Genomic DNA, 56,162 nt, shown 5'->3' with positions numbered 1-56,162 from the left:
GCGCTCTGGACCATCAAGAAAGCTACCTGACCACCGTGTTTGGTTTCCTCGGTATTACCGATGTGCGTTTTGTGCGTGCTGAAGGTACTTCGATGGGCGATGCGAAGAAAGCCGAAGCAGTGGCTGGCGCAGAAGCCGAAATCGCGGCACTTACCGCCTGATTTGCGGCACACTGAGGTTCAAACGCCCGGCCTGCTGGCTGGGCGTTTTTCATTTTAAAGAGGCCTGGCCATGAAAGCGCCATCCGGTTGTTCCACGCAAGCCACACCTGCCATGCTGCATTTTAGCGAGCGGGCACCGGCGACGGTGCTTGTACCAACCGATGCGCAAACGGCGCTGGTCTATATGTTCGAGAACTCTTCCGCTTGCCTGGCTATCAGTGGCTTGCCTGCAGGTACCGAACATTTGCTGCCCGGCGAATGGCTGTGCCTACCGGTCGTTCCGGGCACAGTGCTCAACTTGGCGGCGGGTGGTGAGCTTAAACAGCACGGGTTCTTGCACTTTACCCATCGGGCGGTAGCGCGCCGGACACACCAATGCAAGTGTGAGATTCCGGTGAATATCGGCCCGGGTTGGCGTTTGCGCAGCCTGGGCGCACCAGACGGTCCGCAGATGCTGGATGTGTTTATGGAAACCGGCAGTGTAATCACTTTGCCCGACGCCGACGCCCAGGTACCTGCGATGGGCGCGGCAGAAATTCATGTGCTCAGCGGCGAGCTTATGTACGGTGGTCATTTATTGTGTGCCGGACAACAAGCCGTGCTGCCTGCGGGAGTGGCACAGATACTGGCCACCAATCGCAGTCAGTATCTGCTGCTACAAAATATCTGATGGCGTTGCGATAGCCGGATCTAGCTCAGGCGCGCACCCAGCCGCGGCGGATCAGCGGTGCAAACAGCGTTCGGTACAACCGCGTTAGCCAATGCAACACGGGTTGTACCACCCAGCCGCCATAACGCGTGCTCAGCCACGCACTGAACAGGGCGACCACCGCCGCGCCGATCATGTCGAAGGGGTAATGCACCCCGACATAGACTCGTGCCCAAGCAATCAGCAATCCGGTCAGTGACAGAGCAATCCCGGTGCGGTGCCAAGGCTTATGCCAATACAGTGTGAAAGCTGCGGCCCACCACGCGGTCATGTGGTTGCTGGGAAACGAAGAACTGCTGGAATGCGCGACCAGGTTGTGGCCCAGGCCAATGGCAAATGGCCGTGGATGCTGCCAGCCCAGCGCAATCAGCCAGTTGATCAGCAGGCCAATAAACATCGCCGCCACGGCCTGCAACAGTATCTCGCGGGTGGCATTGTCGCCGCGTAGCCAGCCAGCAGCTAATCCCAGTGGTACCAGCAAGACCAGATATTCCGCGCAAAAGATACCCAGCAACAACATACCGTGGCTGGGATTGGCTGGCGCATTGATCAGCAAAAACAGAGCGTTGTTGAGTTGTTCCATGACTAAAGACCACAAGGCATGCACTACCGATGTGAGTGGATCGATAGCGGGTGTGAGGCGAAGAAGAAGGGCACAAGCCATTCTGCGAGCCGCGCATCATGCCGCAAAAAGTGGAATGCCTCAGTCAGAGAAGTCGCAGAATCAGCTGGCCTGTGAATTAATTACCCCGCGCGCCTGGGTGGGGCGGCAGAGGGTTTGGTATCGGATAAAAAAGACCCGCAATTGCGGGTCTTTTGATCTGGCTATCTGGCGGACCGCATTTAACAACACAGCCTGCCGGAGCGGGGGCTTAACGAATACCAGGCGCCATGCCTGCGGCGCCAAACTCCTGGTAACGTGCTTCGCATACCGCCCGCATTGCCGCGATGGCGGGCTTGAGATAAGCCCGTGGGTCAAAATCCGCAGGGTTGGTGGCAAAGTGTTTACGAATCGCCCCGGTCATCGCCAGACGAAGATCGGTGTCGATATTGATCTTGCGCACACCGAATTTGATGGCGCGCTGGATTTCTGCCACCGGCACGCCCCAGGTCGGTTTGAGCGTACCGCCAAATTCGCGCAGTTCAGCCAGCAATTCCTGCGGCACGCTGGACGAGCCATGCATGACCAGGTGAGTGTGCGGAATGGCGGCGTGGATTGCCTTGATGCGATCAATGGCCAGCACATCACCAGTGGGCGGGCGGGTGAATTTGTAGGCCCCGTGGCTGGTGCCGATGGCGATGGCCAGCGCGTCAACGCCGGTGGCCTCAACAAACGCCTTGGCTTGAGCCGGGTCGGTCAGCATTTCGTCATGCGAGAGTTGGCGATTGGCACCGACGCCATCTTCTTCCTCGCCCATGCCGGTTTCCAGGCTGCCAAGACAACCTAGTTCACCCTCTACCGATACGCCTTTCTGATGCGCCAGATGCACCACTTCGCGCGTCACCGTCGTGTTGTAGTGGTAGTCGGATGGCGTTTTGCCGTCATCCAGCAACGATCCATCCATCATCACGCTGGAGAACCCCAGCTTTACCGCGCTCATGCACACCGCCAGGCTGGTGCCGTGGTCCTGGTGCATCACCACCGGCAATGCTGGATATGTGCCCACGGCAGCTTCGATCAGATGCTTGATGAATAACTCACCGGCATACTTGCGAGCGCCGGAACTGGCTTGCAGAATCACCGGGCTTTGCGTGGCGTTGGCTGCCTGCAAAATGGCGTGAATCTGCTCCAGATTGTTTACGTTGAAAGCGGGCACGCCATAATTGTGTTCTGCAGCGTGATCCAGCACTTTGCGAAGCGATACGAGCGGCATGACGACTCTCCAGCAGATTGTTGCGTTGCATCACAATCTAGTCTGTCGCAGCGATAAAGCCCAATCGGGATATTCGGCATTCGGGAAAGCCCTGAAACCAATGGTCAGCCAGAATCAAAATTTTGAAAGCCAGTATCGCCAATTGCGCGCTATCGTGCAGGCCGATGCTGAGCTGATGAAAATGTTGCAAAGTGTGCGGGAGTGCGGGCTGGCGTCGTGGTGCATCGCTGCGGGCGCAATCCGTAGCCGCGTCTGGAACACCTTGCACGGCCAGACCATCCAGCCGTCGCAGGCGGATGTCGATGTGTGCTTTTTTGAGCCGGACGCAGCAGAGCAACTGGAACAGCAGATACGACAGTCGTTAGGCGGACGCATGCCGGGCGTGAACTGGGAGGTGGTGAATCAGGCGCACGCGCATCGCTGGAATGGTTTGCCTGCGTGTGCGTCGCTGAGTGCGGCACTGGCTAGCTGGCCGGAAACAGCGGCCGCAGTTGGGGTCTGGCTGGATGCGGCGGGTCAGTTGCAGATTATTGCGCCGCTGGGGCTGGAAGATTTGTTTGCGTTGCGAGTGCGGCGTAACCCGGAATTTGCCGATGCCCTGGCGTATCGGCGACGGGTTAGCGAGAAAAACTGGCTGCAGCAATGGCCACGCCTGACTCAGGTCGATTTACGCAAGTCAGGCGGCAATGCGTTAGGTTTATTGCGCTTTGGGGATGTTCCAGCAACCGGCTTTCTGCATCTCGTTACTGATTGCTTGCAGGCGGCTCTTGCGGCCAGAACTGATGGTGCCGGTGGCCGGATCAATCGGATTCTTTTGCAACTGATTGCGCTCGTTGCCCAAAGCCATGCACTTCTGTTTGAGCGCGGCAGTGGCGCTGGCATCGTGGGCGGCAGGCGCTGAACCGATCACGGATTGGGGCAAGGTCAGATTGAGCGGCTTGGCGGCGTCCTCGGCCCAGGCGGACATCACGCTAACGCACACCGTGGCACAAGCAAGAAGGCGGACAAGCTGCATAAAAAACTCCCTGTAGATCGATCTGGTCAAATATGAACGGTTGGTTCTGGCATAGCGCCAGCAGGCGCCCTGATTGGGCATCTATGACAAGAGTTTAGCTGCTTCTCGCCAGATCAGAGACATGCGCACGTAAAAAAGCCGGGCTAACCCGGCTTTTTTGCAATTGATTGGCAGATCTGGCAAGGATCGGCGCAATTAACCGTTGTAACGTGTTTCCAGAATCTCGACGGCTGGCAGGACTTTGCCTTCCAGGAACTCCAGGAATGCGCCGCCGCCGGTGGAAATGTAGCTCACCTTGTCGGTGATGCCGTATTTCGCTACAGCGGCCAGGGTATCACCGCCACCGGCGATGGAGAACGCGGACGAGTCAGCAATCGCACGGGCGATGGTTTCGGTGCCTTTGCCAAACTGGTCGAACTCAAACACGCCGACCGGACCGTTCCAGACGATGGTGCCCGCGTTTTTGAGGATGGCGGCCAGTTGTGCTGCGGAATCCGGGCCGATATCAAAAATCATGTCGTCGGCTTGCACGTCGGCCAGTTGACGCGTGATCGCTGGTTCATTGGCATCAAACTTCTTGCCGATGACCACATCGGTCGGCAGCGGCACATCGCCACCGCGCGCGCGCAGTTTGTTGATCACAGTGGTAGCGTTGCTAACCAGATCAGCCTCCGCCAGCGATTTACCAATCTGTTTGCCTTCAGCCAGCAAGAAGGTGTTGGCGATGCCGCCGCCGACAACCAGTTGGTCCACCTTGTCCGCCAGCGATTCCAGAATGGTCAGCTTGGTGGAAACCTTGGAACCCGCCACGATGGCCACCAGTGGGCGGGCCGGGTGGGCCAGCGCTTTGCCCAGTGCGTCCAGTTCACCCGCCATCAGGATACCGGCGCAAGCAGCAGGAGCGAACTTGGCCACGGCGTGAGTGGAGGCTTCGGCGCGGTGCGCAGTACCGAATGCATCGTTCACGAATACATCACACAGCGCGGCGTATTTCTTGCCCAGGTCGTCGCTGTTTTTCTTTTCGCCGACGTTGCAGCGCACGTTCTGCAACAGCACCAGTTCGCCCGCTTTGACTTGATAGCCTTCCCACTGATCCAGCACTTTCACTTCACGGCCCAGCAACTCGCCCATGCGTGCAGCTACACCGGCCAGGCTGTCTTCAGGTTTGAACTCGCCTTCGGTCGGGCGGCCCAGGTGGCTCATCACAATCACGCCAGCGCCAGCCTTCAGGGCGGCTTCAATGGTGGGCAGAGATGCACGGATACGGGTGTCATCACCGATTACGCCGTCTTTGACCGGGACATTCAGGTCGGCACGAATCAGCACTTTCTTGCCGGACAGGTCCAGCTCGGTCATTTTGCGATACGCCATGATGCGATTCCTCGAAGGTTGCAGTTGGTAGGTCAGATGGGCATTGAAAACCTGGCTTTGCCCGGCTTGCCGAGGCACGCGGTATTGGTGTTCGGGCCGGGTAGAATCAGGTTTTCGCAGAATGCGCAGGTTGTTTGTTTCCGGTTTGCTGCCTTAACGTTGGCACACGGGCAGGCAAATCTGTGATTTTTTTAATTCTGCTTTATTGAACGGGTGTTTTCGTCCTTTCGCGTAAGCAAGCAGTTTAACACATCACCATTTCCCCCTAATGACCCAAGCCGCGTCGCTATTTCGTAATCGTAATTTTTTACTGGTCTGGTGCTCGAGCATTCTGGGCAACCTGGCGCTGGCCGTCGCCACGCTGTCCGAAACCTGGTTTGTGGTGAAAACCCTCGGCGCCAAGGAACAACTGGGGCTGGTGATGATCGCCGGTTCTGTTCCTCGCATTGTGCTGATGGCCTTTGGCGGGGTGCTGGCCGATCGCATGAAGCGCAGCCGCATCATCCAGATATCGCTCTCCACCCGCGTGCTGCTGATGCTGGCGCTGGTGGGGCTGCTGTTTATGAATGGCCTCAATATCTGGACCATGACCGGCTTCGCGTTTTTGTATGGCGCGCTGGACGCCTTCTTCTGGCCCGCCCGTGACGCGCTGTTGCCCAGCATCGTGCCCGACGCCGACTTGCCCCGTGCCAACTCGATCATGCTGACCACCAACCAGATCGGCCTGGTGTTCGGTCCGGTGCTGGGCGGTGCCCTGCTGGCGCTGCTGAACTACGAATGGGTGTTCACATTCACGGCGATCATGCTGGCGGCCGGGACTGCCTGTATCGCCCAGATCAAAGAACCGCCGCTGGTGCGGCACACCGAGCGCAGGCATGTCCTGCATGAGCTGAAAGAAGGCATCCAGTACTCGCTGTCATCGCCGGTACTGCGTTCGTTGATGATCATCTACGCCATTGCCAACTTGCTGTTTATGGGACCGTTGGGGCTGGGCGTGCCAATTGTGGTGACCGATATCTTGCATGGCAATGCGGCGGTGCTGTCGTTCCTGCAAAGTGCATTTGCTGCCGGCATGGTCACTGGTGGCTTCCTGCTGACGATCTTCCCTCCCCGTAAAAAACGGCTGTTGATGATTGCCTTGGTGATCGCGGTCGAAGGCGTGTTGATCGGCTCGCTGCCGCATGTCTCCTGGTTGCCGTTGGCGCTCTGCATCCAGTTCTGCACCGGCATGGGCGTGGTCAGCAACAATGTGCCGATGATGTCGTTGATCCAGCAATATGCTGATCGCAGCAAGATCGGCCGGGTGATGAGCCTGAACACCATGGCGTCGATGGGACTGTCGCCGCTGTCTTATGCGATGGTGACTGGCTTGCTGTCTTTGCAGATTGGCGTGGGCTGGATCATGCCGGTGTTTGGCCTGACCATGAGCGTGCTGATGCTGGTGATGGTCTGGCAAATCAAAACAGTGCGGACCGTGGATTGAACTGGGGGAGTTGAGAGGTCCGCATTGTGCTGCCTGCATAATCCCCATTTGCTGACCTGAACCTTCCCCATACGTCGTTTCGTAGCCCGGATGAAGGCCGATTCTCGGCATAAACTCCGCGGGAATCCGGCGTGGCAATGCATCAATTCGCCCCAGACCGTGAGTTTGACCAACAAAAAAGCCACCCGAAGGTGGCTTTTTTGTTGGAGGTCAGTTCTAGCTTAGCGCTTGAACCACAGCTTGATCGTGTCGATCAGGCGAGTAAAGAAACCGCCTTCTTCAACATTTTCCAGCGCCACCAGCGGGTATTCGGCAACTTGCTTGCCCTGGCTCAGCACTTTCACCGTACCCAGTTGCTGTCCTTGCTTGATCGGGGCGATCAGCGGCGATTGCAGGTTTACCTGAGTGGTCAGTTTGCTGCCTTCACCCTTGGGGACAGACACAAACTGGTCGGCCAGGAAGCCGAGATTGATTTTGTCGGTCGCGCCTTTGTAAACCTGCGAACTGGCCACAGTCTGGCGGGCGGTGAACACTTTCGGCGTATCAAAGAACTGCACGCCCCAGTTCAACAGCTTGGCCGATTCGTTGGCGCGCACTTCGTCGCCGGTTGTACCGACCACGACCGAGATCAGGCGGCGGCCGTCACGATGTGTGCTGGCTACCAGATTGAAACCGGCCGAGTTGGTATGGCCGGTTTTCATGCCGTCCACGTTCGGGTCGCGATACAACAACAGATTGCGGTTCGGCTGGCGAATCTTGTTGTACGTGAATTCTTTCATCGAATAGATCGGATAGAACTCGGGGTAATCGCGGATGATCGCGGCAGCAATCTTGGCCAGATCGCCCACGGTCATGTAGTGATTCGGGTCAGGCAGGCCGGTCGAATTCATGAAGTGCGTGCCAGTCATGCCCAGACGCTGCGCCTCATGGTTCATCAACTGGGCGAACACATCTTCGCTACCGGCAATGGCTTCAGCCAGGGTCACGCATGCGTCGTTACCCGACTGCACGATCATGCCCTTGATCAACTGGTCAACCGTGGCCGGCTGTTTCGGGTCCAGAAACATCCGCGAGCCTTCGGTTTTCCAGCCGCGCTGGGAAACTGTCAGTTGCTGGTCCAGTTTGATCTTGCCTTCCTTGACTGCTTTGAACACCACGTAGGCGGTCATCAGCTTGGTCAACGATGCAGGTTCAACCCGCATGTCCGGATCACGCGCGGCCAGTTGGGTGCCACTCTGGAAATCGGTCAGGTAATAAGCTTTGGCAGCAATTTCCGGAACCGGCGGGGTAAATGCCTGAGCCGTGGCGGCAAACAGAACAGAGCAGGCAATCAGGGTACGGGTAAAGCGAGAGGAGATCATGGCGGGCATTTCGATAGCTGAAAACTACGGGTGGCGAAGGGTAACACCGGGGTTACGGCGCTGGCTCGGTATTATGTCCGCGTTTCGACCGCTTGGGGGCTTTGCGGTTCACCTTGCCGACAAAAAGAGGGTGATCGGCGCGCAGAGAAGGTACGGGGCCAGCGTAAACGCCAACTACGCCAGCCCGGATCGTTCTCAAGCCAGTGCTCTGGCGCTGCGCTCAGGCCACAAAAACTCGCCGCGACCCACTTCGGCCACGCGGCCACCCACCTGAATTTGCTTGTCTTCGTCGATCTGCAGCGTCAGATGAGCCAACCGGTTGATGCCGTGACCCTGGATCATGGTGGTTTCAAAGGGCAAGGCCACGTTTTCTGCCAGAAACCAGCCGCCCAGATTGGCGCAAGCCGAGCCGGTGCCAAAATCTTCGCCGATGCTGCCGCCTTGAATCCAGAAAAAGCGCGCGACGATTGCTTCACCATCGTGCGCCCAGACTAGCGCGGAGGTGCGTCCCAACGCATTGGTGGCAACTTGCTTGAACAAATCCAGGGGCGGATTGCAGCCATGAACGCTGGCGGCATCCTTGAGGGGAATAACCAATTGCTCCGCGCCGGTATCCACGAAGCGTGCAGTGCCGGCGATGGCGGCGGTTTCCAGTCCGAGTGCGGCGGCGAGCAAGGGCGCCGGTACAGCGTCGCGATAGGTAGGCGCGTTGGCGTTAAGCCGCATGCGCAGGCCGTCAGCGCTCACCGGGATAATCCCCGCGTTCATCGCCAGCGTTACCTCGGTCTTGCCCGTCGTCTGTGCTAACACCCAGCCGGTACCCAAGGTAGGGTGACCGGCAAACGGCAACTCATATCCGGGCGTAAAGATACGCACACGGGCATCGGCCTGGTCTGACGGGAATACAAAGGTGGTTTCGGAGAGATTGAGCTGTTGCGCCAGCAATTGCATATCAGCGTCTTCCAGCCCGCGTGCATCTTCAAACACGGCCAGCGGGTTGCCTGACCAGGCAGTTTCGGCGAAAACGTTAACGATGCGGTAGGTATATCCAGCCATTACAGAGTCTCCACGTAGCGCGATTTTTGCGAATTTGAAAACCAGCATGCCGCAAAAACCGTGCGCCAGGCTAGCAACAGTCTGTCTGGCAGCGCGGGATCACAGTTCAATTGCCAGAGCGCTCGGCTGTTGCACTGCGCAAAAGTGCCCGATTTGTTCGCGACTCTTGCCGCAGTAGGGCTTTGCTGACTGTATAATAAGCGCCTTTGTTTTTAGGGCCGCTAACAAAACTGCTTTGGCTGGAGCGAACAACGCGTTTCTCTGCGCCGGAATGGTTTGGTTAGCGGCTTTTATGGCCTGCAACGGGCCGCTCGCTGGAATGAAAAATGGTGGCTTTAAGGCTAACCTGCATATGCCAGCTTCTTTTGGTCAAATGATGATTCGCAAACTGATCGGCAAGGTGCTACGGCGCCCGGGCAAACGTGTTTTGCACGCCAAACATTATGGAGTTCGTCGCGAGGATATTCACTCCGGCGCACTCAAGGTCTGTGATCGCCTGCAAGACGCTGGCTATGAAGCCTATGTGGTCGGCGGCGCGGTACGCGACCTGATGCTGGGCAAATCGCCCAAAGACTTTGACGTGGCTACCAGTGCCACGCCGGAGCAAGTTCGCCACGTGTTCAATCGCTCCCGCATTATCGGGCGGCGTTTTCGCATCGTGCATGTGCCGTTTTATGAACGCGGCGGCGAAGAAATTATCGAAGTCACCACCTTTCGCGGCGCGGGCGAAGCACCGACTGACGAAGCGGGCCGCATCCTGCGCGACAACGTTTACGGCTCACTGGAAGACGATGCACTGCGCCGCGACTTCACCGTTAATGCGCTGTATTACGACCCGAATCGCGAAGAAATCCTCGATTTCCATCATGGCGTGGATGACCTCGAAGCCAAACGTCTGGTGATGATTGGCGATCCTGGCATTCGTTACCGCGAAGACCCGGTGCGTATGCTGCGGGCGATCCGCCTGTCGGCCAAGCTGGGACTGGAAATTGCACCACCGACCAGGAAGCCGATTGCCGAATGTGCCGGCTTGCTGCAGAACATTCCGTCGGCACGTTTGTTCGATGAAATGATGAAGCTGCTGTTGTCTGGACGCGCCTGGGATTGCCTGATGGCGCTCAAGGCCGACGGCCTGCACCGCTATCTGTTCCCGGTGCTGGATCAGCTGCTGCAAAAGCCGGAAACCCTGCAGTTCTTGCAAAAGGCTTTGGCCAACACCGATCAACGCCTGGCCGAAGACAAGCCCGTTTCGGCTGGTTTCCTGTTTGCCGCGTTGCTGTGGCATGAAGTCGAAGCCAACTGGCAAAAGCGTCAGGCGGCCGGTGAATACCCGGTGCCGGCGCTGGTGGCGGCCATGAACGAAGTGGAAGCCACTGTCGAAAAACGGCTGGCGATTCCTAACCGTTACGGCGCAGCCATGAAAGAAATCTGGTTGCTGCAACCGCGCTTTGAACAACGCGTCGGTAGCCGTCCGTTCCGCTTGCTGGAGCAACAGCGTTTTCGTGCCGCGTATGACTTCCTGGCGTTGCGCGGCGAGTGTGGCCTGATCGACAAAGAACTGGTCGAGTGGTGGACCCAGTTCCAGTACTGCGATGAAGAAACCCGTTCCGCCATGATCGCGCGCGTAACCGGCCCGCAAAAAGGCCCGGATCGCAAACGGCGTCGGCGCAAACCGACCGGTAAAGGCGGTGCCAAGCCGGAAGGCTCCAAATCCGGCGGTGACAGCGGTAACGCAGCATGAGTCAGACGCACCGCGCCTTTGTCGCTTTGGGCGCCAATATGGATGATCCGGCAGCCCAGTTGCAGGCTGCCGTCAAACAGCTGGACGAGCTAGCCGGAACCCGGCTCGTGACATGCTCGCGCTTTTACGCGTCGGCTCCGGTGGGTTATGCCGACCAGCCGGATTTTGTAAACGCCGTGGCCGAGTTGCAGACAGAGCTAGCGCCTGCCGCCTTGCTGCAGGCGCTGCTGGATATCGAAGCCGCGCAAGGCCGCGAGCGCACTTTTCGCAATGCCCCGCGCACGCTTGATCTGGACGTCCTGTTGTATGACGACCTCAGCCTGCAGCAAGAACACCTGACCATTCCGCACCCGCGCATGCATGAGCGCGCGTTTGTGCTGGTGCCTCTGACCGAGATCGCACCAGACGTCATCATTCCCGGACTTGGCCCTGCAACAGCCTTCCTGGGGAAAGTCGCCAGCCAGCAATTGCATCCCTTGGGCTAAACTGGCATTGCGCGCTGCACCATGATCTGGCGCAGCGCCTACCTTCTGTAATTCGCAACAGACCGTACTGACAGGATTTACCACCATGAAAGTCACCATCAACACGCTGAACAAAATGAAGCAGGATGGCCAGAAGATCGCCATGCTGACCTGTTACGACGCCAGTTTTGCCACGCTGCTGGATGAATCCGGCGTGGATATCCTGTTGATTGGTGATTCGCTGGGCAACGTGGTGCAAGGGCAGACTTCAACCTTGCCGGTGACGCTGGATCACATGATCTATCACACCGCCTGCGTTGCCAAAGGCACCAAAGATGCGCTGGTGCTGGCCGACCTGCCGTTTGGCAGCTACCAGGGCAGCCCGCAGCAAGCGTTTGATAGCGCAGTGCGGTTGATGCAGGCCGGTGCCGAAATGGTCAAGCTCGAAGGCGGGATGGTGATGACCGAAACCGTAGATTTCCTGGTGAATCGTGGTATCCCGGTCTGTATGCACATTGGCCTGCAGCCGCAGTCCGTCAATCTGTACGGCGGTTACAAGGTGCAGGGCAAAACCGAGTTTGAAGCCGAAACGCTCAAGCGCGACGCCTTGGCGCTGCAAGCCGCGGGTGCCAGTTTGATCCTGATGGAAATGGTACCCGCCGCCGTGGCCAAAGCCGTGACCGAGTCGCTCAGCATTCCCAATATCGGCATTGGTGCGGGCGTGGATTGCGATGGCCAGGTGCTGGTATTGCATGACATGCTCGGTGTGTATCCGGGCAAGAAAGCGCGCTTCGTGAAGAACTTCATGACCGGTGCTAGCAGCATTCAGGGCGCGGTCGAGAACTATGTGAAAGCGGTGAAGGGTTCGACCTTCCCGGCAGACGAGCATTCGTTCTGATGACCGCGCCGCTCAGTACCGATTTCGCTGCAGTTACCTCATTCATGCTGGAGCTGGAAAAGCTCAAAGGCGTGCTGCGCAAGAATCGTCCACTCGGGCAGACTCGTTACGAAAACACCGCTGAACACAGTTGGCAGATTTGCCTGCTGGCCATGTCGGTGGTGCCGTTTGCCGCCGAGGCTGTCGATATCTCCCGCATTACCCAGTTGTTGCTGGTACACGATATTCCCGAGATCGATGCTGGCGACGTAAACGTGTATGACGCAGCCGGTCGGGCTGCAGCCGAAGCCAAAGAAATGGCCGGGGCCGAACGCATTTTTGGCTTGTTGCCTGCTGAAACTGGCGAATGGCTGTTTAGCCTGTGGCGCGAATTCACCACCGGTGATTCGCCCGAAGCGCGTTATGCCCGCGCGATTGATCGCATGATGCCCATGCTGCAAAACCTGAATAGTGGCGGCCAGAGCTGGCGCGAAAACGGCATCCGCATTGATCAGGTCGTGGGCATGAATCGACCCAAGGTATCTGGCGTGTTCCCGTCGATCTGGGTGCAGATCGAACAGCAGTTGCATGAGGCCGTGACTCGCGGCGATCTGGGCGCGGCGCAGTAAAGATTTATTGGTAGCAAGCATTACCAGAACGACTCTGCGCAATTCACATCAAACTATCAAATAATCAGACATTCAGGTCCGATATGAAAATCATCCATAGCATCGCTGAACTGCGCGCATGGCGCGCCAACGCTGGCAAGGTGGCTTTTGTCCCCACCATGGGCAACCTGCATCAGGGGCACATGGCGCTGATTCGCGAAGCGCAAAAACACGCCGATCATGTGGTGGTAAGCATTTTTGTGAACCGGCTGCAATTTGGTCAGGGCGAAGATTTCGACCGTTACCCACGCACCCTGCAGGCCGATGCTGATTTGATCGGCGCGGTGGCCAGCAATGCTGTGGTGTTCGCGCCGGATGAAAAAGAACTTTATCCGCACGTGGTGCAGCATTACAAAGTCGATCCCCCGGCGATCCAGGATGAACTCTGTGGCGCGTTCCGCCCCGGGCATTTTGGCGGCGTGGCCACGGTGGTGACCAAGTTGTTCAATATCGTGCAGCCCACGGTGGCGTGCTTTGGCAAGAAAGACTACCAGCAACTGTTCATCATCCAGAGCATGGTTGAGGAGTTGAACCAGCCGGTGCAGATTATCCCGGTCGATACTGGCCGCGCAGCCAATGGTCTGGCACTGTCATCGCGCAATGGTTATCTCACGCCGGAAGAACTGGCCGAAGCACCGCGTATTTTTCATCACCTGTCACGCATGAAAACCGCCATTGAGGCCGGTGAGCGCGATTATGAAAAACTGGCCAACGAAACCATCGCCGACCTCACGGCGCGCGGTTGGGGGCAGATTGATTATGTTGAGGCGCGCAATGCGCTGACCCTCAAACCGGCCACGCATACCGATCACCATATCGTGCTGCTGATCGCCGCACGCATCGGCAAAACGCGTCTGATCGACAATATGGAAATCGATTTGTGAGGTGTATGGATGTAAAAAAGGAGCCGATCGGCTCCTTTTTTTCGCTCGCAATTTGCGTAACGCTTAACGCCGGGCAAACGCCAGCAAACCACCGACCGCAAAGAATGCCCCGCCGCAGCCGCGATTGAACATCTTCACTCGCGAAGGGCTGGCCAGCCACGCGGCCAGTTTGGCGCCGCCAGCGGCGTAGGCTACTTGCCAGCTGGATTCGATCACAAAGAAGGTGGCCAGCAGCACAATCCATTGTTGCTGTTGCGGCAGATGCGGGTCTACAAACTGCGGCAAGAAGGCACCGGCAAACAAGATGGCCTTCGGGTTGGATAACGCAACAGTCAGCCCCAGCCGGTAACGTGAGCTCGCCGTATCACTATTGGCTTTGGGCAGGGCGAGTTCCGAGCCGGCCTTCCAGCTTTGCCAACCCAGATAAACCAGATACGCCGCGCCGATCAGTTTCAGGACGAAAAACAAAGTGGCCGATGCCGCCAGAATCGCCGCCAGTCCAAACGCCGATGCAGTGAACAGAATGCCAAGCCCGGTAAAGGCGCCTGCCATCGTAGAGGTGGTGGCCTTCCAGCCGTAACGCGTGCCGTGAGACAGCATTAGCAACATGTTCGGGCCAGGCGTGGCGGAAATAAGCAGGGTGGTGGCGATAAATGCCAGCCAGAGATCAAAGCGCATGATGAATCCTTTACTGCCCAAAGCTTTACAACAAAGCGGCCGTTCAATATACCGCTTGCATAGGCTTTGCAGGAGGTACAACACCGGCGCAACCTGGCCGATACAGTGATTGCGCCGGGTGGTCGATGGATTTCCGGGCCTTAACGCAGCTGTTTGATAAACACTTTGGAGCGGCGCTGATAGTTGTACAGGCTCTTTTTCTCCATCGGCAATTCATCGACAGTGGCTTGGGCGAAGCCGCGCTCGACAAACCAATGTGAAGTCCGCGTGGTCAGCGCAAACAGTGCTGTCATGCCCTGGCTGCGCGCTTGCTGTTCCACATGACGCAACAACACGGCGCCACGGTCTTCATCACGGTAATCGGGGTGAACAACCAGGCAGGCCATTTCGGCCATCTGGCTATCGGCAAACGGGTGCACTGCCACGCAGCCGATGATCTTGCCATCGTGTTCCAGCACCGAATACCGGTTGATTTCGCGCTCCAGCAATTCGCGGCCGCGTTTAACCAGCACGCCTTGATCTTCCAGTGGTTCAATCAGCTGCAACATACCGCCAACATCATCAATGACTGCGTGGCGCATGGTCTCCAGCGTTTCGCGTGAGACCATGGTGCCGACGCCTTCGTGGCTGAACAACTCCATCAGCATGGCGCCGTCGACGTTGTGGCTAACCAGATGCGCCCGCGCCACGCCCCGGCGCACCGCTTTGATCGCGCAGGGCAGATACAGCCGGACGTCTTCGTTGACGTTGGGGTTGGCGGCCAGAAACTGCTCGGCTTCCAGCGCGGTCATTTCGGTCTGCAGTTCACCGCTGGCATCGACCACGCCTTCCTGACCAAACAGGAACAGCAGTTTGTGAGCGCGCAGGGCGATCGCGGCGCTGGTGGCGACGTCTTCCAGTGTCAGGTTGAAAATCTCGCCGGTCGGCGAATAACCCAAGGTGGACAGCAGCACCATTTCGCCATCATCCAGCCGGTAATTCACGGCAGTGGTATCCACTTTGCGCACTTCGCCGGTGTACATCAGATCCAGCCCATCACGCACGCCCATAGGTTGAGCGGTGACGAAGTTACCGGCAGAAACGCGGATATGTGCGTTGGCCATGGGCGAGTTGGCCAGACCCATCGACAGCAGCGATTCGATTTCCACCCGCACCTGACCGACTGCCTGAATCACGCATTCGAGCGTTTCGGCATCGGTTACGCGCACACCCTTGTGGTAATGCACGCTCAGGCCGCGTTCGGTCAACCGGGTTTCAATTTGTGGGCGGGCACCATGCACCACTACCAGTCGCACCCCCAGACTCGTTAGCAGATTGATATCGTGTGTCAGCGTAAAAAAGCGGCCATCGCGCACCACTTCGCCACCCAAAGCGATCACAAAAGTGCGACCACGAAAGGCGTGAATATAAGGGGCGGCTTGGCGAAACCATTGCACGAAATCACTGGACTGCATACGGGCTCCATATTTGCCGCTCTTGTGAAGCGGCAGGGGGCAAAAAACGGCGCGGGCCGGGATGCTTGATTGTAAGGCAAACGCCGCCAGATATTGCTCTCTTCCAGGTACAACTTTTCTGGTCCAGGCGCGTTATACCTTCGCATCAATATAAAACCATATCGCGAACGGGATCAGTAGATCACCTACAGGCGGGCGGCATAGCGCGGTGATAATGTATGCGGCGCAGATTGTCTGGAGTGCTGGAAGCTGTTTTTCAAGTAGCCACAATTACAACGAGAGTAACATTACCGCGCCATGAAAAAGATACTACTCACCCTTGCACTGGCTTCGGCCGTATGTGGTGCCCAGGCGGCACCGATTGATTCATTCTCGGCTGCGCTCGGAGAATCCACTCGCCCCCACGGAGAAAACACGCCCGACGTCTTGCGTTTATCCGTGACCAAAGACTGGGACACCCGCTGGTTTGAAACGTCCACCGGTTACCTCACCGGGTACTGGGAGTTCGCCATGGGCGCATTCAAGCCGCAAGACACCACCGCGTTCGATGTCGATGTGGTGCCGATGTTTCGCTACCAGTTCAACGTGGGCGCCAACTGGTGCAAACCGTTTGTTGAGCTCGGCGTCGGTGTTGCGTACCTGAGCGAGCACAAAGTCACGGATGACCATGACCTGACTTCGCATGCCCAGTTCAGCGATCGTATTGGTGCTGGTTGCGGTTTTGATGCCGGTCGCCAGGAAGTGGGGATTAACTTCCATCACTTCTCCAATGGTGGTCTGGACAAGCCCAATCCGGGTATCGACTTTTTGCTGATGCGCTACGCTTATCATTTCGAATGACCGGCAGCGCCATTGTCACCGCAAAAAAGCCCACGCTGACGTGGGCTTTTTTTGTGTCAGCGAGATGCTGATGGCCTCAACCAACCGCGTGTACCTGTTCGCCTTCGACATAAACCGCAGTGACATTCAAGTCCCGATCCAGTACTACCCAGTCGGCCCATGCGCCCACGCCAATGCGACCGCGATCTGCCAGCCCCAGATAATCCGCCGGATTGCGCGAGAGGCGGCTGGATGCGTCTTCCAGCGTCAGGCCAAGAGAGACCAGGTTGCGCAAGGCTTGATCCATGGTCAGCGCACTGCCAGCCAGCGTGCCATCGGGCAGACGCACACCGCCCATGCACTTGGTGATGGTGCGGCCTTCGTCCTTGGTGTATTCGCCGTCGGGCAAGCCGGTGGCGACCGACGCATCCGTCACGCAATAGAGCTTGGGAATGGCGCGCAGGGCGACTTTCATGGCACCCGGATGCACGTGGATCAGATCCGGAATCAGTTCGCTATATTCGGCATGTGCCAGCGCTGCGCCGACCATGCCGGGTGCGCGGTGGCCGAGCGGCGACATGGCGTTGTAAAGATGGGTAAAGCCACTGGCACCATGTTCCAGCGCGGCCACGCCTTCTTCGTACGTGCCTAGCGAGTGGCCGATCTGCACGCGCACGCCACGCGCCGCCAGAATCTGGATGATCTCGCCGTGCCCGGCAATCTCCGGCGAGAGGGTAATGATCTTGACCGGCACCGTGGCCAGATATTGTTCCAGCTCGGCCATGACGGCGGTGCGGGTGTGGTCAGGCAGCCCACCCAGGCGGCCAGGATTCACGTACGGGCCTTCCAGATGTACGCCCAGAAACCGCGCGCCGCCAGCAGGACGATGGGCGATGGGGTCTGCCAGCGCTTGCAGCAGCGCAAACAAACGCTCGTGCGGTGCATTTACCGTCGTGGCCAGCAGGGCGGTGGTGCCGTGGCTGGCGTGCATGCGCGAAATAACGGCAGCGGCTTCGGCGCCATCCATGATATTGGCGCCATTGGCACCATGTACATGCAAGTCGATAAAGCCGGGCAGGACGTAACCGTCGGTGTTGTTGGCCGGATCAGCCGAGATGGCGTCAATGGCGCTGACGCGGCCTGCCGCGCTATGAACGGTGCCGCGGCGCCAGCCAGCTAAAGTCAGAATGTTGCCCGATACCATGAATGCCCCTGAGTCCGTCTCAATTTGTCTGGGCATTCATTATGCGAGTGCAACGCCTCGCGTGGTAAGGCCTGAATTGGCCAGGTTTGCTTGATATCGGCAATTATTGTTTGCCAGGGCGTGCCAACCAGATTCAGTGGCGCGAGTAATCCAGCGAGAAATTCACCAGTGTTTCCAGCGAAACATGTTCGAGGATAGATTCATGCGTGGCGGCCATGATGACCTTGGGTGCCTTGCCTGCGGTGAGTGCCTCTATCCAGCGGGCCTCGCACAGGCACCAGTGGTCGCCGGGTTTGAGGCCATCAAAACCCCATTCCGGCCGTGGCGTGGAAAGGTCGTTACCCTGTGCTTTGGAAAACGCCAGAAACTCGGCCGTCATTTGCACGCAGACCGTGTGCTTGCCGGCGTCGTCTTCATGCTCGCCACAACACCCATTGCGGGTGAAGCCGGTGAGCGGATCAAGGCTGCAAGCCACCAGCGGTAAACCAAGGACGTTCAGGTCTTGTGTCATGTCAGCGCTCCGCAATCACGTGCAATCCATCGTAACCCACTTCAATGCCGTCAGGCAGGCGAGCGGACAATGCATGAAATTCCAGTTCGTGGGTCATGTGGATCAGCACGGTGCGGCGCGCTTTGATGCGTTGCGCCGCTTCCAGTGCCTGATCTACACCGAAATGAGTCGGATGTGGAATAGGGCGCAGACAATCCAGAAACAGCACGTCCAGATTTGCCAGTCGCTCGTAACTCTCTTCGGGAATAAGCGATACGTCGGTCAGATACGCCACGTTGCCGATGCGATAGCCCAGAATCGGCCACTTGCCATGCATCAGCGGAATCGGCGTGATGGTGACGTCCTTGATCTTGAACGGCTGGTCGTCAATTTCGGTCAGCGTCAGTACCGGTTTGTCCCAGTACTCGCCCGGTGCCAGCAACGTATAGCTGAAGCGGCTTTTGATGTGCTCGGCCATCAAGGTATTGCCATAGACCGGAATTGCCGCACGGTTGAGCCAGCAAAAGGCACGCAAGTCATCAATGCCATGCAGGTGGTCGGCATGCGGGTGCGTATAGAGCACGGCGTCTATATGCAGCAGGCCTTCGCGCAGGACTTGCTGGCGTAAATCCGGGCCGGTATCAATCAAAAACGTCAGTCCACCAGCCTTGATTATGGCGCTGGCGCGGGTGCGGCGATTTTTGGGGTCGGTTGAAGTGCAGGTGGCGCATTGGCAGCCGAGCGCCGGTGAGCCGCCACTGGAGCCAACGCCCAGCAAGGTCGCTTCAACCACCGCGTTCATTGCACTGCCCTCGCCTGGGCAAACAGTTTGAAGAAGTTGGCGGTGGTGGCGTTGGCGATGGTGGCCAGCGTTTCGCCACGCAATTCGGCGATATGTTCCGCCACGTGACGCACCCAGCCCGGCTGATTCATTTTTCCGCGAAACGGCACTGGCGCCAGATAGGGCGAGTCGGTCTCGATCAGCATGCGATCCAGCGGCACGCGCTTGGCGACTTCCTTCAGTTCCTCGGCCTTTTTGAAGGTGACGATGCCGGAGAACGAGATATAAAAATTGAGGTCAATCGCCGCTTTGGCCACATCCCAGGATTCGGTAAAGCAATGCATCACGCCGCCGAACTTATCGGCGCCTTCTTCTTTCATGATGCGGATGGTGTCTTCTGCCGCCGAGCGAGTATGGATGATCAACGGCAAACCCGTTGCCCGTGATGCGCGGATGTGGGTGCGAAAGCGCTCGCGTTGCCATTCCAGATCACCTTCCAGCCGAAAGTAATCCAGCCCGGTTTCTCCGATGGCGACCACTTTGGGCTGCCGTGCCAGTTCCACCAATTGTTCAACCGTCGGTTCGATGGTGTCTTCGTAATCCGGATGCACGCCTACCGAAGCAAACAGGTTGGGTTGCGACTGCGCCAGACTCAGCACGCTGGGCAGATCGGGCAAGTTCACGGCCACGACCAGTGCGTGCGTGACTTTGTTGTCCGCCATGGTGGCCAGATGCTGATCCAGGTTGCTGACCAGGTCGGGGAAATTGAGATGGCAATGCGAGTCGACAAACATACAGGGCTAATCCGGAAAGCAGGAATCGGGAAAACAAACAGGCCGCGTAGTGGCGGCCTGTTCATTGTAAATCAACAGCTTGCTGTCAGGGGCACGGTGTGCCAGCTGCGGTGGTTACATCGTGTGCGTGGTGCGGGCCGATTGCAGATAGCCGCCCAGCAACGCCTCGATCTTGTTACGTGCTTGCGTGCCGGCTTCATTGCCGGAAAAACGCACGCCTATGCCTTGCTGGTGATTGTTGTGCGCGCCGGTCGGGGTCAGCCAGATTACGTGGCCGGACACGGCAATCTTGGCCGGATCGTCCAGCAGGGACAACAACATGAACACTTCGTCACCCAGCCGGTAAGGCTTGTTGGTGGGAATGAAAATGCCGCCACCTTTCACAAAAGGCATATACGACGCATACAGTGCCGCTTTTTCCTTGATGTTCAGCGAGAGCACACCAGGGCGGGTTGTCCCGGTGCGGACGGGTTCATTCATGTCGGTTTATCCTGTCAGCTTGCCGCGTAATGCAGCCAGATAATCGAACAACAGCGATTCAAATACCAATCGGGCGTTCAGTGGGTGATGCGCCAGCCGTTGAGCCTGCTGCAACCGGTCCACGTATTTGAGCATACGCGGCGCGCGTGGTGCTAACTTTGTAAGCGCAGGCTCTCGATCTGGATAATAGCGAATCCGCCCGGACATGCCTAAAGCAATCAGATCGTGGGTCCATTTCTGCAGCCATTCGATCACTTTCGCCGGCTCAACCTTGGCTTTTTCGATCTCGGCGGCCAGCCCCAGCACATTAAGCGACCCCGGCGCGCTGATCTGGTTAAGCACGCTGGTGCACAAAGGCTGCCATTCGGCGTCAGCTTCTTCCAGCGCGGCCAGCGGTGAACCGCCAGTGTGGGCCAGATGCAACTCGGCATCGGCCACGCCTTGTTCATTCAGCCAGACTGTTGCTGAGGCGCGATCCGGCGTGGTGAGCGGCAACACACGACAACGACTGCGGATGGTGGGCAACAAGCGCCGGGCCTGATGTGCCACCAGAATGAACTGGGCGCCTGCGGGAGGCTCTTCCAGCGTTTTTAGAAAGGCGTTGGCCGCGGCGGTATTCATGGCTTCTGCCGGATAAACCAGCGTAACCCGCGCGCCATTGCGGTGGGCCGAGAGATTGACGAAGTCGGCCAGCTCGCGGATTTCATCCACGCCAATAATCGGCTGCTTGCGCTTGGCTTTGGTGTCTTCCAGTTCTTCATCCACCGGATCAGCCGGAGCCAGAATGCGAAAGTCCGGGTGATTGCCCGCGGCTTGCCAGCGACAACCCTCGCACACACCACAAGGCGCCAGCGCACGATCTTTGTTCTCGCACAGATACCAGGCGGCAAGGCGTTCGGCAAAGCGGCGTTTGCCGATACCTGGTTCGCCAGTCAACAACAATGCATGCGGCAGTCGTGCCGGATCATGCATGAACTGCTGCCATTGGGCCGTCTGCCAAGGGTAAAGCTCGTATTGCGTCATGCCAGATGCTCGTGCGACCAGCCGCTCAGAAACTTCTGCAAATCGGCCTGAATGGTTTCGATCGGGCGGGCAGCGTTAATCACCTTGAAGCGTTGCGGTGCCGCCTTGGCGCGTTCCAGATAGGCCGCGCGGACACGCTCATGAAACTGGGCTGCCTCGCGCTCAAAGCGATCGAGTTCACGGCTTTGGGCGATACGCGCCTGGCTGACTTCGGGCGGAACATCAAACAGCAGGGTCAGATCTGGCTGCAACATTTGCGCCGGACCACCTTGCACCCACTGTTCCAGCGCTTCGAATTTATCTCGCGCCAGGCCACGGCCACCACCTTGATAGGCGTAAGTGGCATCGCTGAAACGGTCGCACAACACCCATTCGCCTCGCGCCAGTGCCGGTTCAATAACCCCGGCGATATGTTCGCGGCGAGAGGCAAACATCAGCAGCGCCTCGGTTTCCAGGTGCATGGGTTCGTTTAGCAACAACGCCCGCAATTTTTCACCCAGCGGCGTGCCGCCAGGTTCACGGGTCACCACGTGGGCGATGCGCTCGCTGGTGAGCCAGCGGTCGATCCAGTTCAGTTGAGTGCTTTTTCCCGCGCCATCCACGCCTTCTACGGTGATGAAACGACCTCGGGTTGCCAGCTGGTTATGCATGGTGGGAATCGCCAGAAAATATCCCGGCGATTGTCGCATAGATGTGAGTTGAACGGGCCGCCGCCCGGACTGGCAAGCGTGCGGTACGGCGTTTGCGGGTCAAATGGCTACCGCTTAACAACAGCTCAGTCGGGGCGCACCGCAAAGGGCGCGGGCACACGTGCCGCCAGGGTTTGCCTCAGAAGGGCTTTGCCGTCGCGCTTGAATTCAACAAATTGCACGCCGGTGCGAAACACGTTGAATTCACCGGAAAGCACCGTGTACACCACGCGGCTTTTGACTTCGACGATTTTGGGGCGTTGGCCTGCGTTGGTGGCGGGAATGCTGATCAATACCGTGACGCGATCCGACGTCGGCAGGCTGAAATCTGAATGCAGGCTCAGGCCGTTGGACGAAATATCAAAAGCGCGTACGCGAAATGACAGCCGCTCTTCACTATCCGGATACACAATGGCCACCCGCCAGTTCACCAGATAACGTGTGTCTTTACGCGAGTCCTGGATGGTGTTTCCCGGAAAATGTTCCTGGAAATAATCATCTTCGGCGTGAGGTGCATCCTGCATGGTATGGGAGTAAATGTCGTAATGAGTCGATCTGCATTATAAGAACAGCGCGCACCTCACGGCCATTTGTTTCCGGCCCGGTGGCATCGGGTGTGGCGAGATTGTCCCTACTGCAGCAATAAATCATCCTTGCTGGCGATCTTTATGTCGGCGGGCTCAAGTTGCAAACTGACGGTCAGTGATTACCCATACCTATTCAGGAGTACACCATGACCCGTTTGCCAACTCTGTTTGTCTCGCACGGCTCGCCCATGCTGGCGCTGGATGCCGGAAAAACGGGTGAGGCCTGGGCACGAGTGGCGGCCAGCCTGCCGCGGCCTCGTGCCATTTTGATGGTTTCAGCCCATTGGCATCACGAAAACAGCGGCGTTACCACTGCCGCAGAACTGGATACCATCCATGACTTTTACGGTTTTCCGGCGCCGCTGTATGACCAGCAATATCCGGTGCCTGGCGTACCTGAACTGGCCAAAGAAATTGCCGATGAATTTGGCGCGCTGGGTCTGCAGGTTATGCTGGACCCGCAACGCGGGCTGGATCATGGCGCGTGGGTGCCGCTGAAATCGATGTACCCGCAAGGCGATATTCCGGTGGTGCAGATGGCGCTGGATTTACGCCGCGACACCGACTGGCATTACGCCGTGGGCCGCGCGTTGAACAAGCTGCGTGACGAGGGCATTCTGATTATTGGCTCCGGCAGCATCACCCATAATCTGCGCGACATCATTCCCGGCGTGAGCGAAGGCCCGCAGATTCCGGCTTATGTGCCCGCATTTATGGACTGGATGCATCAACATATCGTCGCCAAAGATGTCACGGCACTGCTCGACTATCGCCAGCAATCTCCGGGTGGCGTGCGCGCACATCCGTCGCAAGATCACATCTTGCCGTTGTACGTGGCGATGGGCGCGGCTGATGGCGAAACTGCGGTGCGTGAATACACGGCGGTGACTGAAGGTGTATTGGGGATGGATATCTACCGCTTTGGTGAGATTCCCGCGTAATAGTGAGCGGACCGCGCTGCCAACAAAAAACCCGACCATTCTGGCCGGGTTTTTTCATTAGGTACTTTCAAACAGGCAAATCAGAACGCCGGAACAACCGCGCCTTGATACTTGTCCTGGATGAATTTCTTCGTTTCCGGGCTGGTCAGAGCGGCGGCCAGTTTTTTCATGGCGTCGCTGTCTTTGTTGTCGGGGCGAGCAACCAGTACGTTCACGTATGGCGATTGCGCGCCTTCGATGGCCAGTGCATCTTTGGTCGGGTTCAGCTTGGCTTGCAGCGCGTAGTTGGTGTTGATCAGGGCCAGATCAACCTGGTTCAGCACGCGTGGCAGCGTAGCAGCTTCCAGTTCCTTGAACTTCAGGTGCTTCGGATTCTGTGCGATGTCTTTCGGGGTGGCCAGAATGTTGTTGGCATCTTTCAGCTTGATCACGCCTTCTTTATCCAGCAGCAACAAGGCGCGACCGCCGTTGGTGGCGTCGTTCGGAATCGCGATGGTGGCACCGTCTTTCAGATCAGCCAGTTTCTTGATTTTGCTGGAATACGCACCAAACGGCTCAACGTGTACGCCGACCACGGGGACCAGGTTGGTGCCTTTGCCTTTGTTGAACTCGGCCAGATACGGCTTGTGCTGGAAGAAGTTGGCATCCAGGCGTTTTTCGGCCACTTGCACGTTGGGTTGCACGTAGTCGCTGAATACTTTGATATCCAGATCCACGCCTTCTTTGGCCAGGATCGGCTTCACGAACTCGAGGATTTCAGCGTGTGGCACGGCAGTGGCGGCAACCGAAATCTTTTCGGCGGCGTGGGCATTGAAGGCCAGCGCGGCAGCCAGCAGAGTCAGCAGTTTTTTCATTGTTGCGGTTTCCTTGTTAGAAACAGTGATTCGATGCCCCGCGACGATCGCCGCGGCGCATCAGTAAGTGAAACAGTCAGGTCTGACTCAACAGGTAGTCATGCGTGCTCAAGGCGTCCTGGTGTAGCCAAACAGGCCAAACAGCCGGTCGGTGACCTTGCCGATGGTGGGCGACGCAGATAACTCGTCGTCCAGTATCTTTTCAAATGCTTCCAGCACCTTTTCGCAATCGGCGGCATTAATGCCCGACCTGGCGCTGACGGCGAGAATGACTTCGGCTTTGTTCATGGTGCTTTCCCCTGGGTTGCGGTCAATGAAAAACTGCGGGGAAAGCGTAAAGCCCACGGGTTTACTTGCGCGAAAAATGCACCACCAGTTTGTCCCCGATCATTTGCAGAATTTGCACCAGCACGATCAAGATCAGCACGGTGACGACCATCACGTCAGTCTGAAAGCGCTGGTAGCCGTAACGAATGGCTAGATCGCCCAAGCCGCCGCCGCCAATGACGCCCGCCATGGCGGTGTAAGACACCAGAGTAATGGCGGTGACGGTAGCTCCCGCCAGAATGCCGGGGCGAGCTTCCGGCAACAGTGCGCCGGAAATGATCTGGCGAGTGGTGGCGCCCATGGCCTGAGTGGCTTCGATAATGCCGCGATCCACTTCGCGCAACGCGGTTTCCACCAGTCGGGCAAAGAACGGTGTAGCGCCGACGACCAGCGGCGGAATCGCCCCGGCCACACCCAGCGACGTGCCGGTGAGCAATACCGTGAACGGGATCATCACGATCAGCAGAATCACAAATGGCACCGAGCGCAGCACGTTCACCACGAATGACAACACGCCATACACCGCAGGTTGTTCCAGTAATTGCTTGCGGCCGGTCAGAAACAGCAGCACGCCCAAGGGCAGGCCCAGCACCAGCGTGAACAGCGACGAACCCGCCAGCATCAACAAAGTATCTTGCGTGGCTTGCCAGATATCGGACCAGTCCACGTTCGCAAAAAGATCGTTCATCCGCGCAAAATCTCCACGGTCAGGCCAGCGTCGCTAAAGCGCTGCAGGGCAATTTCTGGTTGGCCACCGGTAATCGACAGAATCAGCTGGCCATAAGGCGTGTCTTTGATGCGGTCGATCCGGCCAGACAAAATACTGAAGTCCACGCCAGTCTCGCGCGCCACCTGGCCCAGCACCGGTTCATAAGTCTGCTCGCCGCGAAAAGTCAGCCGCACAATGCGGCCCGGCACGTGAGCGTAGGCATCGGTTTCTTCGGCTTCGTCGACGTTTTCCGCTTCTTGTACAAAACGCTGGGTGGTGACGTGTTGCGGATGCAAAAACACGTCGGCCACGTTACCCACTTCCACCACGCGCCCGGCGTCCAGCACGGCCACGCGGTCACCAATGCGGCGGATCACATCCATTTCATGCGTGATGACCACGATGGTCAGATTGAATTCGCGGTTGATCTCGGCCAGCAATTGCAGCACCGATTGCGTGGTCTGCGGGTCCAGCGCGCTGGTGGCTTCATCACACAGCAGCACTTTGGGGTTGGTCGCCAAAGCGCGGGCGATGCCGACGCGTTGTTTCTGGCCGCCGGACAACTGCGCCGGATATTTGTTGGCGTGGTCCGCCAGACCCACGCGGGCCAGCAACTGCTCCACGCGATCCTTGATCTGTACCGATGAATACATGCCTGCCAGCTTGAGCGGAAAAGCCACGTTGTCGGCCACGGTCTTGCTGGATAACAGATTGAAATGCTGAAAGATCATGCCAATGCCGCGGCGCTGCTCGCGCAACTGCGCTGAATCGGAGGCGGTGATTTCCACGCCATCAATCAGTACGCGCCCGGAAGTGGGTTTTTCCAGCAGGTTAATCAAGCGCACCAGCGTGGATTTACCCGCACCGGAGTGACCAATAATGCCGAAAATCTCGCCAGCCTCAATTTTCAGATCGATGCCGTTGAGCGCCGGGATGGCCCGGCCGTCCACATTGAAAGACTTGTGGACATCAATAAATTCAATCACGAAGCAACCTTGTGGGTTACGCAAAATTATGGAAATTATCGGGTGAGATGACCCAAGGCGCCATGTTAATGAGTTGCTTTATAACTGCAAAATCTTTGTGGTGATATGAATATCACAAAATCGCATTATGAAGCATTGGCGCGGCTTGTAGCCGGATCGCGTCTGACCCGTGATGAAGGGGCAAGATTATATATGCTGATGTGCTGATCAGCCCTGCCGATGGTCCGGTGATAGTGCACAAGAGGTCGCCCTATAAGCCAAAACCCGGCAATTGCGCGCTACGGTTTTGCTGTGCGGTTAATCTGCGCTGATCAATCACAGTCGCGCCTTTTCTGACCTGAGATTGAATCCGTCTTATGTGTAATCCAGATTTAGTCTGTCAGTGGTTGTAGGTCTATTCCTGGCAAATACTACGCGCTCGTCCGGTATTTTCTCCAAAAAATACGGCCTATCTTTCGTTTCAGGTTTGGCATCTGCAATGCAAATTACCTCGCCAATAAACGAAGGAGATTTAACAATGAAGCACGCAAATCAGGATAACAAACACACCTTTATTCGCTGGGCCAAAGCCATTGCCTTGATTGCCGGATTAGGCTCGGTATTGCTGCTCAGTGCTTGCGGCGGCGATGATGGCCCGGATGATCGACTGGGCCTTAGCAAGCCGGCATTGCGGGTGATTCACGCTTTCCCTAACGGCCCGCAAATTGATGCGCTGACCAATGGCAACGTCTCCGCTAGCGGCCTGAGCTATCTGGCAACCAAAGCGTATTTTGATATCGATGACACCCAGACCACCGTCAGCGCCAATCTGGCCGGGACATCTACCCAGGTTTCCACTGCTTCTTTCAAGGCGGCAACCGGGCATAAATACACCTATGCCTTCGTCGCTGGCACCAGCGCCACCAACGACGCGGTGCTGATTGATGATCCGTATGAAAAGGGTTTGCTGTCAGACAAGGCGCGCGTACGCACGCTGAATGCGGCGTTCAATACCGGGAACGTGGATATCTACGTGCTTAAATCGACCGATACCCTGGCTGGCGCCACGCCGATGGCTAGTGCGATTGGCTTCAAGACTGCCTACCCGGCTTCTGGTGCAGATTCAATTGATCTGGACGGCGGTCAGGTGACGGTGGTGGTGACTGACGCCGGCTCCAAAACGCCAATTTTCACGTCGACGCAGACCTCGCTGGATAACAACGCCGATTGGCTGATTACCGTGGTGCCACAACAAGGCGTTGCCGCTGTCACCCCGGATCAGATCAAAGTGCTGGTGGTAAAAACCAATGATCCAAACAATGCAGGTTTTGAATTGACTCCAGCTTCCTGATTGCCCGCCAAATCGTTTATCTAGCGTACCAGCAATAAAGGCCTCCATTCCGGGGGCCTTTATTGTTGCTCATTCATGGAAGTGGCATTGGGCAGGCCAACAACATTAGCTGCTCATTTGCAGTGCATATTTGCGGCAATGTTCCAGATACCCTTGCTCATGACTCCCCACCAATTGCACCACGCTATTCCATAACCAGGAGGGCGCATCCAGCGTTTTGCTGCGATTGCGCCGCAATTCGGCCTTCCAGCTGCGGCGGGTATCGGCGTCCATTTGCCGGGCATGGGCAACACCCACAACCTGAGCCAGGTAGTACGCCACATGCATGGCCTCGTCGGTATCGAGGGTTTCGATTTCCAGCTTCAAATCTTGTGGCAATAACTCACGCACGAATACGGCGTGATCCATAAAGCGGGTGGCGACCAGACGTTCGCCCAGCGCGGGAGACAGATGCTTTGCGCCTTCCCGAACGCGCTGACCGTTATCGCGAGGCATGTGAGCATGCGCATGGCGCGGAGCTGCCGCGCGGATCGCCTCTTTCACATCCATCAAACAATAATCGCGGTCCTCACCTTCACCTATTCCCAGCAACAATGCATAACGCAGTAAACCCAGTGAGCTACAGCCTTTGACCCAATAGGCCGCATCCAGCAGTTCGACTGGCGAATCATCAGCGCGGGACTTCAAACGGGTGGCCAGATGCTGCAGGTCGGGCTGGCGGAACAAGTCTTTAAGTGCGGATTTTTCGTCCTTGGAGAGCGGCCAGAAATGCTTGCCACGCGGAATGGTCGGCTTGGGGTCGTCAATCCGCTCCCGTGCGAGTTCTTTCCAGGAGCGCGTCACCGCCTCGCGCACCACCAGTTGCACTGCATCTGGCCGGTTTTTGGGTGGGCGCGGTTTGCCGGAGAATGATTGTTCGTAGCCCAGCATCATTTGCTCCAGCATGCGGGCGGTGACCACGCCGGGCAAGCGGCTGCCGCGTGCCGCTGTCGCGAGCGACAAAGCCAGGCGCACCAGATCATGCGCTGGGTTGCCGATGACGGTCTGGTCCAGATCGCGGATCTGCACGTCGATGTCGCCGTCGGCATAACCCAGCGGGCCGAGGTTGCCGATATGGCAATCGCCGCAAATCCATACTGCCGGGCCATGCGGTAAGGCGTGACCATGCTGGCTGTGTAGCCATTCATAAAACTGGACGGTATTGCCCCGCACATAAGCGTGAGGCGAGCGTGCCATTTTTTCGTTGCGCCGCGCCAGCAATAGCGGGCGGCGTTCATCCGGCGATGGCAGCTTCATGGAACTCCAGACTCAAACAAGGGAAGATTTCATGCTAGCTGCCAATGTGGGATGGCGCTGTCAGCGAATGGCTAAAAAGGATTGGCGCCTTCGCTGATAGGCGCGACGCTGATGTGTTCGGGCAAGGCATCAGTTTGCAAGGTGTGTACAACCGCGTTGAGCGCAGTTTGCAATGCCAGCGCCGCCGCCAGCCCAGCTTGATCTTTGGTGATATCCAGCGAGCCAAATACGGCAATGCGATCCAGCCGGTTTTCCAGTGTCAACTCGCCAATTTGCAAGGTGTCTGCCTCGTTGGCATAAGGGCTGAAATGATCCATGCGGCGTTCCTTAGAGTGACCGAACCAGTTGTTTGAGCATGCGATAGAACTCGTGTTCGAGCCAGCGCCAGATGGCGTTGTCACTGCTTGATTCACGGGTAGCGCGGCTATGTGTGGCGCGAGGCCCGCTGCTGGCCGGTTTGGGCGGCGGCAGACGCATGGCTTGCTGTCTGGCGGCTTCGGGCAAGGTCGGGAAAGGGTTGATGCCGATTCTTTTTTCCAGCTCGGCAATCGACACCACCTGGTAATCGTCGCCCGGCGCGTTGGGTGTGACGTACGCCGCCGCTTGTTGCTTGCTCGGGTTATAGACCGCTTTGTATAGATACGTCGGCACCAACACCCGGTTGTTGAGGCGCTTGATGGCGCTGCCTTCAAACAGCGGGCCGGTGACCACGTATACCTCGCCATCGCGCACAGCCATGTCTCGCACGGACGCCTCAAGCCCCGCCCACAGGCCGCGATTGTTTTCCGGTGACTGGGGGATCATATTGGCCAGACTGAAGCTCTGAAACTGGGCATCTTTATCTGGCATATCGCCATTCGGGCTCATGTGGCCACGATCAAAACCGCTGCGGGCGTAATCGGCCAGTTCCGGGTGCGGCATGTTCTGTAGCTGCGGTTCTTCGTGAAAGGTGTCGGTACGCACCATCTCGCGCGCTTGTTGCACGCGCTGGCGGGTGATGTGCTCGGCTGACCACAAAGGGGTGAGTGATACGCCGGAATACAACACGGCAAAGGCATCAAAACACAATGGTTTGGTATCGCGTGCCAGCTTGGGGTTGTGTACATCCGGCGCGCGTCCGGAGAAAAACTGGGCAGGGCAGTTGCTGGCGCTGGCCAGTGCCAGCGGCGCCGCAGCGAGCAGGATTGCCGCGAACAAAAGACTTTTCATTGTTGTTATGGAAGAGGGCGATGGAACGGAGGCAGAGCGTACAAAGTGTGGGGCTGCCTGTCCATGCCGTTCTGCGGCGAATAGTGGCTGCCGCGTGCTTTAGCTCACAAATGGCACTGTCGCAGCCGAAGTCAGATAAGCAAAAACAAGGCAATGACCGAGCCAATCAGCCCGACGCGAGTAAGACGGTAAACGCGCGGATTCCAGCGTTTGAAGCGCTTGCGGTGTTCCCCGACCCAACCGGCGTAACGAAACAGGCGACTGAGTGCCCCGCAATGATCACCATCGCGATTGGGTGAACTGGCGGCGGCGACAATATTTTGGCCCACCCAATTATTCAAAGTGCTTGCCCACGAGTAGCGCATCGGTCGTTCGATATCGCAAAACAGGATTAACCGACCCTGACCACTGTGGTTCTCGGCGCGGTGGATAAACGTCTCGTCAAACACCACGCCTTCGCCATCGCGCCAGCTATAGCGCTGGCCATCCACTTCGATATAGCAACGGTCGTCATTGGGCGTGATCAAGCCCAGGTGATAACGCAGTGAACCGGCGTACGGGTCTCGATGCGGATTCAGTTTGCCGCCATCGGGCAACCAGGCAAACATCGCCGCTTTGACGCTGGGCAACGTACGCAGCAACGCCGTGGTGCGGGGGCACAGGACCTCGGCAGAGGGGTGCGCTTCGCCGTACCACTTCAGATAAAACCGCTTCCAGCCATATTTGAAAAACGAATTGAAACCGGCGTCGTCATTGTGTTGTGCCGCGCGGATATGCTGGGCGTCGAGCAAGCGCTGGCCTTCCTCGCGGATTTCCAGCCAGTGAGATTGCAGGATTTTCAGATCAGGAAAAGCGCTGACGCAAACAAACGGCGTATCCGGCACGGATGAGCATGCATACATCAGGACATTGACCGGCGCGGCTACGGATGAATGATCAAAGACTTGATGGCGCCATGAATGACGCACGCGGCCGCGTAAATGCACCCGCAAAATGGCGGCACCAATCAGTAATACCAGGGCGACCTTTAGTAGCAAGCCTGCCATGAAAGTCTCCTTCCCGGATTGGCACCGGTGACTGCGGCGCATAACCCGGTATTGCGTGCGGTTGTTTTTATGGTTTTTTCGATGGGTGCGAGCACCAGCATCGGATTGGCGGATGTATTCATCTCGCCGATATGACAAAAGACTGCCCGAGCGCGACAGGGTCGCAACGCAGCAATGTTCTGCTTTAGTTGTAGTCACTACGCAAAATTACGTGTAGTCAAAATCATGACGATGCGCTGGGTTGCCAAGGAAAATATCAGTTTTTAACTGCTTCACACCGGTTTTAATTCATAAAATCGATGCAAAACCGGTCAAATTGGCTGCCGCTTGTCGGAGAAAAGCGGGCGTGTTTTTTATGTGCGCGATGTTGCAAACCCAGCTTTTGGCTATGCAGATGGCGTAAATGCTGTGACCTGCAGTGCAACCAGGTGGTTGTGTAGTGAGTTTCAATTGAAATGCGTAGTTGAATACGAAAAACCCTGTGGCTTAGGCTTCCCTCTGAATTCAAACCGGTTTGACTGGAGGTATGAGTTCAGGCGGCAAATTGAGGAGTCTTTGCCTGGAAAGAGCGGTAAGAAGATCAAAAAAGGACCGAAAAATGAGATTTACACTCACAGTAACGACGGCTGCATTGTGTTCAGTATTGATTGCCTGCGGCGGTGGCGGCGGCGCCTCCGCAGCAGATGGCAGTAGCAATTCCACCTCGACCAAGGCCAGTGGCGTAGTCTCGGCCAGTTACAACCCTTCTTATACATCGGTGCAGTTGTTCCACTGGAAGTGGAGCGATGTCGCCAAGGAATGTACGGATTTTCTCGGCCCGCAAGGTTACGGCGCAGTGCAGATATCGCCGCCGCAAGCGTCCAAGGTGACCGGCAACTGGTGGGATATGTACCAGCCGGTGAATTTCGGCAGCCTCACCAGCCGCATGGGTAACGAATCTGATCTGCAAAACATGATCAACACATGCCATGCCGCGCATGTGCGGGTGTACGCCGACGTCGTGGTGAACCAGATGGCTGCAGACTCCAGCAGCAGCTACAGCGCCACCGATGGCTCAACCTGGAACGCCAGCACGCTGACGTATCCGCAGTTTTCCAGTAATGATTTCCACTCCAATTGCACCATTCAATCCAGCGATTACGGCTCCCCCGGCAATCGCAGCAACGTGATGTTGTGTCGCCTGGACGGCATGCCGGATCTGGCGACCGAAAGCAGTTATGTGCAGGGCGTGATCTCCTCTTACCTGAAGAAGCTGCTCTCGCTTGGGGTGGATGGTTTCCGGCTGGATGCAGCCAAACACCAGCAACCGACGGCATTGAACAGCATCCTCAACACGGTGAAAGCCACCTATCCGACCACGCTGGCGGGCGAGAACATCTGGGTGACGCAAGAGGTGATCCCCGACGGCAACGTGGTGCGTTCGGATTACTTCCAGAACGGCACCATCAACGAGTTCCAGTTCACCTATGCCATTCGCGATGCCTTCCGCAACAACAACGGCAACAATCTGGCCAGCCTGCCGACCATGATGGGCACGCCGGGTAACTGGGGCGGCAGTTGGGGCTTTGTACAGCCGCAATATGCCACCGTGTTTGTGAATAACTGGGACACCGAACGCAGTGGGACGGATTCGCTCAATGCCAGCAACTACGCCGGTGCAACCAACGATTCCCAAGGCACCAAGCGCTACGATCTGGCCAATATCTTCATGCTGGCATGGCCGTATGGCGAGGCCCAGGTCCAATCCGGGTTCCGTTTCAGCAACGTGGATCAGGATGCGCCCACCGCCAGCCCGTACGACGCCAGCGGCAACGCCCAGATCAATGTGAACTGGGACTTCATCCATCGCTGGTCGGACATCTCCAACATGGTGGCGTTCCGTACCGCCACCAACGGCCAGGGCGTGAGCAACTGGACCACCGGTACGGGCAACCAGATTGCCTTTAGCCGTGGCGCTGTGGGCTTTGTGGCCATCAATAACGACACCAGCGCCTGGAGCAAAACCTTCCAGACTGGCTTACCTGCGGGCACCTATTGCAACGTGGTACATGGCCTGGTTAGCGGCACTGCTTGCGCCAGCGATAGCGTGACGGTGGATGCCAGCGGCAACGCCTCCATTACCCTGCCTGCCAATGGCGGAAGTACGGTGCCAGCGGTGGCGATCTACACCGGGCAGAAGCTGGGTGGATCAGGCTCGGGTGGTGCCACTACTTGCCCGGTGACATTTACCATCGCCAATGCCAACACCAGCTTTGGGCAGAATCTGTACGTGGTCGGCAACCAGACCGTCCTTGGTAACTGGACTCCGGCCAGCGGGTTTGCTCTGACCATCGTCGGCAGCGGCGCAAACGCTACGTGGTCTGGCACCATTTCGCTCCCGGCGAGTACCGCCATCCAGTACAAATATGTGAAATGGGACGGCACCACCGCGACGTGGGAGAGCAATCAATCCACCAGCAGTGGTAATCGCGAAGCGACGACTTGCTCAAGCGGCGCGCAGGCGCTTAATGATGGAAGTTTTTGAGTGACGGATTAATGAAACGAAAGGGCCGCAAATGCGGCCCTTTTTCTTGTGAGGTACTAACCCGGATTGCCATTAACGACTGACCCAAATCATCCTGCAGCATCGTTTGCTTTTGGTTTGATTTTAGATACTGGCAAACAATGATCGCCAATCACGCCGACCGACCGAGGGGCCGCAGGATGCGTGCAAGCAATCTTGGCAAACAGATGGTTTGCTTCGGCTTTTGACTTCGGGCCCCCTTGCGGTAGCGGGGTCGCCTTTCTTTTGGTTTCTTTTCTTTGGCGACCCAAAGAAAAGAAACGTGCTCCCGGTCACCACCGGGTATCTAACGTTTTTCACGCTCGTGCCAAAGGCACTAACAACCCGGTTATTAGCGCCCCTTCGGCGGCACCAATTCCTTCGGTTTGAAATCACACAAATCATTCACCACACACCGCCAGCACTCCGGCCTGCGTGCCTTGCACACATAACGCCCATGCAAAATCAGCCAGTGATGGGCGTTGAGCTGAAACTCAGCCGGCGTCACCTTCATCAACTTGTCTTCCACCGCGCGTACATCTTTACCTTTGGCGAGCCCGGTGCGGTTGGAGACCCGAAAGATATGCGTATCCACGGCGATGGTCGGATGGCCGAATGCGGTATTCATCACCACGTTGGCGGTCTTGCGGCCCACACCCGGCAGCGCTTCCAGTGCCTCACGATCTTGTGGGACTTCACCACCGTGCTTTTCCAGCAAGATGCGACAGGTTTCCAGCAAGTGTTTGGCCTTGCTGCGATACAAGCCAATGGTCGCGATATAGCCTTCCAGCCCTTCTTGCCCCAGCGCGAGGATGGCCGCGGGCGTGTTGGCGACCGGAAACATCCGTCGCGTGGCTTTGTTTACGCCGACATCGGTAGCTTGTGCAGACAACAACACCGCTGCCAGCAACTCAAATGGCGTGGTGTATTCCAGCTCGGTAGTGGGCGCCGGGTCCAGTTCGGCCAGGCGTTTGTAGAATTCGTAGCGGGTTTCTTTGTTCATCGGGCCATCACAACCGGTCGATATTGACTTGTTCAATCGCGCCCAGATTGCGCCCGAGGAAGCGTTCACCCACGCTGCGGAACTTCAACGGCACGTCGGTGACGAAATAACGATAGTCCGGCATGCCGCGTTGCGGATTGGCCAGACCCTGTTCTTGCAGCAATGCGGCGGTTTCGTCGGCGATGGCAATGGCCGAATCTACCAGTTTCAGGCGGCTGCCGGCCACTTCAGACAACAACGGCTTGAGCAGCGGGTAATGGGTGCAACCAAGCACCAGTGTGTCGATCTGCTCCACAAACACCGGCTTGAGATATTCCTGCGCGGTCATGCGCGTGACCGGATGCTCCAGCCAGCCTTCTTCAACCAGCGGCACAAACAGCGGGCACGCCTGGGAGTAAACGTGGTGGTTGGGATTTAGCTGATGAATCGCGCGGGCATAGGCGTTGGAGTTGATGGTGGTCGGCGTGCCGATCACCCCAATGCCGCCACTTTGCGTGGTTTCCACAGCGCAGCGTGCGCCAGCGGCAATCACATCCAGCACGGGCAGCGGTGAAATCTCCCGCACTTTTTCGGCGGCGACGGCGGCCATGGTATTACAGGCAATGATCAGCATTTTGACTTGCTGTTTTTGCAGGAAGTCGACGATCTGCATGGTGAAGTGTTCGATGGTCGAAACGGACTTCACGCCATAAGGCACGCGGGCGGTGTCGCCAAAGTACACAATGTTTTCAAACGGCAGCCGATCCATCAACGCACGGACTACGGTTAACCCGCCCACACCGGAGTCGAATACGCCGATTGGGTGGGATGCTTGTGGTTGTGACATGGCGGCTCCCCAAAAGCCGCAATTCTAGCCGTCTGGGCGAGGCTTTTGGCGATTTTTAGCGGCGCGAATTACGCACATGCAGCAATGGCTTTTCACCTTTGCTATCTCTAATAGGTCAGGCAGCAAATCGAGTCAGGCGCGCGCATGCCGATTTGACTGGTCAGGGCAGGGCGCATTCCCGACACCTCAGGGCATCCGCATTGTGGAAAACCCTGATACGTTGGTAAAATTAACGCCTTTTCGCTTGCAATATGCTGCTTCTTCAAGGGTAGTGCCATGGACAGACAAAGCGGGTTGCAGAACACCCTATACCGGCCTGAGTTCGAACAGGACAGTTGCGGTTTTGGCTTGATCGCGCAAATGGACGACCAACCCAGCCACTGGCTGGTGAAGACCGCCATTTCGTCGCTGGCCGCTTTGACGCACCGTGGCGCGGTGGCCGCCGATGGCAAATCGGGCGACGGCTGTGGTTTGCTGTTCCGTAAACCGGATGCCTTCTTGCGTGCCGTGGCCGCCGAAGCCGGTTTTACGCTGGCTGACTTGTACGCTGCCGGGCTGGTATTTCGCTCGACGGACGCGACCCAGGGTGCAACCTCGCTGACCAATCTGCAAAACGCCATTGAAGCGCAAGGGTTGACGCTGGCCGGTGTGCGCGCCGTGCCGATCAATACCGAGGCCTGTGGCGAGTACGCCATGCGCACATTACCCGCCATCGGCCAGGCTTTTGTGAACGCGCCCGCTGGCATGGAACAAGCGGAGTTTGAACGTCGCCTGTATCAAGCGCGCCGCGTGGCCGAGAAATCCAACAAAGCCAGCGACCCCGGGTTTTATATCCCGACACTGAATTCGCAGACGCTGTCCTACAAAGGCCTGGTTACGCCGGAAAACCTGCCAGTGTTTTATCTGGACCTGAACGACGAGCGCTTTGCCTCGTCGCTGGCCGTGTATCACCAACGCTTCTCTACCAATACTTGGCCGCAGTGGAAACTGGCGCAGCCGTTTCGCTTCCTGGCGCATAACGGTGAGATCAACACGCTGTCAGGCAACCGGCTGTGGGCCAAGGCGCGTGAAGCGATCATGGATTCGCCGCTGCTGGACATGAACACCGTGCGCCCGATCGTGCAAACCGACGGGTCGGATTCGATGAGCCTGGACAACATGCTCGAAGGCCTGATGATGGGCGGCATGGACGTGTTCCGCGCGTTTCGCATGCTGGTGCCACCGGCTTGGCAGAACGTGGATAGCAACGATCGCGATCTGCGCGCTTTCTATGAATACAACTCCATGCATATGGAAGCGTGGGACGGCCCGGCTGGCATCGTCTGGACCACCGGCCGCTACGCCGGTTGCATGCTGGACCGCAACGGCCTGCGTCCGGCGCGGTATGTGATCACCAAAGACCGCCATCTGACGATTGCCTCGGAAATCGGCGTGTGGAACTACAAGCCAGAAGACGTGGTGAAAAAAGGCCGCGTCAAGCCGGGACAGATTGTGGCTGTCGATCTGGAAACCGGTGATTTTCTCGATACCGAAACCATTGATAACCGGCTGAAAGCGACGCATCCGTATCGCAAGTGGATCAAGAACAACGCCATTCAGCTGGAGTTGAGTGAAGACAACAGTCCGCTGCCGGAGATGTCCCGCCCCGAGTTGTTGATCTTCCAGAAGCAATTTGCGCTGACCTATGAAGAGCGCGACCAGATCCTGCGCGTGCTGGCGGCAGACGGCCAGGAAGCCGTAGGCTCAATGGGTGACGACACGCCGATGGCGGTGTTATCAGAAAAAGTGCGCTCGCCGTTTGATTATCTGCGCCAGCAGTTTGCCCAGGTCACCAACCCGCCGATCGACCCGATTCGCGAAGCGATCGTGATGTCGTTGAATACCTGTTTCGGCCCGGAACGTAATGTGTTCTCGGTGACCGAAGACAACGCCAAGCGGCTGGAAGTGCGCTCGCCAGTGTTGTCCAGTGACAAGTTCGATGCGCTCACATCCTTGCCGGGTGACGACTACAAACCGGCGTTCTTTGATGCCACTTACGATCCTGCCAAAGTCTCGCTCAAAGAAGCCATTGAGCAACTGCAAGCGCAGGTGCTGGCCAGCGTGCGCAATGAACACACGGTAGTGGTGATACTGAGCGACAAACAGATCGCCCAGGGCCGTTTGCCGATCCACATGTTGTTTGCCACGGGGGCCGTGCACCACGCGCTGGTCGATGCCGGTTTGCGCTGCAAGATCAACCTGGTGGTCGAGACGGCCACCGCACGCGATCCGCACCACTTTGCTTGTCTGATTGCCTTCGGCGCCACCGCCGTGTTCCCGTATCTGGCCTACCAGACGATTCTGGAACTGGTTGGTAGCGGGCAGATCAGCCTGCCGTTGCTGGCAGCCACTAATAACTTCCGCAAGGCCATCAACAAAGGCTTGCTGAAGATCATGTCCAAAATGGGCATCTCCACCGTGGCGTCTTATCGCGGCTCACAGCTGTTTGAAGGCGTGGGTATTGGCGAAGAAGTCATCAAACTGTGCATGGAAGGCACGGTGTCGCGCATTGGCGGCGCCAACTTTGCCGACTTTGAAGCCGACACGCTCAAGCTGAACCGTCTGGCGTTCAACAGCATGCGGCCGATTGCCCAGGGTGGCTTGCTCAAGTACGTGTTTGGCGAGGAATACCACGCCTACAACCCGGACGTGGTCATGCAACTGCAAAAGGCGGTGCAGGGCGGCGAGTACAAGGATTACCTCAAATACGCTGATCTGGTAAATCAACGCCCGGTAGCCATGCTGCGTGACTTGATGGCGCTGCAAATTGATCCGGCCAAAGCCATCCCGCTGGAAGAAGTCGAATCCGTTGAGGCGATCCTGGCGCGCTTTGATTCCGCCGGGATGTCGCTGGGCGCGCTCAGCCCGGAAGCGCATGAAGCGCTGGCCGAAGGCATGAACCGCTTGGGTGGTCGTTCCAATTCCGGCGAAGGCGGTGAAGACCCGGCGCGCTACGGCACCATGAAGATGTCCAAGATCAAGCAAGTGGCCTCGGGCCGCTTTGGTGTGACGCCGCATTACCTGGTCAACGCCGAAGTGCTGCAGATCAAGGTGGCACAAGGCGCCAAGCCGGGTGAGGGTGGCCAGTTGCCGGGTGACAAAGTCAGCCCGTTGATTGCGCGGTTGCGTTGCTCCAAGCCTGGCATCAGCCTGATCAGTCCGCCGCCGCATCACGATATCTACTCGATTGAAGATCTGGCCCAGCTGATTTTCGACTTGAAACAGGTCAATCCGAAGGCGCTGGTGTCGGTGAAGCTGGTGGCTGAACCTGGCGTGGGCACCATTGCTGCGGGTGTGGCCAAGGCTTATGCCGATCTGATTACGATATCCGGCTACGACGGTGGCACCGGTGCCTCGCCGCTCACCAGCGTGAAATACGCCGGTACGCCGTTTGAGCTGGGCCTGACCGAAGCGCAGCAAGTGTTGCGAGCCAATGGCTTGCGTGGCCGCGTGCGGGTGCAAACCGACGGTGGTCTGAAGACCGGGCTGGATGTGGTCAAGGCCGCGATCATGGGCGCGGAAAGCTTCGGTTTCGGCACCGGCCCGATGGTGGCGCTGGGCTGCAAATATCTGCGCATTTGCCATCTGAATAACTGCGCCACCGGTGTGGCGACGCAAGAAATCAAACTGCGCAGCAAGTACTTCACCGGCTTGCCGGACATGGTGGTCAATTACTTCACCTTTATCGCCCGCGAAACCCGTGAATGGATGGCCAAGCTGGGTGTGCGCTCGATGGAAGAACTGATCGGCCGTTCCGAATTGCTGGGCTTGATTGAAGGCGCGACCGAACGGCAAAAACGCTTGCGTCTGGACGTGTTGCTCAGCCAAGGCACGATTCCGGATAGCGAACCGCGTTTCTGCGTGGCAGATCGCAACCCGTCATTCGACAAGGGTGAACTGGCCGAGCAAATGGTGGCGGACGCGCTGGCGGGTATCAAGGCCAAAACACCGCAGCGCTTTGAATACAAAGTGCGCAACGTGAATCGGTCGATTGGTGCGCGTTTGTCCGGCGAAATCGCCATGGCCCACGGTGCCGACGGCCTGCCGGCAGATTGTTTGCATATCAAGCTCAACGGCTCGGCCGGGCAATCATTTGGCGTGTGGAACGCCAAGGGGCTGACGCTGGAGCTGGAAGGCGATGCCAACGATTACGTGGGCAAGGGCATGTCGGGTGGCCGCGTGGTGATCTATCCGCCCAAGGTCAGCGAATTCCGCGCGGACGATGCGGTGATTGTTGGTAACACCTGCCTGTATGGCGCAACTGGCGGCGAGCTGTATGCCGCTGGCCGCGCGGGCGAACGCTTCGCAGTGCGTAACTCCGGCGCGCTGGCCATTGTGGAAGGCGTGGGCGATCACGGTTGTGAATACATGACTGGCGGCACGGTGATTGTGCTGGGCGAAACCGGCTACAACTTCGGCGCGGGTATGACCGGCGGTTTTGCGCTGGTGTATGACACTCAGCAACGCTTCGCCTATCGCTACAACAACGAACTGGTGGATATCAACCTGATCAATGGTGAGTCCTATGGTGCAGTTCGGGCCTTCCTCAAGGAAAAGCTCAAGGACTACCTGAAGCAGACCGGTTCTGTGCGCGCCCAAGAGTTGCTGCACGACTTTGACGAAGCCGTGGATTACTTCTGGCTGGTGAAGCCCAAGGCCGCCAAGCTGGATGATCTGTTGAAGGATTGATCGACGGTTGGAACGGTGCGCATGAATGCGCACCCTACAGCCCCTCAACCCGTAGGGTGCGCATTTATGCGCACCATTGCGGATTACAAATTTGATTGGGGTGGGTCAGCGGGTTTTATCCCTCAAGCCTTTTATCCCGCGTTATCGGGACACCCCTGACTCCTCACCGGAGCAGCCAATGGATGTATTTCAGTTCATGAACGTAGCGCGTAACCCGGGCGAGAAAGTCCCGGCGAACGAGCGTATCTATCTGTTCAAGGAAATTTATCAGCCGCTGGTCGCGGGCGAAGCGGCCGAGCAAGCTGGTCGGTGTCTATCTTGCGGCAATCCGTATTGCGAATGGGAATGCCCCGTTCACAACTACATTCCCAACTGGCTGGAACTGGTGCAGCAAGGCAAGTTGTTCGAGGCCGCTGAACTGAGCCACAAGACCAACAGCCTGCCGGAAATTTGTGGCCGGGTATGCCCGCAAGACCGTCTGTGCGAAGGCGCCTGTACGCTCAATCAAGGCGGCTTTGGCGCGGTGTCGATTGGCTCGGTGGAGAAATACATTACCGATACCGCCTACGAGCAAGGCTGGCGGCCGGATATGTCCAAAGTGGTGTGGACTGACAAAAAAGTCGCCATCATCGGGGCGGGCCCGGCTGGCTTGGGCTGCGCGGACGTGCTGGTGCGCAATGGCATCAAGCCGGTGGTGTTTGATCGCTATGAAGAAATTGGTGGTCTGCTGACCTTCGGTATCCCCGAATTCAAGCTGGAAAAAGAAATCGTCGCCCGCCGCCGCGAAATCATGGAAGGCATGGGCGTTGAGTTTCGTCTGAATACCGAGATCGGTACCGATATCACCATTGAGCAGTTGTTGAGCGACTACGATGCTGTGTTTATGGGCATGGGCGCGTACAAGTACATGAAGGGCGGCTTTGAGGGCGAGGATTTGCCCGGTGTGATGGAAGCGTTGCCATTCCTGATCAACAACGTGCGCCAGAAAATGCAGACCTTGCCCGCTGGCGAAGCGCCGCAATCGATGCAAGGCAAGCGCGTGGTGGTGCTGGGCGGTGGTGACACGGCCATGGACTGCAACCGCACCTCAATTCGCCAGGGCGCCAAGAGCGTCATCTGCGCCTATCGTCGCGATGAAGCCAACATGCCTGGCTCCAAGCGCGAAGTGGCCAATGCCAAAGAAGAGGGCGTGCAGTTCTGGTGGAACCGCCAGCCCATCAACATTAAACAGAACGCTGATGGCAGCCTGGCACTGACGCTGGTGACTACTCGCTTGGGCGAACCCGATGAAAAAGGCCGTCGCCGCGCTGAAAACGTGCCGGGCTCGGAAGAAATCATCGAATGCGATCACGTGATTGTCGCCTTTGGCTTCCAGGTGGAAGCGGCCAGCTGGTTTGATGCGCAAGGCATCAATAGTGATGAATGGGGCCGCACTGTGGCGCCGTTTAAACAAACCTTCAAGCATCAAACTTCCAACCCGAAAATCTTCGCCGGTGGCGATCAAGTGCGCGGTGCGGATCTGGTGGTGCGTGCGGTTTATGAAGGTCGCCAGGCTGCAGAAGGGATTCTGGAATACGTTGGCGTTTGGTAAGTGCGGGTTGTTTGCAAACTAAAAAACAGGACATTGAGTCCCGTTTTTTATTTGAGTACCGAAACAGCCTACGCCTTGGATTCATCCCAAAACATCGCTTCAATCTTGTTGCCATCCAGATCGCGCACAAACGCGCCGTAATACTGCGCGCCGTAATCCTCACGCGGGCCGGGAGCGCCATCGTCCACGCCGCCGTGAGCCAGCGCAGCAGCATGGAAAGCATCAACTTGTGCTTTGCTGATTGCGGTAAAGCCGACATGAGTGCCATTGCCCACTGAGGCCGGTTTGCCATCCAGCGGATGCTGGACCCAGAACTCGGGATATTCGGCGCCGTAGCCAATGGCACCCGGGTAATCGAGGATGCGTTTGCAGCCTAACGTGACCATAACCGCGTCGTAGAAAACCGCAGCTTTATCAAACTGGTTGGTGCCAACCGAAGCGTGGGACAACAAAGGTGCTTGAGACATTGCAGACATCCTTGGGCAGAGATAGACGATCAGTTCGGGGGCTTTCAGGATGGTTGGCAATGGGCAATCTTTCAAGGTTCCGGCGCAAGAAAGTCCGGGTTAAATCCAGCCGAGCGCGCCCAGCAATGCCCCGAGCCCAATCAGCCACAGCGGATTGTATTTGGTGCGCAACGTCACCCAGACTGCCACCCCCGCCAGCAGCACGGGGCCAGCTGAGAAGCCGACACCCTGCATCACGATTAACGCGGTGGCCATGACCAGTCCGACCGTAATGGGCGCCAGCGCACGGCGGAACATATAGTGCCAGCGATGTTCCGGGTAGCGCGAAGCGTAGTGTTCGAACAGCAAGGCCAGAATCGCCGCCGGTATGCACATGGCAAACAGCGTGCAGATCGCTCCGGGCAACCCGGCAACTTGCCAGCCAAACAGCGCCACAAACAAGACATTGGGGCCGGGGGCGGCTTGCGAGATGGCGTAGAGCGAGGAGAACGTTTGATCGTCGATCCAGTGGTGTTGTACGACCAGAAAACGATGCATCTCGGGCAAGGTGGCGCTGGCACCACCAAAAGCCAGGAAAGAGATCAGCAGGAACTGCAGCGAGAGTTGAATCAGCACGCCCATTAGCCAGTCACCTTGCGCGATGACTGCCATTCCAGCGCCAATGCCAGCGGAATCAACACACCCAGCACCCACAGCAACGGCCAGTGCAGCAGGCCCACGGCAACCAGCGAAGCTAAGCCCAGCGCAGCCACTCGCCACGTGCGTGGCTGCGTTTGTGCCATTTTGATCCCTGTGGCGAGCACCAGTCCGACCGCAACCGAACTCATGCCCCGCACGGCTCCCGCAACTGCCGGATGCGCTTGCACATGTTCATAGAACACACCAATCGCCAATACCACCAGCGCTGATGGCCCCAACAGGCCAAGCAACGCCGCCGCCGCGCCACGTAAACCACACCAGCGATAACCCAGAATGCTGGCCAGATTGCAGATGTTGGGGCCAGGCAGAATTTGCGACAGGCTGAACAGTTCGGTGAATTCGCGGTTATCCACCCAGCCGCGTTGTTCCACCAGTATCCGCCGCGCCCACGGCATTACGCCGCCGAAGCCTTGCAGGCCCATTGCAGCGAAGGTGAGAAATAGCGACCAGGGAGTGATCGGCGGGGAAACAACGGCAGGCAGAATAGGGGCAGATTGATCAGCCACGGCGCGCACTTTCAAGAGGGTTGAAAGAGTCTAACGGCTGCGTTGGCGCGCGGGCATACAAGCGGTGGGATTTTTGTTGGTCCGGATTCATGTTCCTGCTGGGCATGAATCCGGACTCCTGGTCGCGAGCCGGAGGTTAAGACTTAACGGCCCGACTGGGCTACCGCATCGGTTACGGCGGTAGCGGGTTTGGCCGGAGCCAGCTTGGGTTTGACCCGTTTGAGTGCGTAAATAACCGCCACCCAGAATGCTACGTAAACCAGGACCATGGTCAGTGCCGGTTGGGCGCGATAGCCCGTCAGTGCCCCAACCACGCCACCAAAGCGGGTGCTGTCATCCAGTAGTGCGGAGGTGTTCCAGAGTGGATCAACCAGGCCCGGAATCCAGTCCAGCCCGATCATGCGTTCCACGCCGTTGATCAGCATGGACGCGGCCAGCAGCAACAGCATGATTTCGGTAACCCGAAAGAACAGCTTCCACGAGAAAATCTTGCCGCCTTGCTGCAACAGCCAGAAGGTGAGGAAAGCCAGCGCCAGCCCCAGTCCTGCAGCCAGTGCGGTCTGACCCGCGTTGCCCGTGCCCAGACCCAGACCGTACAAGAACACCACGGCTTCTGAGCCTTCACGGGCGACGGCCAGCATGACCACCACCAACAAGCCCCACCAGTTGGCTTTTTCCGCCGCTTCAGACATCTCGCCTTCCAGCTCTTTTTTGAGCGTGCGGCCATGCATGCGCATCCAGAACACCATCTGTACGATCAGCCCGCTGGCGATCAACACCATGGCCAACTGGAAGTACTCAATCGAGCCCTCCGGCAACACGCTTTCCAGTGCCATCATGGCGCCAGCCAGGGCTGCGGCCAATGCCAGACCCGCCGCCACGCCGCCCCACAGATACTTCATGCCCTCATGCAGGCCGGAGGTGCGCAACCAGGCATAAAGAATGCCGATGACCAGCAAGGCCTCGACACTTTCACGCCAGACGACAAACAGAATATTGGCCATTATTTTCCTTTGTCACGCCCGTTTCAGCGGGCATGGTCTTTGCATATTTGATATTAATGCGATCTATTCTCATTATTATTCTGGATTGTACCGTGCAGGGCAAGCACAAGTGTTGGGGCGAGTTATGTCAAACGAGAACGCCTGCCCCTGTGCGAGAATCGTGGTTATGACACATACATTTCTTTCGGCCCTTGTCCTGCTGTTGCTGGTAACCGATCCACTGGGTGGTTTGCCGCTATTCGTCTCGCTGCTCAAGACCGTGCCGCGTGAGCGTCGCGTCAAAGTGATCGTGCGGGAGACGCTGATTGCGTTCCTGATCCTGCTGGCATTCATGGTGTTCGGGCAGGCGTTTTTGCGGGTCATGCATTTGTCCGAAACCTCGCTGGGTATTGCCGGAGGCATCATTCTGTTTCTGATCGCGCTGCGCATGGTTTTCCCCAAGCCGGAAGGGGTTTTCGGCGATAACGATCTGAACGGCGAGCCCTTTATCGTGCCGCTGGCGGTGCCGTTGCTGGCTGGCCCATCGGCCTTGGCCACCGTGCTGCTGCTGGTTTCACACGACCCGGACCGTATCTGGGAATGGGCAGGCGCGCTGGCGCTGACCATGCTGGTGTGCGGGCTGACCTTGTTGTTTTCCGAGCGCATCAGCTACTGGCTGGGCGAGCGCCTGACGCAGGCGTTTGAGCGGTTGATGGGGCTGATCCTCACCGCCATTGCGGTCGAAATGCTGCTGGCCGGCATTCGCACCTGGTTATCCACCCTGCACTGACCCGGCGTCGCATGCGGGCGGCCTGCTACAATTACGGCTTGGGCGTGCTCACCGCGCCCGCATCCTGTTTCTGATCTCATATTCCAGATATTCGATTTCGATACACAGAGGAACACACCATGACGCAAAACGAACTGAAAGAAGCCGTAGGGCGCGCCGCGCTGCAATACATTCCGGACGATTGCATTGTGGGTGTGGGTACCGGATCAACCGCAAATTACTTTATTGACGCACTGGGCAGCATCAAGGGCCGTATCAAGGGCGCGGTGTCTTCGTCCGAAGCGAGCGTGCAACGGCTCAAGGGCTTGGGCATTGAAGTGTTTGATCTGAACAGCATCGACAAACTGCCGGTGTATGTAGATGGCGCAGACGAGATCAACCATCAACTGCAGATGATCAAAGGCGGTGGCGCAGCGCTAACCCGCGAGAAGATTGTTTCGGCGGTGGCGGAGAAATTCATCTGTATCGCCGACGAAAGCAAATATGTCACCGTTTTGGGCAAGTTCCCGCTGCCGGTGGAGGTGATCCCGATGGCGCGTTCTTACGTGGCGCGCGAGATCGTCAAGCTGGGCGGGCATCCGTCTTATCGCGAAGGCGTGGTCACTGACAATGGCAACATCATTCTGGATGTACATGGCTGGCAGATTAGCGAGCCAACCAAACTGGAAACCCAGCTGAACCAGATCGTCGGCGTGGTCACCAACGGCCTGTTTGCAGTACGTCGTGCCGATGTACTGTTGCTGGGCACGGCTACGGGTGTGCAGACCTATAAATAACCGTGCGAGCGATGGCGGCCTGCGGCGCTTACTGGCACTCGCAACCGCCATTGTTTCTTGTGCGGGCGACTTGCAACATATTGGTAACAAAGGCGTGTTATGTTACCGGGCTTAATAAACCGCACGCTGTCGGAGATGGGCTAAATGGCCGAACACATTTCAAAGCAATTCGATACTGAACTGGAAGCAATCCGCTCCAACGTACTGGGCATGGCTGGCTTGGTGGAAGAGCAAGTTCGTCTTGCAATGGAAGCACTGGCCACGGGTGATCTGGTCATCGTAAACAAGGTGCTCGAGCAAGAAGAGCGCGTTAACGCCATGCACGTGCAACTGGACGACATGTGTATCCACATGATCGCCCGTCGCCAACCGGCTGCTGGCGACCTGCGCATGGTCATGACCGTGATCAAGTCGGTGGAAGATCTGGAGCGCATTGGCGACAAAGCCTCACGCATTTGCCAACGCGCCAAAAACATCTACGACAGTGGCCGTCTGCAGGTGCCACGTTTCAACGAACTGAACCACATCGCTGAAGACGCGCTGGATATGTTGTCCAAGGCGTTGGATGCCTTCGCTCGCCTGGACGCCATACAAGCTACGCAGGTCATTCGCGATGACAACCGCCTGGATGAAGAATACCGAGGCCTGCAACGTCAGCTGATTACGCTGATGATGGAAGACCCGCGCACCATTTCGCTGACCCTGGATATCCTGTGGATTGCCAAGGCGATTGAGCGCATTGGCGATCTGGCGGTGAACGTGGCCGAGCAAGTGGTGTTCCTGGTCAAAGGCCAGGATATCCGCCACAAATCGCAAGAAGAAGTCGAGCGTCTGGTATTGGCACCTCGCGACGGCGAATAATCTCTGGCCGGCTCTTCGGGTTGGTGAGACAGAAAAAGCGGCTTTCGGGCCGCTTTTTTCTTGCCTGCCAGATATCCCTGACTATCCATTGTGCATTTCGGCGATTGCCAGCGCTCGGCGGGTTCGCTATGTTGCCTACGCATCTGGCCGATACCCCACTATTCTGAGTACGCAGCCTTTCCGGAGTTGGAAAACACATGTTTGACGATGATCTGATCGCCGCAGTTGATCTGGGCTCCAACAGTTTTCGCTTGCAGGTGGCGCGCTCGCTGGAAAACACGGTAGTGCCGCTGGATACCTTCAAGGAAACCGTGCGCCTTGGCGCCGGGTTGGATGCGCGCAATTACCTGACGCCCCAAGCCCAGCAACAAGCGCTGGCGGCGTTGGCGCGGTTTGGTGAGCGTCTGCGTGGCATGCGCCCGGAACAAGTGCGGGCGGTGGCGACCAATACTTTCCGGGTTGCCAAGAACGGCCAGGAGTTTTTGCCGCTGGCCGAAGCAGCGCTGGGTTTCCCCATCGAAATTATCGGTGGCCGCGAAGAAGCCCGATTGATTTATCTGGGCGCATCGCACAGCCTGCCGTCCTCGCGAGAAAAACGCCTGGTGGTGGATATCGGCGGTGGCTCCACCGAGTTCATCGTTGGCCGCCAGCATGCGCCGCTGATTACCGAAAGTACGCTGATGGGCTGTGTTTCCTGGAGCTTGCGGTTTTTTCCGGACGGAGTCATCACGCCAGACCGCCTTGCTGCCGCCGAGATTGCGGCGGGTGAGGTCATCCAGCCACTGGAGCAAGAGTTCCACTCACGCCACTGGGATATGGCGATCGGCACCTCCGGCACTGCGCGTTCGCTGGCCGACGTGATGGAACTGAACGATATCGCCAGCGGTGGCATTACCCGTGGCGGGCTGAGCAAAATTCGCCACATCCTGCTTGAGGCCGGGCACGTAGATAAGGTCAAACTGAATGGCTTGCGCGATGATCGCCGTCCGGTGCTGGCAGGCGGTTTTGCCATCATGGCCGCGGTATTCGATTTGCTGGCCATTGAGCGCATGCAGATTACCCAAGGCGCGCTGCGCGATGGCGTGCTGTATGACCTGCTGGGTCGCCACGGCCAGCATGACGTGCGTTCGCAAACAGTGACCGGATTTTTACGACGTTATCACACCGATGCAGCGCAGGCGCAGCGAGTGGCCGCATTGGCGCAAAGTCTGGCCGCAGATTTGCCGCAGGTGAACGAAGCGCTGGCACTGGATGTATATTACGCAGCCATGTTGCACGAAGTGGGCCGGGCGATTTCGCATACCAGTTATCACAAGCATTCCGCCTACATCCTGCAGCATTCCGATATGCCAGGATTCTCGCGGCGTGAACAAGCGCAACTGGCGTCGCTGGCGCTGGCCCAGCGCGGCAAACTGGAAAAAGCCGGCAAGCCCTCGGGCGAAGCGCTCTGGCAAGCCGTGCTGGCGCTGCGGCTGGCGTGTATCGTGCACCGCGCCCGCAACGATGATGTGGGCCCGGATTGCCGCTTAAGCACCAATGGCAAGCGCTATACCCTGAGTTTTGAGTCGGGCTGGCTGGCCGCACGGCCGCTCACCCGGCACGCATTAATCGAGGAAACACACGCATGGCAAACCGTAGGGCACGAGCTGGCAATCGTCGAACACAACGTATAAGACAACATCCCCGCGCCGATAAAGCTGGTTTGCAGCCAGGTACACTGCTGTACGTGGGCAAGGAACTGACCCAGCCGACGCTGGCGACGCTGACCGAGTTCGGCCCGGAGCCGGACGATCTGCACGAATCCGCGCTTGTTGACGTGCAATGCCATCTGCCCGCGCCGCGTGAAGGCCACACCATCTGGATCAACGTGCATGGTCTGGCCAATACTGAGTTCGTCAAAACAATTGGTCGCCATTTCGGCTTGCACCCGCTGGTGCAGGAAGACATCCTGAACACCGAGCAGCGTGCCAAGGTCGAGGTTTACCAGGGTTATTTGTTCATCACTGCTCGGCTGGTGCATGCCGATGAAACGGCCAATATCGAGAGCGAGCAAATCTCGATCGTCTTGGGCCCGCATTACGTGCTGACTTTCCAGGAGAGGCCAACCGGCTCGTTCAAAGGCATACGGGAAGCACTGCAGAACGAGCAATCGCAACTGCGACGGTTGGGCGCAGATTATCTGGTGTACTCGTTGCTGGACAAACTGGTTGACCGGTATTTCACCGTGCTCGAAGCAGTGGGTGAGCGCATCGAAGCTGTTGAAGACAGTTTTGAAGATGGTCCCGGACCAGATCATCTTGGGGAAATCCAGAGCCTGCGGCGGTCTTTGCTGGCGGTAAAACGTGGACTGTGGCCATTGCGGGAGATGATCAACACGCTGCAGCGCGACGAGCCGGATTTTTTCCGCAATGAAACCCAGCTCTATCTGCGTGATGTGTACGACCACACCGTGCAATTGATCGAAAGCGTTGAAGCGCTGCGCGATCTGGTCGGCAGCTTGCAAGATACCTATCTGTCTTTGCAGTCGCATCGCATGAATCTGCAAATGCGGGTGCTGACGGTGATCACCACCATCTTCATGCCGTTGTCTTTGCTGGCCGGGATCTACGGCATGAATTTCGAGAATATGCCGGAACTGCATACGCACAATGGCTACTTTGTGCTGATTGGCGTGATGCTCGCCATTGCGCTGGCGCTGACTGGATTCTTTAAATATCGGCGCTGGTTCTAACCGGTATTGCGGGCTCGGCCCGGCGCCAGCTGCGCGCCGGGTTAGCGGTTAAACAACCAGACCGAAGCGAAGATGCCGATCATCATCAGCGCAATGCCCACCTTGGCAATTGCTCCCAGCAATAATCCCAGCCAGGTAGCAACACCGGCTTTGCCCGCCTGTACCAGATCACGCCGCGCATAGAGTTCACCTAACGCCGCACCAATAAACGGGCCAAGAATCAATCCCGGAATGCCGGCGAACATCCCCGCCAGCGAGCCCAATATGGCGCCCGATACCGCCAGTTTGCTTGCTCCGGCTTTTTTCGCTCCCAAAGCCCCGGCCATCCAGTCCAGCGCCGCCGAAAGCAATACCAGCGCAAACAGTATTCCCAGCGTGATATAGCCGACGCGAGTAAATGCGGTGATCCATGCGGCAATCAGCATGCCGAAAAACAGGAACGGTGTGCCCGGCAAGAGCGGGAACACCGTGCCAATCAGGCCGGTAATCATCAAACCAAAGGCGAGCAACCACCACCAGATATTGCCGTCTGCGATCATTGTTTCGGTCATTGTTGGTCTCGCCTGTGGATCAATCGGTTAGCACTGACGTTAGCACAGCACCCGAAAATGCGAAGTGTTAGGGGTAATAAAAAAACGGCACTGAATGGAGTCAGTGCCGTTTTTTTTCTGTTAGCGATGTTTGCCAAAACTTAGTGCTGCTTGCTTTGCCCGCGGGAGGACCACCAGAACAGATGCAGGCCAAGCAAGATCATCGGAATGGACAACCACTGGCCCATCGACAAGTGCATGGCCAGCAAGCCGAGGAAGTCATCTGGCTCGCGCGTATATTCGACACAGAAGCGGCACAGACCATAACCAAACATGAACAGCCCGGAAATCTGTCCTACCTTGCGTGGTTTTGACGAGTAGCCATACAGCACCACAAACAGCAGCAGACCTTCGGTCAGCATTTCATACAGTTGGGACGGATGACGCGGCAACATACCGTATTGGACCAGCCATTGCTGCAGCTGGGGATCGCGCAACGCAGCGGCGTTATCGGCGCTGGCGGCACTCGGAAAGCCCATCGCCCAAGGCAGCGTTGGCGCGGTAACGCGGCCCCACAGCTCGCCATTGATAAAGTTGCCCATCCGGCCGAAGAACAAACCGAGCGGGACCAGTGGCGCAATAAAGTCGGTCACGGCAAAGAAACGTCGTCCGGTTTTGTGCGCAAAGAACCAGACTGCCACCAGAACGCCGATAAAGCCGCCATGAAAGGACATGCCGCCTTCCCAGACTTTGACGATATCGAACGGATGGCTGAAATAAAAATCCGGCTTGTAGAACAATACGTACCCGAGACGCCCGCCCAGAATCACCCCGAGTACGCCATAGAACAGCAGGTCGTCCAGTTCGCTCAATTGCCAGCCGGCGGGGCGTCCCAGCTTGATACGGCGGCGCCCGAGCAACAAAAACAGCAAGAAGCCGAGCAGGTACATCAACCCGTACCAGTGGATCGCAATCGGTCCTGCTTGCAGGGCGATCGGGTTGAAATGCGGGTGAATTAGCATGTGGGGCAGGCTTTTGGATAAAATCGGGCATTATACAGCAACGCCTTTTTGCCCAAATGCGCCACGAGCCTGTTTGAGCATGTTTAATTTATCGAGCTGCAGCTACCTGACCGGGGTCCCGTTGTTGCTCGTCGCATTGATCGATCACTCGTTTAAACTACGGCTTCAGCTGCATATTTGTTGCAGTCGATGCCAATCCGGTTTCAAGGACCCGTCTTATGCCAGCCTATCGTTCCCGCACTTCCACCCACGGTCGCAACATGGCCGGAGCCCGCGCGCTGTGGCGCGCCACCGGTATGAAGGACGACGATTTCGGCAAGCCGATCATCGCCATCGCCAACTCGTTCACCCAGTTTGTTCCGGGCCACGTGCATTTGCATAACCTCGGCCAACTGGTTGCCCGCGAGATTGAAAAAGCCGGTGGGATTGCCAAAGAATTCAACACCATCGCCGTGGATGACGGTATCGCCATGGGCCACGGCGGCATGCTGTACAGCCTGCCCAGCCGCGATCTGATCGCAGACTCGGTGGAATATATGGTGAACGCCCACTGCGCCGACGCGCTGGTGTGCATCTCCAACTGCGACAAAATCACCCCGGGTATGTTGATGGCCGCATTGCGGCTCAATATTCCGGTGGTCTTCATCTCCGGCGGCCCGATGGAAGCCGGCAAGGTAGATTGGCGCGGTGAAGAGCGCCATGTGGATTTGATCGACGCCATGATCGAAGCTGCCAACCCGAATGTGACGGATGCAGAAGTTGCCGCAATGGAGCGCTCTGCCTGCCCAACCTGTGGCTCCTGCTCCGGCATGTTCACCGCCAACTCCATGAACTGCCTGACTGAAGCGCTGGGTTTGTCGCTGCCGGGCAATGGCTCGCTGCTGGCTACCCACGCGGACCGTAAGCAACTGTTCTTGCAGGCTGGCCGTACCGTGGTTGAACTGGCTCGTCGCTACTACGAGCAAGATGATGAGTCTGTGCTGCCGCGCAATATCGCCACCGTGGCTGCCTTTGAAAATGCCATGAGCCTGGATGTCGCCATGGGCGGCTCCACCAATACCGTGCTGCATTTGCTGGCTGCGGCCAACGAAGCCGGCATTGATTTCAAAATGGCACAAATCGACCAGATCAGCCGCCGTGTACCGTGCCTGGCCAAGGTGGCTCCGGCCTCGCAGAAGTACCACATGGAAGACGTGCATCGTGCTGGCGGCGTGATGGCCATTCTGGCCGAGCTTGATCGCGCGGGCCTGATCAACCGCGACATCCCGACCGTGCACTCGGCTACGATGGCCGAAGCCATGGCCAAGTGGGACATCGTCGGTGCTGCTGCGGATAGCGTGGCACATCATTTCTACCGTGCGGCACCGGGTGGCATCCCGACGACCATCGCGTTCTCGCAATCCATGCGCTACCCAAGCCTGGATGATGACCGCGCCGGTGGCTGTATCCGCAGCAAAGAAAACGCCTACAGCCAGGATGGCGGCCTTGCTGTGTTGTACGGCAATATCGCCGAGCGTGGTTGCATCGTTAAAACCGCGGGTGTGGATGACTCCATCCTCAAGTTCTCAGGGCGTGCGCGCGTGTTCCTGAGCCAGGACGAAGCGGTTGAAGCCATCCTCGCAGATCAGGTTGTGGCGGGCGACGTGGTTGTCATCACCTACGAAGGCCCCAAGGGCGGCCCGGGCATGCAGGAAATGCTCTACCCAACCTCGTATCTCAAATCCAAGGGTCTGGGCAAAGCCTGCGCCTTGCTGACTGACGGCCGCTTCTCTGGCGGTACCTCGGGCCTGTCAATCGGTCACTGCTCACCAGAAGCGGCAGAAGGCGGCGCGATTGGATTGGTGCTGGAAGGCGACGCGATTGATATCGACATCCCGAACCGCACCATCCAGCTGCGTGTGAGCGACGAAGAACTGGCCCATCGTCGCGCCAAAATGGAAGCGAAGGGCAAGGATGCCTGGAAACCTGTCGGGCGCGAACGTTTTGTCAGCGCAGCACTGCGAGCCTATGCGGCGATGACCACCAGTGCCGATACCGGCGCGGTGCGCGATGTATCGCAGGTTGAACGCAAGTAAGCACTAGTCAGGTAAAACGGGACGGCTTGCCGTCCCGTTTGCTTTTGGGGAACCGGAAATGACAAAGAGTCTGGGTATCCGTATTGCGGTGCAATCCGTCGTTGTTCGTATTCCAAAAGGACGGGTCTGTACCTATGGCGAAGTTGCCCGTCTTGCGGGTTTCCCTCGGCATGCCCGCATGGTTGGGCGCTGCATGGACGATTCGATTCCGTGGCAACGTGTGATCAACAGCCAAGGCAAAGTGAGTCCGCGCGGGCTTAACGGCAATGATGACTTGCAACGGTTTTTGCTGGAGGCAGAGGGCGTGAAATTCGGAGAAAACGGCAAGGTCGATCTGAAGCGCTATGGCTGGAGCGGCGAGCAATCTTAAGCGGGATTTGACCCTGATTGACTGCGCAAAAAAAACCGGGGTGGCGAACCATCCCGGTTTTGTTTTTTCCGCAAAGAGGCAGCGTGCGGCTTAGCAGCCTGTAGTGCCACCGAACTGGGTGGCTGAACTATTAAATGGGCTGCACTGACCAGGTGGGGCGACGGTCAGGTTTGTATAATCAGAAGACAGTCCCGGTAGCGAAAATGAAGCGGTGTCGCTAGTCGGGCCACCTGCCAGCGTGGTGCTTGCGGTGATTTTCACGTCGGCCCAGCTGGCATAGTTTTTTGCGTAAAGTACATCAAAGGTGACGTAGCCGGTAGAGTCGGTAGTCAGGGTTGTTGAAGGTGATATGGTCGCCGGGTTGCAATTGCCACCCGTAGTGCAGATTACCGAATTGACGCGCTGAGGTATCCATGACTTCGTGGACTGGACTGAATAGCCCTGATACCAAGCCACCGGCACGATCGTCAGGTTAACTGTAGTGTTGGTGATCGGATTGCCATTGCTGTCGGTAACGAGCACGTTATAAGGGATGGAGTAGCGGGTTGAATCAAGGGCGGTGATAACGTTGCTGGTACCCAGCTTTACCGAGGCAGCGGAGTTTCCAATGATGCTGACGGAAGCAGTGGATGATACCGAGCCGATTGACGCGGTAATGGTAATGGTGCCGGATGTCGCACCTGCAGCCGGAGAAACATTGAAGGTGACCGCGCCGTTGCTATCCGTCACACCACTGTTCGATACATTCGAAATGCTGCCCGATGAAGCAGACAGCGTCACCGTCTGACCACTCATGAGGACGTTGTTGGCATCCAGAGCGCGGACTGTCACGTTCACCGAGCTCAGGCTCGAAACGTTGGTGCTACTGAGCAAGAATGTGATCTGAGCGGGAGCCGCTGGAGTGGGCGTGGGGGTCGGTGTCGGTGTGGTAGAACCAACAACATCGTTCAAATTGGTTCCATCTGAAGCGCCATTGCAGCCACTCAAAGTCAGTACTACCGCAAGTAACGGCATACCGATCATCATCAGTGCCGGCTTTGCCAGCACATTACGTAATTTACTCACTTTAAATCCCCTTGGTTATTCTCGAGCGGCCTTGGCTGGCTGGTAAGTACCAAAAAATGCGTAATGCAAATTGCTGGCGAATCGAGTAAGGGAATTAGACTTTAATGATAGTAAATTGGCAATTTGAAATAGAGAGTTGTAGCTTCTGGTATACGCATTGTGTGAATACGCATCCGCTTGTCGCGGAGGGGCGGCGGGCCTGAATCTCGAGTGGAAAAACGTAACAGAAAACTGTAGGTATCTGAGGGCCGGGTGAGATAGGGGGATTGGACGTGATTGAATGGCGCAAATGAAAAAAGCCGACGCGTAAGCATCGGCTTTTTAAATCTGGTGGCCAGTCGCGGAATCGAACCACGGACACGCGGATTTTCAATCCGCTGCTCTACCAACTGAGCTAACTGGCCTTCGAGAGGACCGAATTAAACACTACCCGGTTTTAGGTGTCAACACTTTTGCTAAAAAAATTAATCGGGCTATTTTTGTCTGGTTTTTATTTTAGTTTTGGTATGAATAACGCGCGCGAAGCCGGGCTGTTTTGCTCGACAGTTCGGCGATGCTGCCGCCGAACGCAGTGAGGGGCTGCCGTCGGCGATGTGTTGGTAATGAAAAAATCTCATGTTTTTCAATGGGGTGTCGTCTTTGTTGGATTTGTTGGGGGGAAAGTGTTTGACATGGTTCGGTGCGTTAGCCATAATGCGCTCCTCATTCAGGAGGGGTTCCCGAGCGGTCAAAGGGATCAGACTGTAAATCTGACGGCTCTGCCTTCGAAGGTTCGAATCCTTCCCCCTCCACCAAATTACGCGGCGTGAAGTGTTTACCCGCTCTCCCGAATGTTGGGACTATTTAAATATATACGTATTTACTTGGTTTTAAATTCGGTTAAAGCGCGGGTGTAGCTCAATGGTAGAGCAGAAGCCTTCCAAGCTTACGACGAGGGTTCGATTCCCTTCACCCGCTCCAGGATGCGCTGATGTAGCTCAGGGGTAGAGCACTCCCTTGGTAAGGGAGAGGTCGTGAGTTCAATTCTCACCATCAGCTCCATATTTTATTCGCTGGTATATTTCAGGTTCTCGAGAAGGAAATATCATGGCTAAAGAAAAGTTTGCGCGGACAAAACCGCACGTAAACGTTGGCACGATTGGTCACGTTGACCATGGCAAGACCACGCTGACAGCTGCTATCACCACGATCCTGTCCCGCAAGTTCGGTGGCGAAGCCAAGGGCTACGCCCAGATC

56 protein-coding genes and 4 tRNA genes (1 of these 60 running past the window's edge) are annotated in these 56,162 nt (G+C 57.4%); 26 read left to right on the top strand and 34 right to left on the bottom strand.

Annotated elements, in window-relative coordinates:
• Positions 1-161 carry the 3' end of an FMN-dependent NADH-azoreductase gene (locus tag P4L78_RS21915; protein WP_283148137.1) on the top strand. Its footprint begins 451 nt before the window's first position, so the window shows 161 of its 612 coding nt (coding positions 452-612); its start codon lies off the left edge, out of view; it ends in the stop codon at positions 159-161.
• 70 nt (positions 162-231) lie between these two features.
• The gene (locus P4L78_RS21910; protein ID WP_283148138.1) at positions 232-831 is read left to right on the top strand and encodes a hypothetical protein; all 600 of its coding nucleotides are present in this window, start codon (positions 232-234) and stop codon (positions 829-831) included.
• Between the two features lie 25 nt (positions 832-856).
• On the opposite strand, the gene P4L78_RS21905 is transcribed toward P4L78_RS21910, so the two are convergent.
• Complete coding sequence (locus P4L78_RS21905; protein WP_309330740.1) at positions 857-1,453, bottom strand: phosphatase PAP2 family protein; 597 nt, start codon at positions 1,451-1,453, stop codon at positions 857-859.
• Between the two features lie 289 nt (positions 1,454-1,742).
• Positions 1,743-2,744, bottom strand: coding sequence for a class II fructose-bisphosphate aldolase (fba, locus tag P4L78_RS21900; RefSeq protein ID WP_283148140.1), 1,002 nt, complete (start codon positions 2,742-2,744; stop codon positions 1,743-1,745).
• On the opposite strand from fba, the gene P4L78_RS21895 reads away from it, so the two are divergent.
• Positions 2,743-3,645: a nucleotidyltransferase family protein gene (locus tag P4L78_RS21895; RefSeq protein WP_309330738.1), complete on the top strand. Its 903-nt coding sequence runs from the start codon at positions 2,743-2,745 to the stop codon at positions 3,643-3,645. The genes fba and P4L78_RS21895 overlap by 2 nt on opposite strands.
• A gap of 309 nt (positions 3,646-3,954) precedes the next feature.
• Here the strand turns inward: P4L78_RS21895 and P4L78_RS21890 are convergent, their stop codons facing one another.
• Entirely contained in the window at positions 3,955-5,130 is a 1,176-nt protein-coding gene (locus P4L78_RS21890) for a phosphoglycerate kinase (RefSeq protein ID WP_309330736.1), read from the bottom strand.
• A gap of 268 nt (positions 5,131-5,398) precedes the next feature.
• Here P4L78_RS21890 and P4L78_RS21885 point away from each other — a divergent pair, with 268 nt between their 5' ends.
• Positions 5,399-6,613, top strand: a complete 1,215-nt coding sequence (locus P4L78_RS21885) for an MFS transporter (protein ID WP_283148144.1) — start codon at positions 5,399-5,401, stop codon at positions 6,611-6,613.
• A 221-nt stretch (positions 6,614-6,834) separates the two neighbouring features.
• On the opposite strand, the gene P4L78_RS21880 is transcribed toward P4L78_RS21885, so the two are convergent.
• Both P4L78_RS21880 and P4L78_RS21875 read right to left on the bottom strand, forming a co-directional pair.
• Positions 6,835-7,974: a D-alanyl-D-alanine carboxypeptidase family protein gene (locus tag P4L78_RS21880; protein WP_309330733.1), complete on the bottom strand. Its 1,140-nt coding sequence runs from the start codon at positions 7,972-7,974 to the stop codon at positions 6,835-6,837.
• A 195-nt stretch (positions 7,975-8,169) separates the two neighbouring features.
• Entirely contained in the window at positions 8,170-9,030 is an 861-nt protein-coding gene (locus P4L78_RS21875) for a PhzF family phenazine biosynthesis protein (protein WP_309330731.1), read from the bottom strand.
• A 376-nt stretch (positions 9,031-9,406) separates the two neighbouring features.
• On the opposite strand from P4L78_RS21875, the gene pcnB reads away from it, so the two are divergent.
• From pcnB to panC, 5 genes are all read left to right on the top strand, one after another.
• A complete protein-coding gene (gene pcnB / locus P4L78_RS21870) occupies positions 9,407-10,771 on the top strand; it encodes a polynucleotide adenylyltransferase PcnB (protein ID WP_283151447.1) in 1,365 nt (454 codons plus the stop codon).
• Complete coding sequence (folK, locus tag P4L78_RS21865; protein ID WP_309330729.1) at positions 10,768-11,256, top strand: 2-amino-4-hydroxy-6-hydroxymethyldihydropteridine diphosphokinase; 489 nt, start codon at positions 10,768-10,770, stop codon at positions 11,254-11,256. The genes pcnB and folK overlap by 4 nt, the downstream gene beginning before the upstream one ends.
• Positions 11,257-11,341: 85 nt before the next feature.
• Positions 11,342-12,133 (top strand): 3-methyl-2-oxobutanoate hydroxymethyltransferase, encoded by a 792-nt coding sequence (gene panB, locus P4L78_RS21860; protein WP_283148148.1) that lies wholly within the window; start codon positions 11,342-11,344, stop codon positions 12,131-12,133.
• Positions 12,133-12,741: an HD domain-containing protein gene (locus tag P4L78_RS21855; protein WP_309330727.1), complete on the top strand. Its 609-nt coding sequence runs from the start codon at positions 12,133-12,135 to the stop codon at positions 12,739-12,741. The genes panB and P4L78_RS21855 overlap by 1 nt, the downstream gene beginning before the upstream one ends.
• Positions 12,742-12,824: 83 nt before the next feature.
• Complete coding sequence (gene panC, locus P4L78_RS21850; RefSeq protein ID WP_283148150.1) at positions 12,825-13,664, top strand: pantoate--beta-alanine ligase; 840 nt, start codon at positions 12,825-12,827, stop codon at positions 13,662-13,664.
• A gap of 63 nt (positions 13,665-13,727) precedes the next feature.
• Here the strand turns inward: panC and P4L78_RS21845 are convergent, their stop codons facing one another.
• A complete protein-coding gene (locus P4L78_RS21845; protein WP_309330724.1) occupies positions 13,728-14,342 on the bottom strand; it encodes a LysE family translocator in 615 nt (204 codons plus the stop codon).
• A 140-nt stretch (positions 14,343-14,482) separates the two neighbouring features.
• The gene (argA, locus tag P4L78_RS21840) at positions 14,483-15,796 is read right to left on the bottom strand and encodes an amino-acid N-acetyltransferase (protein ID WP_283148152.1); all 1,314 of its coding nucleotides are present in this window, start codon (positions 15,794-15,796) and stop codon (positions 14,483-14,485) included.
• 297 nt (positions 15,797-16,093) lie between these two features.
• Between argA and P4L78_RS21835 the strand changes: the two genes are divergently transcribed.
• Positions 16,094-16,636, top strand: a complete 543-nt coding sequence (locus P4L78_RS21835) for an acyloxyacyl hydrolase (RefSeq protein ID WP_309330721.1) — start codon at positions 16,094-16,096, stop codon at positions 16,634-16,636.
• 76 nt (positions 16,637-16,712) lie between these two features.
• Here P4L78_RS21835 and nagA read toward each other — a convergent pair whose 3' ends face one another.
• The 8 genes from nagA to P4L78_RS21795 all read right to left on the bottom strand — a co-directional run bounded on the left by nagA (position 16,713) and on the right by P4L78_RS21795 (position 22,600).
• Positions 16,713-17,819, bottom strand: coding sequence for an N-acetylglucosamine-6-phosphate deacetylase (gene nagA / locus P4L78_RS21830; RefSeq protein WP_309330719.1), 1,107 nt, complete (start codon positions 17,817-17,819; stop codon positions 16,713-16,715).
• 133 nt (positions 17,820-17,952) lie between these two features.
• Positions 17,953-18,330: a DUF2237 domain-containing protein gene (locus P4L78_RS21825; RefSeq protein ID WP_309330718.1), complete on the bottom strand. Its 378-nt coding sequence runs from the start codon at positions 18,328-18,330 to the stop codon at positions 17,953-17,955.
• Position 18,331: 1 nt separating this feature from the next.
• Positions 18,332-19,111: an MBL fold metallo-hydrolase gene (locus P4L78_RS21820; RefSeq protein ID WP_309330716.1), complete on the bottom strand. Its 780-nt coding sequence runs from the start codon at positions 19,109-19,111 to the stop codon at positions 18,332-18,334.
• On the bottom strand, positions 19,108-19,884 hold the full coding sequence (locus P4L78_RS21815; protein ID WP_309330713.1) for a TatD family hydrolase: 777 nt from the start codon (positions 19,882-19,884) through the stop codon (positions 19,108-19,110). The genes P4L78_RS21820 and P4L78_RS21815 overlap by 4 nt, the downstream gene beginning before the upstream one ends.
• Before the next feature lie 114 nt (positions 19,885-19,998).
• Positions 19,999-20,364 (bottom strand): PilZ domain-containing protein, encoded by a 366-nt coding sequence (locus tag P4L78_RS21810; RefSeq protein WP_283148158.1) that lies wholly within the window; start codon positions 20,362-20,364, stop codon positions 19,999-20,001.
• A 6-nt stretch (positions 20,365-20,370) separates the two neighbouring features.
• Positions 20,371-21,387 (bottom strand): DNA polymerase III subunit delta', encoded by a 1,017-nt coding sequence (holB, locus tag P4L78_RS21805; RefSeq protein ID WP_283148159.1) that lies wholly within the window; start codon positions 21,385-21,387, stop codon positions 20,371-20,373.
• On the bottom strand, positions 21,384-22,037 hold the full coding sequence (gene tmk, locus P4L78_RS21800; RefSeq protein WP_283148160.1) for a dTMP kinase: 654 nt from the start codon (positions 22,035-22,037) through the stop codon (positions 21,384-21,386). The genes holB and tmk overlap by 4 nt, the downstream gene beginning before the upstream one ends.
• Before the next feature lie 125 nt (positions 22,038-22,162).
• Positions 22,163-22,600 carry a PilZ domain-containing protein gene (locus P4L78_RS21795; protein ID WP_309330711.1) on the bottom strand — a complete coding sequence of 146 codons (438 nt, stop codon included), beginning with the start codon at positions 22,598-22,600 and terminating at the stop codon, positions 22,163-22,165.
• Positions 22,601-22,809: 209 nt separating this feature from the next.
• Here P4L78_RS21795 and P4L78_RS21790 point away from each other — a divergent pair, with 209 nt between their 5' ends.
• The gene (locus P4L78_RS21790) at positions 22,810-23,604 is read left to right on the top strand and encodes a class III extradiol ring-cleavage dioxygenase (protein ID WP_283148162.1); all 795 of its coding nucleotides are present in this window, start codon (positions 22,810-22,812) and stop codon (positions 23,602-23,604) included.
• A gap of 80 nt (positions 23,605-23,684) precedes the next feature.
• Here P4L78_RS21790 and P4L78_RS21785 read toward each other — a convergent pair whose 3' ends face one another.
• From P4L78_RS21785 to P4L78_RS21770, 4 genes are all read right to left on the bottom strand, one after another.
• Positions 23,685-24,458, bottom strand: coding sequence for a MetQ/NlpA family ABC transporter substrate-binding protein (locus tag P4L78_RS21785; protein WP_283148163.1), 774 nt, complete (start codon positions 24,456-24,458; stop codon positions 23,685-23,687).
• Between the two features lie 108 nt (positions 24,459-24,566).
• Positions 24,567-24,746 (bottom strand): HU family DNA-binding protein, encoded by a 180-nt coding sequence (locus P4L78_RS21780; RefSeq protein ID WP_283148164.1) that lies wholly within the window; start codon positions 24,744-24,746, stop codon positions 24,567-24,569.
• 61 nt (positions 24,747-24,807) lie between these two features.
• Entirely contained in the window at positions 24,808-25,473 is a 666-nt protein-coding gene (locus tag P4L78_RS21775) for a methionine ABC transporter permease (RefSeq protein WP_309330709.1), read from the bottom strand.
• Positions 25,470-26,480 carry a methionine ABC transporter ATP-binding protein gene (locus P4L78_RS21770; RefSeq protein ID WP_309330707.1) on the bottom strand — a complete coding sequence of 337 codons (1,011 nt, stop codon included), beginning with the start codon at positions 26,478-26,480 and terminating at the stop codon, positions 25,470-25,472. The genes P4L78_RS21775 and P4L78_RS21770 overlap by 4 nt, the downstream gene beginning before the upstream one ends.
• 517 nt (positions 26,481-26,997) lie before the next feature.
• Here P4L78_RS21770 and P4L78_RS21765 point away from each other — a divergent pair.
• Entirely contained in the window at positions 26,998-27,810 is an 813-nt protein-coding gene (locus tag P4L78_RS21765; protein ID WP_309330705.1) for a DUF4397 domain-containing protein, read from the top strand.
• A 105-nt stretch (positions 27,811-27,915) separates the two neighbouring features.
• Here P4L78_RS21765 and P4L78_RS21760 read toward each other — a convergent pair whose 3' ends face one another.
• The 4 genes from P4L78_RS21760 to P4L78_RS21745 form a co-directional block, all read right to left on the bottom strand.
• Positions 27,916-29,106 carry a DUF2252 family protein gene (locus P4L78_RS21760; RefSeq protein ID WP_309330703.1) on the bottom strand — a complete coding sequence of 397 codons (1,191 nt, stop codon included), beginning with the start codon at positions 29,104-29,106 and terminating at the stop codon, positions 27,916-27,918.
• Between the two features lie 71 nt (positions 29,107-29,177).
• The gene (locus P4L78_RS21755; protein ID WP_309330701.1) at positions 29,178-29,423 is read right to left on the bottom strand and encodes a hypothetical protein; all 246 of its coding nucleotides are present in this window, start codon (positions 29,421-29,423) and stop codon (positions 29,178-29,180) included.
• A 10-nt stretch (positions 29,424-29,433) separates the two neighbouring features.
• The gene (locus P4L78_RS21750; RefSeq protein WP_309330699.1) at positions 29,434-30,303 is read right to left on the bottom strand and encodes a DNA/RNA non-specific endonuclease; all 870 of its coding nucleotides are present in this window, start codon (positions 30,301-30,303) and stop codon (positions 29,434-29,436) included.
• A gap of 143 nt (positions 30,304-30,446) precedes the next feature.
• Positions 30,447-31,361 carry an aspartyl/asparaginyl beta-hydroxylase domain-containing protein gene (locus P4L78_RS21745; protein ID WP_283148171.1) on the bottom strand — a complete coding sequence of 305 codons (915 nt, stop codon included), beginning with the start codon at positions 31,359-31,361 and terminating at the stop codon, positions 30,447-30,449.
• Positions 31,362-31,959: 598 nt separating this feature from the next.
• Between P4L78_RS21745 and P4L78_RS21740 the strand changes: the two genes are divergently transcribed.
• On the top strand, positions 31,960-33,885 hold the full coding sequence (locus tag P4L78_RS21740; protein ID WP_309330697.1) for a carbohydrate-binding module family 20 domain-containing protein: 1,926 nt from the start codon (positions 31,960-31,962) through the stop codon (positions 33,883-33,885).
• A 370-nt stretch (positions 33,886-34,255) separates the two neighbouring features.
• Here P4L78_RS21740 and nth read toward each other — a convergent pair whose 3' ends face one another.
• Both nth and murI read right to left on the bottom strand, forming a co-directional pair.
• Entirely contained in the window at positions 34,256-34,906 is a 651-nt protein-coding gene (gene nth / locus P4L78_RS21735) for an endonuclease III (protein WP_283148173.1), read from the bottom strand.
• Between the two features lie 7 nt (positions 34,907-34,913).
• Positions 34,914-35,732 (bottom strand): glutamate racemase, encoded by an 819-nt coding sequence (gene murI, locus P4L78_RS21730; protein WP_309330695.1) that lies wholly within the window; start codon positions 35,730-35,732, stop codon positions 34,914-34,916.
• 276 nt (positions 35,733-36,008) lie between these two features.
• Between murI and gltB the strand changes: the two genes are divergently transcribed.
• The gene (gene gltB, locus P4L78_RS21725) at positions 36,009-40,460 is read left to right on the top strand and encodes a glutamate synthase large subunit (protein WP_309330693.1); all 4,452 of its coding nucleotides are present in this window, start codon (positions 36,009-36,011) and stop codon (positions 40,458-40,460) included.
• Positions 40,461-40,638: 178 nt separating this feature from the next.
• A complete protein-coding gene (locus P4L78_RS21720; RefSeq protein WP_309330691.1) occupies positions 40,639-42,051 on the top strand; it encodes an FAD-dependent oxidoreductase in 1,413 nt (470 codons plus the stop codon).
• A gap of 68 nt (positions 42,052-42,119) precedes the next feature.
• On the opposite strand, the gene P4L78_RS21715 is transcribed toward P4L78_RS21720, so the two are convergent.
• The 4 genes from P4L78_RS21715 to P4L78_RS21700 all read right to left on the bottom strand — a co-directional run bounded on the left by P4L78_RS21715 (position 42,120) and on the right by P4L78_RS21700 (position 44,727).
• Positions 42,120-42,518: a VOC family protein gene (locus tag P4L78_RS21715; RefSeq protein ID WP_309330689.1), complete on the bottom strand. Its 399-nt coding sequence runs from the start codon at positions 42,516-42,518 to the stop codon at positions 42,120-42,122.
• Between the two features lie 99 nt (positions 42,519-42,617).
• The gene (locus tag P4L78_RS21710; protein WP_309330687.1) at positions 42,618-43,169 is read right to left on the bottom strand and encodes a chromate transporter; all 552 of its coding nucleotides are present in this window, start codon (positions 43,167-43,169) and stop codon (positions 42,618-42,620) included.
• On the bottom strand, positions 43,139-43,723 hold the full coding sequence (locus P4L78_RS21705; protein WP_309330685.1) for a chromate transporter: 585 nt from the start codon (positions 43,721-43,723) through the stop codon (positions 43,139-43,141). The genes P4L78_RS21710 and P4L78_RS21705 overlap by 31 nt, the downstream gene beginning before the upstream one ends.
• Positions 43,724-43,866: 143 nt before the next feature.
• A complete protein-coding gene (locus P4L78_RS21700) occupies positions 43,867-44,727 on the bottom strand; it encodes an FTR1 family protein (protein WP_309330683.1) in 861 nt (286 codons plus the stop codon).
• Positions 44,728-44,893: 166 nt separating this feature from the next.
• On the opposite strand from P4L78_RS21700, the gene P4L78_RS21695 reads away from it, so the two are divergent.
• The 5 genes from P4L78_RS21695 to corA all read left to right on the top strand — a co-directional run bounded on the left by P4L78_RS21695 (position 44,894) and on the right by corA (position 49,864).
• Positions 44,894-45,496, top strand: coding sequence for a MarC family protein (locus P4L78_RS21695; RefSeq protein WP_283148181.1), 603 nt, complete (start codon positions 44,894-44,896; stop codon positions 45,494-45,496).
• Between the two features lie 119 nt (positions 45,497-45,615).
• Entirely contained in the window at positions 45,616-46,272 is a 657-nt protein-coding gene (rpiA, locus tag P4L78_RS21690) for a ribose-5-phosphate isomerase RpiA (protein WP_309330680.1), read from the top strand.
• Between the two features lie 144 nt (positions 46,273-46,416).
• Complete coding sequence (gene phoU / locus P4L78_RS21685) at positions 46,417-47,133, top strand: phosphate signaling complex protein PhoU (protein WP_283148183.1); 717 nt, start codon at positions 46,417-46,419, stop codon at positions 47,131-47,133.
• A gap of 197 nt (positions 47,134-47,330) precedes the next feature.
• A complete protein-coding gene (gene ppx / locus P4L78_RS21680) occupies positions 47,331-48,806 on the top strand; it encodes an exopolyphosphatase (protein WP_283148184.1) in 1,476 nt (491 codons plus the stop codon).
• Positions 48,758-49,864, top strand: coding sequence for a magnesium/cobalt transporter CorA (gene corA, locus P4L78_RS21675; protein ID WP_283148185.1), 1,107 nt, complete (start codon positions 48,758-48,760; stop codon positions 49,862-49,864). The genes ppx and corA overlap by 49 nt, the downstream gene beginning before the upstream one ends.
• Before the next feature lie 41 nt (positions 49,865-49,905).
• Here the strand turns inward: corA and P4L78_RS21670 are convergent, their stop codons facing one another.
• Positions 49,906-50,415: a DUF456 domain-containing protein gene (locus tag P4L78_RS21670; protein ID WP_283148186.1), complete on the bottom strand. Its 510-nt coding sequence runs from the start codon at positions 50,413-50,415 to the stop codon at positions 49,906-49,908.
• A 140-nt stretch (positions 50,416-50,555) separates the two neighbouring features.
• Positions 50,556-51,416, bottom strand: a complete 861-nt coding sequence (lgt, locus tag P4L78_RS21665) for a prolipoprotein diacylglyceryl transferase (RefSeq protein ID WP_283148187.1) — start codon at positions 51,414-51,416, stop codon at positions 50,556-50,558.
• Positions 51,417-51,634: 218 nt separating this feature from the next.
• Between lgt and ilvD the strand changes: the two genes are divergently transcribed.
• Both ilvD and P4L78_RS21655 read left to right on the top strand, forming a co-directional pair.
• A complete protein-coding gene (ilvD, locus tag P4L78_RS21660) occupies positions 51,635-53,491 on the top strand; it encodes a dihydroxy-acid dehydratase (RefSeq protein WP_309330676.1) in 1,857 nt (618 codons plus the stop codon).
• Between the two features lie 58 nt (positions 53,492-53,549).
• On the top strand, positions 53,550-53,861 hold the full coding sequence (locus P4L78_RS21655) for an MGMT family protein (RefSeq protein ID WP_309330674.1): 312 nt from the start codon (positions 53,550-53,552) through the stop codon (positions 53,859-53,861).
• Positions 53,862-53,951: 90 nt separating this feature from the next.
• Here the strand turns inward: P4L78_RS21655 and P4L78_RS21650 are convergent, their stop codons facing one another.
• From P4L78_RS21650 to P4L78_RS21640, 3 genes are all read right to left on the bottom strand, one after another.
• Positions 53,952-54,926, bottom strand: a complete 975-nt coding sequence (locus P4L78_RS21650; protein WP_309330672.1) for an Ig-like domain-containing protein — start codon at positions 54,924-54,926, stop codon at positions 53,952-53,954.
• 328 nt (positions 54,927-55,254) lie between these two features.
• Positions 55,255-55,330, bottom strand: a tRNA-Phe gene (locus P4L78_RS21645).
• 69 nt (positions 55,331-55,399) lie between these two features.
• Positions 55,400-55,618, bottom strand: coding sequence for a hypothetical protein (locus P4L78_RS21640; protein ID WP_309330670.1), 219 nt, complete (start codon positions 55,616-55,618; stop codon positions 55,400-55,402).
• Positions 55,619-55,635: 17 nt separating this feature from the next.
• Between P4L78_RS21640 and P4L78_RS21635 the strand changes: the two genes are divergently transcribed.
• From P4L78_RS21635 to P4L78_RS21620, 4 genes are all read left to right on the top strand, one after another.
• Positions 55,636-55,720, top strand: a tRNA-Tyr gene (locus P4L78_RS21635).
• Between the two features lie 92 nt (positions 55,721-55,812).
• Positions 55,813-55,886, top strand: a tRNA-Gly gene (locus tag P4L78_RS21630).
• Positions 55,887-55,892: 6 nt separating this feature from the next.
• A tRNA-Thr gene (locus tag P4L78_RS21625) sits at positions 55,893-55,967 on the top strand.
• Positions 55,968-56,012: 45 nt separating this feature from the next.
• Positions 56,013-56,162, top strand: a 150-nt coding sequence (locus P4L78_RS21620; RefSeq protein WP_309330956.1) for a GTP-binding protein, incomplete at its 3' end; no start/stop codon positions are given.

The sequence above is a fragment of the Silvimonas sp. genome (assembly GCF_031291215.1).
Taxonomy (GTDB): domain Bacteria; phylum Pseudomonadota; class Gammaproteobacteria; order Burkholderiales; family Chitinibacteraceae; genus Silvimonas; species Silvimonas soli.
Note: the sequence above shows the minus strand (reverse complement) of the source record. Positions and strands in the feature narration are given on the sequence as shown.

Bases quoted from the DNA above. Each gene is read 5' to 3' on its own strand.
- P4L78_RS21910 (WP_283148138.1), top strand. From the start codon at position 232: ATGAAAGCGCCATCCGGTTGTTCCACGCAAGCCACACCTGCCATGCTG.
- P4L78_RS21905 (WP_309330740.1), bottom strand. From the start codon at position 1,453: ATGGAACAACTCAACAACGCTCTGTTTTTGCTGATCAATGCGCCAGCC.
- P4L78_RS21895 (WP_309330738.1), top strand. From the start codon at position 2,743: ATGACGACTCTCCAGCAGATTGTTGCGTTGCATCACAATCTAGTCTGT.
- fba (WP_283148140.1), bottom strand. From the start codon at position 2,744: ATGCCGCTCGTATCGCTTCGCAAAGTGCTGGATCACGCTGCAGAACAC.
- P4L78_RS21890 (WP_309330736.1), bottom strand. From the start codon at position 5,130: ATGGCGTATCGCAAAATGACCGAGCTGGACCTGTCCGGCAAGAAAGTG.
- P4L78_RS21885 (WP_283148144.1), top strand. From the start codon at position 5,399: ATGACCCAAGCCGCGTCGCTATTTCGTAATCGTAATTTTTTACTGGTC.
- P4L78_RS21880 (WP_309330733.1), bottom strand. From the start codon at position 7,974: ATGATCTCCTCTCGCTTTACCCGTACCCTGATTGCCTGCTCTGTTCTG.
- P4L78_RS21875 (WP_309330731.1), bottom strand. From the start codon at position 9,030: ATGGCTGGATATACCTACCGCATCGTTAACGTTTTCGCCGAAACTGCC.
- pcnB (WP_283151447.1), top strand. From the start codon at position 9,407: ATGATTCGCAAACTGATCGGCAAGGTGCTACGGCGCCCGGGCAAACGT.
- folK (WP_309330729.1), top strand. From the start codon at position 10,768: ATGAGTCAGACGCACCGCGCCTTTGTCGCTTTGGGCGCCAATATGGAT.
- panB (WP_283148148.1), top strand. From the start codon at position 11,342: ATGAAAGTCACCATCAACACGCTGAACAAAATGAAGCAGGATGGCCAG.
- P4L78_RS21855 (WP_309330727.1), top strand. From the start codon at position 12,133: ATGACCGCGCCGCTCAGTACCGATTTCGCTGCAGTTACCTCATTCATG.
- panC (WP_283148150.1), top strand. From the start codon at position 12,825: ATGAAAATCATCCATAGCATCGCTGAACTGCGCGCATGGCGCGCCAAC.
- P4L78_RS21845 (WP_309330724.1), bottom strand. From the start codon at position 14,342: ATGCGCTTTGATCTCTGGCTGGCATTTATCGCCACCACCCTGCTTATT.
- argA (WP_283148152.1), bottom strand. From the start codon at position 15,796: ATGCAGTCCAGTGATTTCGTGCAATGGTTTCGCCAAGCCGCCCCTTAT.
- P4L78_RS21835 (WP_309330721.1), top strand. From the start codon at position 16,094: ATGAAAAAGATACTACTCACCCTTGCACTGGCTTCGGCCGTATGTGGT.
- nagA (WP_309330719.1), bottom strand. From the start codon at position 17,819: ATGGTATCGGGCAACATTCTGACTTTAGCTGGCTGGCGCCGCGGCACC.
- P4L78_RS21825 (WP_309330718.1), bottom strand. From the start codon at position 18,330: ATGACACAAGACCTGAACGTCCTTGGTTTACCGCTGGTGGCTTGCAGC.
- P4L78_RS21820 (WP_309330716.1), bottom strand. From the start codon at position 19,111: ATGAACGCGGTGGTTGAAGCGACCTTGCTGGGCGTTGGCTCCAGTGGC.
- P4L78_RS21815 (WP_309330713.1), bottom strand. From the start codon at position 19,884: ATGTTTGTCGACTCGCATTGCCATCTCAATTTCCCCGACCTGGTCAGC.
- P4L78_RS21810 (WP_283148158.1), bottom strand. From the start codon at position 20,364: ATGAATGAACCCGTCCGCACCGGGACAACCCGCCCTGGTGTGCTCTCG.
- holB (WP_283148159.1), bottom strand. From the start codon at position 21,387: ATGACGCAATACGAGCTTTACCCTTGGCAGACGGCCCAATGGCAGCAG.
- tmk (WP_283148160.1), bottom strand. From the start codon at position 22,037: ATGCATAACCAGCTGGCAACCCGAGGTCGTTTCATCACCGTAGAAGGC.
- P4L78_RS21795 (WP_309330711.1), bottom strand. From the start codon at position 22,600: ATGCAGGATGCACCTCACGCCGAAGATGATTATTTCCAGGAACATTTT.
- P4L78_RS21790 (WP_283148162.1), top strand. From the start codon at position 22,810: ATGACCCGTTTGCCAACTCTGTTTGTCTCGCACGGCTCGCCCATGCTG.
- P4L78_RS21785 (WP_283148163.1), bottom strand. From the start codon at position 24,458: ATGAAAAAACTGCTGACTCTGCTGGCTGCCGCGCTGGCCTTCAATGCC.
- P4L78_RS21780 (WP_283148164.1), bottom strand. From the start codon at position 24,746: ATGAACAAAGCCGAAGTCATTCTCGCCGTCAGCGCCAGGTCGGGCATT.
- P4L78_RS21775 (WP_309330709.1), bottom strand. From the start codon at position 25,473: ATGAACGATCTTTTTGCGAACGTGGACTGGTCCGATATCTGGCAAGCC.
- P4L78_RS21765 (WP_309330705.1), top strand. From the start codon at position 26,998: ATGAAGCACGCAAATCAGGATAACAAACACACCTTTATTCGCTGGGCC.
- P4L78_RS21760 (WP_309330703.1), bottom strand. From the start codon at position 29,106: ATGAAGCTGCCATCGCCGGATGAACGCCGCCCGCTATTGCTGGCGCGG.
- P4L78_RS21755 (WP_309330701.1), bottom strand. From the start codon at position 29,423: ATGGATCATTTCAGCCCTTATGCCAACGAGGCAGACACCTTGCAAATT.
- P4L78_RS21745 (WP_283148171.1), bottom strand. From the start codon at position 31,361: ATGGCAGGCTTGCTACTAAAGGTCGCCCTGGTATTACTGATTGGTGCC.
- P4L78_RS21740 (WP_309330697.1), top strand. From the start codon at position 31,960: ATGAGATTTACACTCACAGTAACGACGGCTGCATTGTGTTCAGTATTG.
- nth (WP_283148173.1), bottom strand. From the start codon at position 34,906: ATGAACAAAGAAACCCGCTACGAATTCTACAAACGCCTGGCCGAACTG.
- murI (WP_309330695.1), bottom strand. From the start codon at position 35,732: ATGTCACAACCACAAGCATCCCACCCAATCGGCGTATTCGACTCCGGT.
- gltB (WP_309330693.1), top strand. From the start codon at position 36,009: ATGGACAGACAAAGCGGGTTGCAGAACACCCTATACCGGCCTGAGTTC.
- P4L78_RS21720 (WP_309330691.1), top strand. From the start codon at position 40,639: ATGGATGTATTTCAGTTCATGAACGTAGCGCGTAACCCGGGCGAGAAA.
- P4L78_RS21715 (WP_309330689.1), bottom strand. From the start codon at position 42,518: ATGTCTCAAGCACCTTTGTTGTCCCACGCTTCGGTTGGCACCAACCAG.
- P4L78_RS21710 (WP_309330687.1), bottom strand. From the start codon at position 43,169: ATGGCAGTCATCGCGCAAGGTGACTGGCTAATGGGCGTGCTGATTCAA.
- P4L78_RS21700 (WP_309330683.1), bottom strand. From the start codon at position 44,727: ATGGCCAATATTCTGTTTGTCGTCTGGCGTGAAAGTGTCGAGGCCTTG.
- P4L78_RS21695 (WP_283148181.1), top strand. From the start codon at position 44,894: ATGACACATACATTTCTTTCGGCCCTTGTCCTGCTGTTGCTGGTAACC.
- rpiA (WP_309330680.1), top strand. From the start codon at position 45,616: ATGACGCAAAACGAACTGAAAGAAGCCGTAGGGCGCGCCGCGCTGCAA.
- phoU (WP_283148183.1), top strand. From the start codon at position 46,417: ATGGCCGAACACATTTCAAAGCAATTCGATACTGAACTGGAAGCAATC.
- ppx (WP_283148184.1), top strand. From the start codon at position 47,331: ATGTTTGACGATGATCTGATCGCCGCAGTTGATCTGGGCTCCAACAGT.
- corA (WP_283148185.1), top strand. From the start codon at position 48,758: ATGGCAAACCGTAGGGCACGAGCTGGCAATCGTCGAACACAACGTATA.
- P4L78_RS21670 (WP_283148186.1), bottom strand. From the start codon at position 50,415: ATGACCGAAACAATGATCGCAGACGGCAATATCTGGTGGTGGTTGCTC.
- lgt (WP_283148187.1), bottom strand. From the start codon at position 51,416: ATGCTAATTCACCCGCATTTCAACCCGATCGCCCTGCAAGCAGGACCG.
- ilvD (WP_309330676.1), top strand. From the start codon at position 51,635: ATGCCAGCCTATCGTTCCCGCACTTCCACCCACGGTCGCAACATGGCC.
- P4L78_RS21655 (WP_309330674.1), top strand. From the start codon at position 53,550: ATGACAAAGAGTCTGGGTATCCGTATTGCGGTGCAATCCGTCGTTGTT.
- P4L78_RS21640 (WP_309330670.1), bottom strand. From the start codon at position 55,618: ATGGCTAACGCACCGAACCATGTCAAACACTTTCCCCCCAACAAATCC.